General features: G+C 55.9%; 51 protein-coding genes and 1 pseudogene (1 of these 52 running past the window's edge). 22 read left to right on the top strand and 30 right to left on the bottom strand.

Annotated elements, in window-relative coordinates:
- Positions 1-38, top strand: partial view of a Hint domain-containing protein gene (locus BUA85_RS14510; RefSeq protein WP_072902334.1) — the final stretch only. It extends 760 nt beyond the left edge of the window; 38 of the gene's 798 nt are visible here — the last part of the coding sequence; the start codon falls outside the window, past its left edge; the stop codon is at positions 36-38.
- Here BUA85_RS14510 and BUA85_RS14505 read toward each other — a convergent pair.
- Complete coding sequence (locus BUA85_RS14505) at positions 35-535, bottom strand: Lrp/AsnC family transcriptional regulator (RefSeq protein ID WP_072902538.1); 501 nt, start codon at positions 533-535, stop codon at positions 35-37. The two genes, BUA85_RS14510 and BUA85_RS14505, sit on opposite strands and share 4 nt — an antisense overlap.
- A 179-nt stretch (positions 536-714) precedes the next feature.
- Here BUA85_RS14505 and trxB point away from each other — a divergent pair, with 179 nt between their 5' ends.
- The 3 genes from trxB (at position 715) to BUA85_RS14490 (ending at position 4,959) form a co-directional block, all read left to right on the top strand.
- On the top strand, positions 715-1,656 hold the full coding sequence (gene trxB / locus BUA85_RS14500) for a thioredoxin-disulfide reductase (RefSeq protein WP_072902536.1): 942 nt from the start codon (positions 715-717) through the stop codon (positions 1,654-1,656).
- A 99-nt stretch (positions 1,657-1,755) separates the two neighbouring features.
- A complete protein-coding gene (locus BUA85_RS14495) occupies positions 1,756-2,760 on the top strand; it encodes a Hint domain-containing protein (protein WP_072902332.1) in 1,005 nt (334 codons plus the stop codon).
- Positions 2,761-2,892: 132 nt separating this feature from the next.
- Positions 2,893-4,959 (top strand): bifunctional sulfate adenylyltransferase/adenylylsulfate kinase, encoded by a 2,067-nt coding sequence (locus BUA85_RS14490; RefSeq protein ID WP_072902331.1) that lies wholly within the window; start codon positions 2,893-2,895, stop codon positions 4,957-4,959.
- A gap of 277 nt (positions 4,960-5,236) precedes the next feature.
- Here BUA85_RS14490 and nqrM read toward each other — a convergent pair whose 3' ends face one another.
- On the bottom strand, positions 5,237-5,479 hold the full coding sequence (nqrM, locus tag BUA85_RS14480; RefSeq protein WP_072902328.1) for a (Na+)-NQR maturation NqrM: 243 nt from the start codon (positions 5,477-5,479) through the stop codon (positions 5,237-5,239).
- Between the two features lie 15 nt (positions 5,480-5,494).
- Complete coding sequence (locus BUA85_RS14475) at positions 5,495-6,523, bottom strand: FAD:protein FMN transferase (protein WP_072902535.1); 1,029 nt, start codon at positions 6,521-6,523, stop codon at positions 5,495-5,497.
- Between the two features lie 171 nt (positions 6,524-6,694).
- Between BUA85_RS14475 and BUA85_RS14470 the strand changes: the two genes are divergently transcribed.
- Genes BUA85_RS14470 through nqrF form a run of 6 tightly spaced genes read left to right on the top strand, consistent with a single transcriptional unit; the run spans position 6,695 to position 12,546 of the window.
- Positions 6,695-8,038 carry a Na(+)-translocating NADH-quinone reductase subunit A gene (locus BUA85_RS14470; protein ID WP_072902326.1) on the top strand — a complete coding sequence of 448 codons (1,344 nt, stop codon included), beginning with the start codon at positions 6,695-6,697 and terminating at the stop codon, positions 8,036-8,038.
- 3 nt (positions 8,039-8,041) lie between these two features.
- Positions 8,042-9,241: an NADH:ubiquinone reductase (Na(+)-transporting) subunit B gene (locus BUA85_RS14465; protein WP_072902325.1), complete on the top strand. Its 1,200-nt coding sequence runs from the start codon at positions 8,042-8,044 to the stop codon at positions 9,239-9,241.
- Positions 9,234-10,049 carry a Na(+)-translocating NADH-quinone reductase subunit C gene (locus BUA85_RS14460; RefSeq protein WP_072902323.1) on the top strand — a complete coding sequence of 272 codons (816 nt, stop codon included), beginning with the start codon at positions 9,234-9,236 and terminating at the stop codon, positions 10,047-10,049. The genes BUA85_RS14465 and BUA85_RS14460 overlap by 8 nt, the downstream gene beginning before the upstream one ends.
- Positions 10,049-10,702 carry an NADH:ubiquinone reductase (Na(+)-transporting) subunit D gene (locus tag BUA85_RS14455; protein WP_072902321.1) on the top strand — a complete coding sequence of 218 codons (654 nt, stop codon included), beginning with the start codon at positions 10,049-10,051 and terminating at the stop codon, positions 10,700-10,702. The genes BUA85_RS14460 and BUA85_RS14455 overlap by 1 nt, the downstream gene beginning before the upstream one ends.
- A complete protein-coding gene (nqrE, locus tag BUA85_RS14450) occupies positions 10,702-11,310 on the top strand; it encodes an NADH:ubiquinone reductase (Na(+)-transporting) subunit E (RefSeq protein WP_072902319.1) in 609 nt (202 codons plus the stop codon). Before BUA85_RS14455 ends, nqrE begins: the two co-directional genes overlap by 1 nt.
- A gap of 12 nt (positions 11,311-11,322) precedes the next feature.
- A complete protein-coding gene (gene nqrF, locus BUA85_RS14445) occupies positions 11,323-12,546 on the top strand; it encodes an NADH:ubiquinone reductase (Na(+)-transporting) subunit F (protein ID WP_072902317.1) in 1,224 nt (407 codons plus the stop codon).
- Between the two features lie 3 nt (positions 12,547-12,549).
- On the opposite strand, the gene BUA85_RS14440 is transcribed toward nqrF, so the two are convergent.
- From BUA85_RS14440 to BUA85_RS14335, 22 genes are all read right to left on the bottom strand, one after another.
- Positions 12,550-14,064 carry an FAD-binding domain-containing protein gene (locus tag BUA85_RS14440; protein WP_072902533.1) on the bottom strand — a complete coding sequence of 505 codons (1,515 nt, stop codon included), beginning with the start codon at positions 14,062-14,064 and terminating at the stop codon, positions 12,550-12,552.
- Positions 14,065-14,150: 86 nt separating this feature from the next.
- Positions 14,151-15,572, bottom strand: coding sequence for a TRAP transporter large permease (locus BUA85_RS14435; RefSeq protein WP_072902315.1), 1,422 nt, complete (start codon positions 15,570-15,572; stop codon positions 14,151-14,153).
- A gap of 4 nt (positions 15,573-15,576) precedes the next feature.
- Positions 15,577-16,254, bottom strand: coding sequence for a TRAP transporter small permease (locus tag BUA85_RS14430; RefSeq protein ID WP_072902313.1), 678 nt, complete (start codon positions 16,252-16,254; stop codon positions 15,577-15,579).
- Positions 16,255-16,332: 78 nt separating this feature from the next.
- Positions 16,333-17,349 carry a DctP family TRAP transporter solute-binding subunit gene (locus tag BUA85_RS14425; RefSeq protein WP_072902311.1) on the bottom strand — a complete coding sequence of 339 codons (1,017 nt, stop codon included), beginning with the start codon at positions 17,347-17,349 and terminating at the stop codon, positions 16,333-16,335.
- 210 nt (positions 17,350-17,559) lie between these two features.
- Entirely contained in the window at positions 17,560-18,786 is a 1,227-nt protein-coding gene (locus tag BUA85_RS14420; protein ID WP_072902310.1) for a sigma-54-dependent transcriptional regulator, read from the bottom strand.
- Positions 18,783-20,558: a sensor histidine kinase gene (locus BUA85_RS14415; protein WP_072902531.1), complete on the bottom strand. Its 1,776-nt coding sequence runs from the start codon at positions 20,556-20,558 to the stop codon at positions 18,783-18,785. Before BUA85_RS14415 ends, BUA85_RS14420 begins: the two co-directional genes overlap by 4 nt.
- Positions 20,559-20,609: 51 nt before the next feature.
- Entirely contained in the window at positions 20,610-21,926 is a 1,317-nt protein-coding gene (locus BUA85_RS14410; RefSeq protein ID WP_072902308.1) for an NAD(P)/FAD-dependent oxidoreductase, read from the bottom strand.
- 19 nt (positions 21,927-21,945) lie between these two features.
- Positions 21,946-22,458 carry an aminomethyltransferase family protein gene (locus BUA85_RS14405; RefSeq protein WP_072902306.1) on the bottom strand — a complete coding sequence of 171 codons (513 nt, stop codon included), beginning with the start codon at positions 22,456-22,458 and terminating at the stop codon, positions 21,946-21,948.
- The gene (locus tag BUA85_RS14400; protein WP_072902304.1) at positions 22,451-25,243 is read right to left on the bottom strand and encodes a 2Fe-2S iron-sulfur cluster-binding protein; all 2,793 of its coding nucleotides are present in this window, start codon (positions 25,241-25,243) and stop codon (positions 22,451-22,453) included. Before BUA85_RS14400 ends, BUA85_RS14405 begins: the two co-directional genes overlap by 8 nt.
- Complete coding sequence (locus BUA85_RS14395; RefSeq protein WP_072902302.1) at positions 25,240-25,506, bottom strand: sarcosine oxidase subunit delta; 267 nt, start codon at positions 25,504-25,506, stop codon at positions 25,240-25,242. Before BUA85_RS14395 ends, BUA85_RS14400 begins: the two co-directional genes overlap by 4 nt.
- 12 nt (positions 25,507-25,518) lie before the next feature.
- Entirely contained in the window at positions 25,519-26,769 is a 1,251-nt protein-coding gene (locus BUA85_RS14390) for a sarcosine oxidase subunit beta family protein (protein WP_072902300.1), read from the bottom strand.
- Positions 26,766-27,440, bottom strand: a complete 675-nt coding sequence (locus tag BUA85_RS14385) for a TetR/AcrR family transcriptional regulator (RefSeq protein WP_072902297.1) — start codon at positions 27,438-27,440, stop codon at positions 26,766-26,768. Before BUA85_RS14385 ends, BUA85_RS14390 begins: the two co-directional genes overlap by 4 nt.
- A gap of 1 nt (position 27,441) precedes the next feature.
- On the bottom strand, positions 27,442-28,980 hold the full coding sequence (locus BUA85_RS14380; protein WP_072902295.1) for a trimethylamine methyltransferase family protein: 1,539 nt from the start codon (positions 28,978-28,980) through the stop codon (positions 27,442-27,444).
- 4 nt (positions 28,981-28,984) lie between these two features.
- The gene (locus BUA85_RS14375) at positions 28,985-31,390 is read right to left on the bottom strand and encodes a GcvT family protein (RefSeq protein ID WP_072902293.1); all 2,406 of its coding nucleotides are present in this window, start codon (positions 31,388-31,390) and stop codon (positions 28,985-28,987) included.
- 106 nt (positions 31,391-31,496) lie between these two features.
- Positions 31,497-32,126, bottom strand: coding sequence for a glutathione S-transferase family protein (locus tag BUA85_RS14370; protein WP_072902292.1), 630 nt, complete (start codon positions 32,124-32,126; stop codon positions 31,497-31,499).
- Between the two features lie 11 nt (positions 32,127-32,137).
- The gene (locus tag BUA85_RS14365; protein ID WP_072902290.1) at positions 32,138-32,890 is read right to left on the bottom strand and encodes a hydroxypyruvate isomerase family protein; all 753 of its coding nucleotides are present in this window, start codon (positions 32,888-32,890) and stop codon (positions 32,138-32,140) included.
- Between the two features lie 7 nt (positions 32,891-32,897).
- Complete coding sequence (locus BUA85_RS14360; RefSeq protein WP_072902288.1) at positions 32,898-34,169, bottom strand: aspartate aminotransferase family protein; 1,272 nt, start codon at positions 34,167-34,169, stop codon at positions 32,898-32,900.
- Between the two features lie 42 nt (positions 34,170-34,211).
- Positions 34,212-35,315: a mandelate racemase/muconate lactonizing enzyme family protein gene (locus BUA85_RS14355; RefSeq protein ID WP_072902287.1), complete on the bottom strand. Its 1,104-nt coding sequence runs from the start codon at positions 35,313-35,315 to the stop codon at positions 34,212-34,214.
- Positions 35,312-36,418, bottom strand: coding sequence for a mandelate racemase/muconate lactonizing enzyme family protein (locus BUA85_RS14350; RefSeq protein ID WP_072902285.1), 1,107 nt, complete (start codon positions 36,416-36,418; stop codon positions 35,312-35,314). Before BUA85_RS14350 ends, BUA85_RS14355 begins: the two co-directional genes overlap by 4 nt.
- On the bottom strand, positions 36,415-37,011 hold the full coding sequence (locus BUA85_RS14345) for a dimethylsulfonioproprionate lyase family protein (protein ID WP_072902283.1): 597 nt from the start codon (positions 37,009-37,011) through the stop codon (positions 36,415-36,417). Before BUA85_RS14345 ends, BUA85_RS14350 begins: the two co-directional genes overlap by 4 nt.
- Positions 37,008-38,102 carry an alcohol dehydrogenase family protein gene (locus BUA85_RS14340; RefSeq protein WP_242649075.1) on the bottom strand — a complete coding sequence of 365 codons (1,095 nt, stop codon included), beginning with the start codon at positions 38,100-38,102 and terminating at the stop codon, positions 37,008-37,010. The genes BUA85_RS14345 and BUA85_RS14340 overlap by 4 nt, the downstream gene beginning before the upstream one ends.
- Positions 38,103-38,114: 12 nt before the next feature.
- Positions 38,115-40,565, bottom strand: coding sequence for an FAD-dependent oxidoreductase (locus tag BUA85_RS14335; RefSeq protein ID WP_072902281.1), 2,451 nt, complete (start codon positions 40,563-40,565; stop codon positions 38,115-38,117).
- Positions 40,566-40,628: 63 nt separating this feature from the next.
- On the opposite strand from BUA85_RS14335, the gene BUA85_RS14330 reads away from it, so the two are divergent.
- The 5 genes from BUA85_RS14330 to BUA85_RS14310 are packed head-to-tail and all read left to right on the top strand — an operon-like array spanning position 40,629 to position 44,547.
- Complete coding sequence (locus BUA85_RS14330) at positions 40,629-41,516, top strand: MurR/RpiR family transcriptional regulator (protein ID WP_072902279.1); 888 nt, start codon at positions 40,629-40,631, stop codon at positions 41,514-41,516.
- The gene (locus BUA85_RS14325; RefSeq protein WP_072902277.1) at positions 41,513-42,592 is read left to right on the top strand and encodes an aromatic ring-hydroxylating oxygenase subunit alpha; all 1,080 of its coding nucleotides are present in this window, start codon (positions 41,513-41,515) and stop codon (positions 42,590-42,592) included. Before BUA85_RS14330 ends, BUA85_RS14325 begins: the two co-directional genes overlap by 4 nt.
- Positions 42,585-42,989, top strand: coding sequence for a GFA family protein (locus BUA85_RS14320; protein WP_072902275.1), 405 nt, complete (start codon positions 42,585-42,587; stop codon positions 42,987-42,989). The genes BUA85_RS14325 and BUA85_RS14320 overlap by 8 nt, the downstream gene beginning before the upstream one ends.
- Positions 42,986-43,807: a hypothetical protein gene (locus tag BUA85_RS14315; RefSeq protein ID WP_072902273.1), complete on the top strand. Its 822-nt coding sequence runs from the start codon at positions 42,986-42,988 to the stop codon at positions 43,805-43,807. Before BUA85_RS14320 ends, BUA85_RS14315 begins: the two co-directional genes overlap by 4 nt.
- A complete protein-coding gene (locus BUA85_RS14310) occupies positions 43,807-44,547 on the top strand; it encodes a sulfotransferase-like domain-containing protein (protein WP_072902528.1) in 741 nt (246 codons plus the stop codon). Before BUA85_RS14315 ends, BUA85_RS14310 begins: the two co-directional genes overlap by 1 nt.
- Before the next feature lie 29 nt (positions 44,548-44,576).
- Here the strand turns inward: BUA85_RS14310 and BUA85_RS14305 are convergent, their stop codons facing one another.
- The 3 genes from BUA85_RS14305 to BUA85_RS14295 form a co-directional block, all read right to left on the bottom strand.
- A complete protein-coding gene (locus BUA85_RS14305; RefSeq protein WP_072902271.1) occupies positions 44,577-44,789 on the bottom strand; it encodes a hypothetical protein in 213 nt (70 codons plus the stop codon).
- A gap of 65 nt (positions 44,790-44,854) precedes the next feature.
- A complete protein-coding gene (locus BUA85_RS14300; protein WP_072902269.1) occupies positions 44,855-45,058 on the bottom strand; it encodes a hypothetical protein in 204 nt (67 codons plus the stop codon).
- 151 nt (positions 45,059-45,209) lie between these two features.
- Positions 45,210-46,268 carry a Hint domain-containing protein gene (locus tag BUA85_RS14295; RefSeq protein ID WP_072902268.1) on the bottom strand — a complete coding sequence of 353 codons (1,059 nt, stop codon included), beginning with the start codon at positions 46,266-46,268 and terminating at the stop codon, positions 45,210-45,212.
- Positions 46,269-46,701: 433 nt separating this feature from the next.
- Between BUA85_RS14295 and BUA85_RS14290 the strand changes: the two genes are divergently transcribed.
- The 6 genes from BUA85_RS14290 (at position 46,702) to BUA85_RS14265 (ending at position 53,982) form a co-directional block, all read left to right on the top strand.
- On the top strand, positions 46,702-47,838 hold the full coding sequence (locus tag BUA85_RS14290; protein ID WP_072902526.1) for a LacI family DNA-binding transcriptional regulator: 1,137 nt from the start codon (positions 46,702-46,704) through the stop codon (positions 47,836-47,838).
- Positions 47,835-49,184, top strand: a complete 1,350-nt coding sequence (locus BUA85_RS14285; protein ID WP_072902266.1) for an ABC transporter substrate-binding protein — start codon at positions 47,835-47,837, stop codon at positions 49,182-49,184. Before BUA85_RS14290 ends, BUA85_RS14285 begins: the two co-directional genes overlap by 4 nt.
- Positions 49,185-49,247: 63 nt before the next feature.
- Positions 49,248-50,489, top strand: coding sequence for a carbohydrate ABC transporter permease (locus BUA85_RS14280; protein WP_072902524.1), 1,242 nt, complete (start codon positions 49,248-49,250; stop codon positions 50,487-50,489).
- Positions 50,486-51,703, top strand: a complete 1,218-nt coding sequence (locus BUA85_RS14275) for a carbohydrate ABC transporter permease (protein ID WP_072902264.1) — start codon at positions 50,486-50,488, stop codon at positions 51,701-51,703. Before BUA85_RS14280 ends, BUA85_RS14275 begins: the two co-directional genes overlap by 4 nt.
- Positions 51,700-52,935: an MGH1-like glycoside hydrolase domain-containing protein gene (locus BUA85_RS14270; RefSeq protein ID WP_072902262.1), complete on the top strand. Its 1,236-nt coding sequence runs from the start codon at positions 51,700-51,702 to the stop codon at positions 52,933-52,935. Before BUA85_RS14275 ends, BUA85_RS14270 begins: the two co-directional genes overlap by 4 nt.
- Positions 52,936-52,938: 3 nt before the next feature.
- Positions 52,939-53,982, top strand: a complete 1,044-nt coding sequence (locus tag BUA85_RS14265; RefSeq protein ID WP_072902260.1) for an ABC transporter ATP-binding protein — start codon at positions 52,939-52,941, stop codon at positions 53,980-53,982.
- Between the two features lie 15 nt (positions 53,983-53,997).
- Here the strand turns inward: BUA85_RS14265 and BUA85_RS14260 are convergent, their stop codons facing one another.
- Positions 53,998-54,471 (bottom strand): Lrp/AsnC ligand binding domain-containing protein, encoded by a 474-nt coding sequence (locus tag BUA85_RS14260; protein WP_072902258.1) that lies wholly within the window; start codon positions 54,469-54,471, stop codon positions 53,998-54,000.
- 91 nt (positions 54,472-54,562) lie between these two features.
- Here BUA85_RS14260 and BUA85_RS14255 point away from each other — a divergent pair, with 91 nt between their 5' ends.
- Positions 54,563-57,529: an L-glutamate gamma-semialdehyde dehydrogenase gene (locus BUA85_RS14255; RefSeq protein WP_072902257.1), complete on the top strand. Its 2,967-nt coding sequence runs from the start codon at positions 54,563-54,565 to the stop codon at positions 57,527-57,529.
- A 45-nt stretch (positions 57,530-57,574) separates the two neighbouring features.
- Here BUA85_RS14255 and BUA85_RS16970 read toward each other — a convergent pair.
- A pseudogene (locus BUA85_RS16970) lies at positions 57,575-57,671 on the bottom strand (sulfopyruvate decarboxylase subunit beta); the annotation flags it as partial.

Genomic DNA, 57,671 nt, shown 5'->3' with positions numbered 1-57,671 from the left:
TGCGGTTGAAAGACTTGGATATCTTCGAGACGATTTAGGCCTCTTTCGCGAGGCGCTCTTCAAGCACATCAAATGGCACGCCGGGTTCGTCTTTCGCCCCTCGGATAACAAGCGATGTCTTCACCGATGCGACGTTGTCCGCACTGGTGAGTTCTTCGGTTAGGAAACGTTGGAAGGTGCGTAGGTCGGGCGCCACGCATTTCAGGATAAAATCCACTTCGCCGTTGAGCATGTGACATTCTCGAACCAGCGGCCAACCTTGGCACAGCTCTTCGAAAGCGGACAAATCCGCTTCAGCCTGACTGACCAGACCGACCATTGCGAAGACCTGCACTTCAAAACCCAGTTCGCGCGGGTCTACGTTGGCATGATAACCGCGTACGAACCCTTGCTCTTCCAGTGTGCGCACACGACGCAGACAGGGAGGCGCGGAAATCCCAACGCGTTTGGCCAATTCAACATTCGTCATCCGACCATCCGCCTGCAATTCAGCAAGAATCATACGATCGATGTCGTCTAGTTTAGTGCCTGGCATGGCGTCCCCCTGGATTTTGTCGAATGATACGCTGATCTGAGCGAGTGCGCAATAATATTTCAATATTGCGCAAGATCATATCTCTATTGAATGTTCAAGAGAAGTCTTTGGCGGGGCTTCCCTCTGTTTTGTTGGGCCATTATATCGGGTTAGCACACTCCAAAAACAAGGCTGCCCCAATGTCCGAAACCCGCCATACCAAAGTACTGATCATCGGCTCCGGCCCAGCTGGATATTCCGCTGGTGTTTATGCCTCTCGTGCGATGTTGGAACCGATTTTGGTGCAGGGGATTGAGCCCGGCGGGCAATTGACGACCACGACCGAAGTTGAAAACTGGCCTGGCGATACAGAGGTGCAAGGGCCTGACCTGATGGTGCGGATGGAAGCCCATGCGCGCGCCATGGGATGCGAGATCATTGGCGACATTATCACCAGTCTTGATTTGCAAAACCGACCGTTCACCGCGCAATCCGATAGTGGGACCGCATATACGGCGGATGCCGTGATTTTGTGCACCGGTGCGCGAGCAAAGTGGCTGGGACTGCCTTCTGAAGAGACGTTCAAAGGGTTTGGTGTTTCCGCTTGTGCGACCTGCGACGGGTTCTTTTATCGCGGGCAGGAGATTGTCGTTGTTGGTGGCGGGAATACGGCCGTGGAAGAGGCGCTGTTCCTGACGAACTTTGCTTCCAAGGTGACATTGATCCATCGCCGCGACGAATTGCGGGCGGAGAAGATCCTGCAGGATCGTTTATTCAAGAACGAAAAGATCGAGCCACTTTGGTTCCATGAGGTTGATGAAGTGATTGGCGCTGACAGCCCGCTGGGCGTGGAAGGCGTGAAGGTCAAACACACCAAGACCGGTGAGATCACAGAAATCCCGTGCAAGGGCGTGTTTGTTGCGATCGGTCATGCTCCAGCTTCGGAGCTGGTGAAAGACCAATTGGAAACCCATATGGGAGGCTATGTGAAGGTGGAAACTGGTTCTACAAGAACGGCCATTCCCGGGGTGTTTGCGGCTGGCGATCTGACCGATCACATCTATCGGCAGGCGGTCACCTCGGCGGGAATGGGTTGTATGGCGGCTTTGGATGCTGAGAAGTTCCTCGCTGAGAACGAATAGGCCTGATCATCTCCAGTTGTAGTCGCTTTGCGGGTTGGGATTGTTCTGTTAAGGATAATCTAACTTGTCGGTGAGAGACTGCGAATACTGGATGATCAAATGCCCACCGTCATAATTTATTCTCTCAATGCGGACCCGTTAGGGGCGACGGACGTGACCGTTACCGGGTCATTCACTGTTGATGTGATCGACGATGACCCAAATCTAGAAGGAAACGATGCGACCGGTCCGCAATTAGACGTCAGCGGTATTCCATTTTTTATTGGGGACTCCACGAACTTCCAAGTATTCGAGACCTATTCTGGGGACGTTGGCGGTGTGCCGGTCACCTTTACGTTGGTCCAGTGGCAGTTCACCCCGTACATGATCTTGACCGAAGGGGCGGTGGATGTCGGTGAGACTATTGAGAACACCAACAATAGTATTATCCCTGCCCCTCCTGATCCTTTGGAGGATTTGCCGGATTACGTTTGTTTTGCCGACGGCACCCTCATTGACACGCCAAACGGCCCCAAGCCAGTGGAGGCGCTGGAGGTTGGTGATTTGGTGCTGACGGCCAGCGGCCTACCGAAACCAATCACATGGATCGGACGCAGGCGTTTGGATTCGGACGCGCTTACACAAAAACCGCACCTCCGCCCCATTGAATTTGAGGCAGACGCCCTTGGTCCTGGTCGTCCGTCCAAAACAGTAAGGCTCTCTCCGCAGCACCGCGTGGCGGTAACCTCCGAAATGTGTCAGGTTTACTTTGGGAATGCCGATGTTTTTGCAAGTGCTAAGTCATTGGTGGAAAATAAAAAAATAACGATTGATGAGGATATCCGTACGGTCACCTATCATCATATCCTGCTTGATCAGCATGACTTGATCTCATCGTCCGACCTTTGGGTGGAAACGCTGTTCTTGGGGGATGCAACAGTTGAGATGCTGCCCCGTTGGACGCTCGCGACGTTGCAAAGGCTGTCCAAAAGCCGTTCGGGTGTGCCCTTCACCAAGTTGGAAACGGCTCTGCCGGTTCTGAAGTCTTATGAGGTTGATGTCGTTCGCGATAGTCTATCACCTTACGAACCGGCGGTAGCGCCATCGGTGGGTGCCGCCAAATAGCTAACTTCGCAGTTTAATGTTGCGAAAACCTGGTCAGACGCGGATTTTCATCAAAACAACCAAAGTTTGTTCTTTTCTGAACATATTTTTTAGTTTAATGCGTTCAACATTGAACAAAATTTGAGTTTTGACGTGGCACCAGATCTGATCACTGATGAGGAAGAGACGCTTTTTCGTCTGCTTCGGCAAGTGAACATTGCCCCCGAAGCGTCGCAACGCGCGTCGGCTGCCGCCATAGCTATCTCGCTTGGTCGGTTCAATACTTTGCTGAAAACTGCGATTTCTGATGGCTACATCAAAGTTGGCAAAAGCGACAGCGCCGACAAGCGCAAGCGTGACGCTTACGTTCTGACAACTAAGGGAGCGGCGGAGCGTCTTCGCCTGACCGATCGCTTCCTTGCCCGTAAATTTCAAGAATATGATGCGCTGCATGCCGAATTGACCGGCGTAAGTAGCGGTTATGTGCCCCCCAACCAAAGGACAACCCTGATGCAAGACAATCTTGCCCCTATTCCAGAGCTTTATGTCTCTTACGACAGCGCCCAGAAAATGAAGATGGACGCTGCAGACCTTGTCAGCCATGATCTGACGCCGCGCCAGATTTGCGACCTTGAATTGCTGATGAACGGTGGGTTCAACCCACTGAAAGGGTTCCTCACGGAAGTGGATTACAACAGTGTCGTGGACACGATGCGCCTGACAACCGGTGAGTTGTGGCCGATGCCGATCACGCTGGACGTCAGCAAAGACTTTGCCGACAGCATTGAACTAGGTCAGGATATTGCGTTGCGTGACCAAGAGGGCGTGATCCTTGGCACAATGACGGTGACGGATCGTTGGACCCCGAACAAATCCCATGAAGCCGAGAAGGTTTTTGGCGCGGATGACAGCGCCCACCCTGCAGTGAACTATCTGCACAACCAAGCGGGCGAGATTTATTTAGGCGGGCCGATTACCGGTATTCAACAGCCCGTTCACTACGATTTCCGCGCCCGTCGCGACACGCCGAACGAATTGCGCGCCTATTTCCGCAAGCTTGGATGGCGCAAAGTTGTGGCGTTCCAGACCCGCAACCCTTTGCACCGCGCCCACCAAGAGCTCACGTTCCGCGCAGCGAAAGAAGCGCAGGCGAACCTTTTGATCCACCCTGTTGTCGGCATGACGAAACCCGGCGATATTGATCACTTCACCCGTGTGCGCTGTTATGAGGCGGTTTTGGATCAGTATCCTGCGTCCACCACCTCGATGAGCCTTTTGAATCTGGCGATGCGTATGGCTGGTCCTCGCGAAGCGGTTTGGCACGGGTTAATCCGCAAGAACCACGGCTGCACGCATTTCATCGTGGGCCGCGATCATGCTGGACCGGGCAAGAACTCTGCCGGTGAGGATTTCTATGGCCCCTATGATGCGCAGGATTTGTTCCGTGAACATCAGGAGGAAATCGGCATCGAAATGGTCGACTTTAAGCACATGGTGTATGTGCAAGAGCGCGCCCAATATGAACCTGCCGATGAGATCAAGGATAAGGACAGTGTCACGATCCTGAATATCTCTGGTACGGAATTGCGCCGCCGGTTGGCCGAAGGTTTGGAAATTCCCGAATGGTTCAGCTTCCCGCAGGTGGTGGAAGAACTGCGGAAGTCTCGCCCGCCACGTGCGAAGCAAGGGTTTACTGTGTTCTTCACCGGTTTCTCTGGCTCCGGCAAATCCACCATTGCCAATGCTTTGATGGTGAAACTGATGGAGATGGGCGGGCGTCCGGTCACATTGCTGGATGGCGATATTGTGCGGAAGAACTTGTCGTCTGAGCTTGGATTTTCGAAAGAGCACCGCGATCTGAACATTCGTCGGATCGGCTATGTCGCATCCGAGATCACCAAGAACGGCGGGATCGCGATTTGTGCGCCGATTGCGCCTTATGCTACGACCCGTCGGGCTGTGCGCGAAGATATTGAAGCCTTTGGTGCCTTTGTTGAGGTGCATGTTGCAACGTCCATCGAGGAATGTGAGCGTCGGGATCGCAAGGGGCTCTACAAGCTCGCCCGTGAGGGGAAGATCAAAGAGTTTACAGGGATTTCAGACCCTTATGATGTGCCTGAAAACCCTGAGCTGAGCGTTGAGACAGAGAATGTCGAAGTCGACAACTGCGCGCATCAGGTCATTCTGAAGCTGGAAAGCATGGGGCTGATCACAGCCTAAGAGCCTGAACCAAGCAAAAGAAAAGCCCGGCACATCGTGTCGGGCTTTGTCGTTGAAATGGAATGGCGTTTTGTGGGCGGCTGCAGTAGGGACATCGCATGGATCACCTGACGCTTACCCCTACCCTTGCCACGACGATCTTTGTGATAACCTGCTTTTGCGGGTTTCAATACCGGCGCGTTTGGAAGGCTGAGGGACCGCGATACCAATATTGGGTATACGGCTGCATCGCCGCTGCAGGACTGCTAACCTTGGGTTTTGTTCCGCTGGACGTGAGTTAAGCGTCTGCGTCCAAACCTGCGCGTTCGAGCATCTTACGTGCACGCGGGCATTGCAGCCGTTCGCGCAGCGGTGAATCTGGATCGATCTCTTTATTGCAGACAAGGCATTCGTTGCCTTCACCGATGGCATTCAGACCTCCGCAGCTGCCCTTGATCCGCTTGTCCATGAATATCACGCCCACAGCCATGCCGAGCATGACTAAGAGGAGGATGGAGAAGGTCAGGGCAAAGGTGGCCATGGCAATCCTTGCGGGTTACGCGGTCAATTGATCAAAGGCCGCGCTGGTTTCGGTCTTGAACTGCAGGTTCGCTGCCGCCGGATCGCGTTCAACAAACTGCACGGCAATGCCTTGCCGATCAGCAATGGCGATGCCCTGTTCGCGACCCAATATAAGCATTGCCGTGGACCATGCATCTGCCAACATCGCATTTTCTGCCAGAACCGTCGCAGAGGCCGTTGTATGATCGACGGGGCGACCGGTTGTTGGGTCGATCAGATGCGAAAAGCGCTGACCGTCAACTTCGAAGTAGTTTCGGTAGTCGCCGGATGATGCCATGCCCATATTGGAGACTCCAACGACGTTTAGAATACCGCGGTTGGTTGGGTTCGGTGTCTCGATGCCGATCTGCCACGGCAGTCCGTCAGGGTTGCGACCGGCGGCATAGAGATCGCCACCAATTTCGACCAAATAGTCAGTGATTCCAAAGCTTTCGAGCGCACGGCCGACTTTGTCAGCACCAAATCCCTTGCCGATGCCAGCCAAATAGACCTGCGCGTCAGAGCGTTTCTTCTGCGCTGAGCCGTTATCGATATGAAGTGTGTTTTCATGACCAGAGCGGGCCATTGCTTGCTGGAGGAGTGCATCGGTCGGCACGGATTTTTCACCATTTGCACCGAAGCCCCAAAGCTCGATCAGCGGGCCAATGGTCGTGTCAAAACGGCCAGCGCTGACTGCGTTTACGTCAGCCGCAGCGGACATCACTTCTGCGAGATCGGGTGAGAAATTGACCTCTGAAGTGCCAGATTGCGCGTTGAAGCGGGAAATTTCTGAGCCCGAATCCCAGTTGGACATGGATGCATTCACATCAGCCAGGGCAGAAGAAATTGCAGCCTCAATCGGTTGGCGTTCAAGCGATCCATTGTGGTCGATAGCCACAACCTTGTAGGATGTCCCCATAGAAAGCCCAAGGAATTCCATGACTTGCGCGCGCGGGTTACAGGCGGCAAGGGCCAAAGGCATAACAAGGAATGTACGGCGAGTGAAAGTGATGGGAGTACTCACAACGTGCCCTTTCTTTCGAAAATCTGGCGTCTGGTAGTCGAATCTTCGCGCGTTCTTCAAGTGTTTTATGGACATTTCTGAAAAAAACACTAGCAGAGAGTAAAAGGAGGTTTCGCCCACCTCCATAAGGGAATAGTACGCCGACGACAAACGCAAACCGAGGTTTGAATCGTGAAGCAATTTACGCTCCGCAAAGGCTTGGACTTACCAATTACTGGCGCGCCACGACAAGAAGTGGGCCCGTCCGAACCCGTCTCAAGCGTCGCAGTTTTGGGAGATGACTACATCGATCTAAAACCCCGGGTGGTGGTTTCGGAAGGTGATCAAGTCGTCGCAGGCTCTCCCGTTTTCTTTGACAAGAACATGCCGGAGGCTAAGGTGGTTTCGCCTGTGTCCGGTCGGGTCCGCGCGGTAAACCGTGGGGCGAGACGTAAGTTGGTTAGCGTGGTGATCGACGTTGATCAGAAACCGGCCAAACCGTTGGATTTCTCATCTGTCGGAGATGCGTCGACGCGCGATGGACTTGTCGAGCGTTTGTGCGCGGCAGGTGTTTGGACATCTTTCCGGACGCGCCCTTATTCTAAAGTACCCGCACCTGATAGCACGCCGGTCGCGATTTATGTGACAGCGCTGGATACGGAGCCTTTGGCCGCTGATCCAAGCCTTGCGATTAACGAAAATGCCGAAGCCTTTGCGAAGGGATTGGAAACCGTTTCGATGCTGACCGAAGGCAAGACATACCTTTGCCAAGGCAACGATACCACCCTGCCAGGTCATGAAGTCGAAGGGGTGGAAGCTGTTGGCTTTGCGGGCCCGCATCCAGCAGGCCTTGCTGGCACGCATATGCATTTCCTTGAACCGCCGCTGGCTGAGAAGTTTGTTTGGACCATCGGTTATCAAGATGTGATCGTAATTGGCCGATTGATTTTGACCGGAACCTATGATGCGTCGTGCATTGTCAGCCTCGGCGGGCCGATGTGCAAAGATCCACGGTTGGTGCGGACGGTCGCTGGGGCGTCGGTCACTGATCTGGTGGCGCAAGATGTGCCAACAGACACTCCGATCCGAATGATATCAGGCTCCGTTCTCAGCGGACGCGCCGCCGAGGGCGATGCCGCCTACTTGGGCCGATACGCACGGCAGATCACGCTTATTGAAGAAGACAAAAAGCAAATTCCGCTTGGATGGGTCCGTGCGATGCCGTCCAAATATGCAGCGCAACCTGTTTTGGGCTCCGCCTTTTCGAAGAAACTGTTTCCGTTGACCTCCAATCTGAACGGTGGACGTCGGGCGATGGTGCCTTTGGGAACGTTTGAAGGGCTGATGCCGCAAGATTTTCTGCCGACGCAATTGCTTCGTGCGCTTCTGGTGATGGACACGGATCAGGCGCAATTGTTGGGGGCTTTAGAGCTGGATGAAGAAGACCTCGGATTGGTCGGCTTTGCCTGCCCTGCAAAATATGAATACGGCATGGCGCTGCGCGACTGCCTGACCAAGATCGAGAAGGAGGGCTAAGCGATGGGCCTGCGTAACTTCTTTGACCGGATCGAGCCGCACTTCGAAAAAGGTGGTAAGTGGGAGAAATACTTCCCGCTCTATGAAATGGTGGAAAGCTTTGCCTTCACGCCAAAGACGGTGACCACCGCCGCGCCTCATGCGCGCAGCTACATCGATATGAAGCGGATCATGACCTATGTGGTTCTAGCAACGATCCCTTGTATCCTGATGGCGCTCTATAACACGGGATATCAGACGAACCTCGCGATTGCGGAGTTCGGACCTTCGGGTTGGCGGGCATCCATCATCGAGTTCCTGCGCATCGGCTTTAACCCTGCCAACCCATTTGCGAACATGATGCACGGTTTGATGTATTTCCTGCCGATTTACATCACGACTTTGGTCGCGGGTGGTATCTGTGAGGTTATCTTTGCGACTGTACGCAAGCACGAAGTCAACGAAGGTTTCCTTGTCACTTCGATGCTTTACACCTTGATTTTGCCTGCAACGACGCCGCTTTGGCAGGTTGCATTAGGCATCATCTTTGGCGTGATCATCGGGAAAGAAGTCTTTGGTGGTACGGGCAAAAACTTCCTGAACCCTGCACTGACCGGCCGCGCGTTCCTTTATTTTGCCTATCCTGCGCAATTGTCTGGTGACAGTGTTTGGGTTCCAGTGGACGGGTTCACGGGTGCAACCGCGCTTGCCGTTACTGCTGCAGATGGCGTTCAAGAACTTGCGGCACATGGGATCACGTGGTGGGACAGTTTCCTTGGGTTTATTCCGGGGTCACTTGGCGAGACGTCAACTGTTGCAGCGCTTCTTGGATTGGCATTCCTACTGATGACCAAGATCGCCAACTACCGCATGGTGGTCGGGTGTCTTGGTGGGATGATTGGTTTCTCTCTTCTATTGAATTGGATTGGGTCTGACACCAATCCGATGTTCGCGATGCCGTGGTATTGGCACCTTGTGCTGGGCGGATATGCCTTTGGGCTGGTTTTTATGGTGACCGAGCCTGTGTCCGGATCGCACACGAATTTGGGCCGTTACATCTACGGTGCGTTGATCGGTTTCATGGTTGTGATGATCCGTGTGATTAACCCCGCCTTCCCTGAGGGCATGATGCTTGCGATCTTGTTCGGAAACGTATTTGCGCCGCTTATCGACTACTTTGTCGTTCAGGCCAACATCAAGCGGAGGGCTAAGCGTCATGTCTGACGAACAACAGCAAGATGCCTCCAAGGGCCCAATCGGTCGCTTCCTAGCACAACCCGCAGACTCCATTTCCAAGACCATCTTTGTGGCGGTCGCCGTTTGCCTTGTGGCATCGATGGTCGTATCGGCGGCTGCGGTTGCCTTGCGTCCGCTGCAAGAAGTGAACGCTCTCAAAGACAAGCAGATCAACATTTTGCAAGTCGCTGGTGTTTACGACCCCGAAGAAGACGTGGTTGAGGCCTTTGCAGCCTTTGAACCACATGTACTTGAACTGGCGACGGGTGAATTTACCGACGCATTCGATGCAACAACGTTCGACGACCGCGCTGCTGCTGATGACCCGGAGCTTTCCGTTGAATTGGAAGACGATCCAGCAGGTATTGGCCGCCAAAGCAAATTCGTAACGGTTTATTTGCTGCGCGATGAGGCCGGATCAATCGATAAGGTGGTTTTGCCAATTTACGGCTATGGTCTGTGGTCGACCCTCTACGGCTACATCGCGCTGGAGAACAACGGAAACGATATCTACGGTTTGCAGTTCTATGAGCACGGCGAAACGCCCGGGCTAGGTGCGGAGGTCGACAATCCGCTCTGGAAAGCCCAATGGAACGGCAAAAAGCTCGAAGACGAAGACGAGATCTTGCAGATCAATGTATCCAAAGCAGTGACGCCTGCAGGCCCTGACTATCATGTTGATGCCCTTGCTGGCGCGACGCTGACAAGTGATGGTGTACACAATCTTGTTAATTTCTGGATGGGAGAAGCTGGGTTTAGTCTTTTCCTAGATAATCTCAAAGCGGGGAATGTGTAATGGCCCATAAGCGTAGAGAAATGCTGGTCGATCCCTTGGTCGACAACAACCCGATCACCTTGCAAGTTCTGGGCATTTGTTCGGCGCTTGCGGTGACCTCTTCGATGCAAGTGGCCTTGGTCATGACCATCGCGGTGACGTTTGTGACGGCCTTTGCGTCGATGTTCATCTCGATCATTCGCAACCACATTCCGGGATCAATCCGGATCATCGTGCAGATGGTGATTATCGCGTCTTTGGTGATCTTGGTGGACCAAATCCTCAAAGCCTATGCGTTTGAGATTTCGAAGACCTTGTCTGTCTTCGTTGGCCTGATCATCACCAACTGTATCGTGATGGGTCGAGCCGAAGCCTTTGCGATGAAGAACCCACCAATTGATAGCTTTATCGATGGGGTTGGAAACGGGTTGGGCTATGGGCTGATCCTGATGTTGGTCGGCTTTATCCGAGAGCTCTTTGGCTCTGGCAGCCTGTTTGGCGTCACAATCTTTGAAACTGTCAACAACGGTGGCTGGTACGTGCCCAATGGAATGCTACTTCTGCCGCCGTCCGCGTTCTTTATCATCGGGCTGATCATCTGGGCGTTCCGCGCGTGGAAACCGGCTCAGGTAGAAGAGCGTGAATACAAAATTCAAACGGTGGATGCGCACTGATGGAAGGTTATCTAGCCCTTGCCGTAAAGGCGATCTTTGTTGAGAACCTCGCACTGGCCTTCTTTTTGGGCATGTGTACGTTCATCGCTGTATCCAAGAAAATCTCTACCGCTATTGGGTTGGGGATTTCGGTGATGATTGTGCAGGCGATCACTGTGCCTGCAAACAATCTGATCCTGAACTATCTGCTGGCCCCAGGTGCCTTGGCGTGGGCTGGTTTCCCTGATGTTGACCTGACCTTCCTGGGCTTGATCTCCTACATCGGGGTGATCGCAGCGCTGGTTCAGATCCTAGAGATGGTTTTGGATAAATACTTCCCTCCGCTCTACAACGCTTTGGGCGTGTTCCTACCGCTGATTACGGTGAACTGCGCGATCCTTGGTGGGTCGCTGTTCATGGTTGAGCGCGGCTATGATTTTGGCGAAAGCGTCACTTATGGTCTGTCGTCTGGGTTCGGCTGGGCCTTGGCGATCACCGCGATGGCAGGAGTGCGCGAAAAGCTGAAGTATTCTGACATTCCCGATGGTCTTCAGGGCCTCGGCATTACGTTTATCACCGCTGGCCTGATGGCCATGGCGTTCATGTCCTTCTCTGGCGTGAAACTGTAAGAGGCACTTGATATGGAAACCTTTGGGTTAGGCATCATTCTCTTCACATTGATCGTTCTGGCTTTGGTGACGATCATCCTCGCCGCGCGGTCGCGGTTGGTGTCATCGGGCAACGTGAACATCACGATCAATGGTGAGAAAACCATCTCGGTGCCCGCGGGTGGCAAGCTGTTGCAAACATTGGCGGAACAGAAGCTGTTCGTACCGTCAGCCTGTGGTGGTGGTGGAACCTGTGCGCAGTGCCGTGTGAAAATCCATTCTGGCGGTGGGTCGATCTTGCCGACGGAAGAAGGCCATATCACCAAACGCGATGCTGCCGGTGGGGACCGCTTGTCGTGTCAGGTCGCCGTAAAGCAGGACATGGAAGTCGAAGTGCCCGAAGAGGTGTTCGGCGTGAAGAAGTGGGAATGCACCGTGCGTTCCAACGAAAACGTGGCGACCTTCATCAAAAACTTGGTTCTCGAGTTGCCAGAAGGCGAAGACGTGAACTTCCGCGCCGGTGGTTATATCCAGATTGAAGCGCCTGCGCATTCGCTCAAGTACACCGATTTTGATGTTCAGGAAGAATACCGAGAGGACTGGGACAGGTTTAACTTGTGGCAGTATGACTCCACGGTGCCAGAGCCGATTGAGCGCGCTTATTCCATGGCGAACTACCCCGATGAAAAGGGGTTGATCATGTTGAATGTACGCGTGGCCTCGCCTCCTCCGGGATCAACTGGCATTCCGGCTGGGCAGATGTCCTCCTACATCTTCAACCTCAAGCCCGGTGATAAGGTCACGATCTCTGGTCCGTTTGGCGAGTTTTTCGCCCGTGATACGCAGAAAGAAATGGTATTCATCGGTGGTGGCGCAGGCATGGCCCCGATGCGCAGCCACATCTTTGATCAGTTGAAGCGCCTGAAAAACCGCGATCGGAAGATCACGTTCTGGTATGGTGCGCGGTCGAAGAAAGAGATGTTCTTTGTCGAAGATTTCGACGAGTTGGCAGCGGAGTTCCCGAACTTTACATGGCATGTCGCCCTGTCTGACGCGATGCCGGAAGATGATTGGGACGGCTACACTGGCTTCATCCATAACGTGTTGCACGACGAATACCTCAAGGATCATCCAGCCCCTGAGGATTGCGAATTCTATATGTGTGGGCCGCCCATCATGAACTCGTCCTGTATCAACATGTTGGTCGAGCTGGGTGTAGACCGCGAGGACATCATGTTGGACGATTTTGGGGGTTAAACCCTAATCAAATCCAAACGATAATTGAGCGCCCTTTGTGGCGCTCTTTTTCTTTGGGCGTTGGCCGCGATGGCGGACGCCGCTTTTGCGGCTGCCGTGTTTGTTTTGGATGTGATCCGCTTCGGCGCGAAAGCCGTCGCCTTTGCGCACGGCCCAGATCTTTTCTCGGGCGGCTTTGGCAGCGGCTTTGTGATCGATGATCGGTTCGGGGTAACTGCAGCCAAGGATGTGCCCTGCATCGTCAGACAGCCACGGTTCCTGTAAGATCTTGTCGTCCAGATGCGCAAGCTCCGGCACCCAGCGGCGGGTGAAAGCTCCAGTTGGATCTTGATCGTAACCTTGCTTCACTGGGTTGTAGATGCGGACTGTGTTGATGCCTGTGGTGCCCGATTGCATTTGCACCTGGCTCCAATGGATGCCGGGTTCGTAGTCGGTGAACATCCGCGCCAGCGCCAGCCCCGGATCGCGCCAATGGAGCCAGAGGTGATAGCTGGCTGTCGCCATGACCATCGCGCGCATTCGGAAGTTCAGCCAGCCGGTGGCGCGCAGGCAGCGCATACAAGCGTCGAGAAACGGAAGGCCGGTTTCACCGTTTTCCCACGCGGTCAGGCGGGTTTGATCAGGCTCTGACGGGCGAATGCCGTTGTAAGCAGGATGGAAGTTTTCAAACTCGATCTTTGGATCATCTTCCAGCTTTTGGATGAAATGGCAGTGCCAGTGGAGGCGACCATTGAACGAGGTCATGGATTTGCGCCAACCGCCCGTAGGTGTGGGCGAAGCTATAAGGTCGCGTTGTCGTTGCCATGTGGTTTGCGTAACTTCGCGCATCGAGAGTGTACCCCAAGCAAGGTGTGGCGAGAGGCGCGAGCAGGATGTAGCGCCTTCCAACGGCGACGACATCTCGCTGCGATAGTGTTCGCCTCTTTGGGTCAGAAAGCTTTCCAGGCGTTCGAGGCCATTGGACCGACCACCTAGCTGGCGGTGGGGGCATTGATCAGGCGGAAGCGGCAGGCTGGGGATGACCGCCGGATCATTAGTGACTGGTTTGATGGCTGCGACGGTCTCCACAGGTTCCGCCATGAAACGATCCCACCCATCGGCCCAGCCGTTGCGGCTGGCCAGTTTGCGCTGCACGCCGTGGTTTTGCACCTCATGCCATTGGATACCGTTCGCGCGGCACCATTGTGCTACGCGTTTATCGCGCTGGAAGGTCCAGTCGTTGCCAGTTTCTTCGTGTGACCAAAGATAGGTGATGCCGAAGGTGCGGGCCAGTTCCGCCAGCACGTCGCACACATCGCCAGTATGGATGATCAATGGTTGGCCAAGTTGGGCTAGATCGTCGGCCAGTTCTGTCAGGCTTTCTGCAATGAAGGCCCATTGGCGGGCTGACATATCGGGTTGGGCCCAAAGCTCTGGTTCCACCACGTAAAGCGGCAGGACCGGCCCGCGTTGGGCGGCGCACGCGAGGGCGCGGTTATCCTGAATTCTGAGGTCTCGTTTGAACCAAACGATTTGCATCGACGTCCCCTTCGGCTGACCCAACATCTAGGCCAAAGGGGATACAGAGCAATGTGGATTGGGCCAGCGCAACCGCTAGCCCAAATCTATCTGACGATGATCTCTGGCCCCATCATCAGGGTCGGCAGCCAGATCGAGATGGCGGGTATGTAGGTCACCAAGATCAGGAAGACGAAGAGCACAGCCAAGAATGGCGCCGCTGCGCGGACCACGGCCATCATGGGCATTCCTGCCACGCCAGAGGTGACGAAGAGGTTGAGACCCACGGGCGGTGTGATCATCCCGATTTCCATGTTTACGACCATGATGATGCCGAGGTGAATCGGGTCGATGCCAAGCTCAATGGCGATTGGGAAGACGAGTGGCGCCACGATGACCAAAAGGCCCGATGGTTCCATGAACTGACCGCCGATCAGAAGGATCACGTTGACCACAATCAGGAAGGTGATTGGGCCAAGACCCGCAGCCAGCATCGCCTCTGCGATGTGTTGTGGCACTTGTTCGTCGGTCAACACGTGCTTGAGGATCAGCGCGTTGGCGATGATGAACATCAGGGTAATGGTCAGTTTGCCGCCTTCGAACAGCGCGGTGCGCGTGTCTTTGTGGAACGGTGCGGTGATCAGGGCCCACGGGGCAGTGAAGAGAGACCGTGGGCGCCCGCCCTCCTCTGCCGGGGCGAGTGGCCCCATGTCGCGGTAGATGAATGTTGCGACAAAGAAGGCGTAGATCGCGGCGACTGCGGCAGCTTCGGTTGGGGTGAAGGCCCCGGGCCGCCAGTACATTCCGAGCGACGGTGTGTACCACGGATGACCGTAGATGCCGCCCATGATGATCCCGATCAGAAGAAGGCCCCAGAAGGCGTCGCGCAGGCTGTCAAAGATCTCTCCCCAGCCTTTCCATTCGCCTTTGGGCATGTTGCGAATGCGGGCCAAGATGTAGATCGTGACCATCAACATGACACCGGCGAGGATGCCGGGGATCACGCCGGCGAGGAACATCCGGCCGACAGAAACGTCGGTGGCGCTGGCGTAAACGACCATCACGATGGACGGTGGGATCAGGATGCCCAGCGTACCGGCGTTACAGATCACGCCAGCCGCAAATTCTTTGGTGTAGCCGACCTGCTTCATCGCTGCGATCACGATGGTACCGATAGCGACAACGGTGGCTGGGGAAGACCCAGACAAGGCGGCGAACATCATACAAGCGAGAACACCTGCGATGGCGAGCCCGCCTTGGAGATGGCCAACGCAAGCGATGGAGAACCGGATGATCCGTTTGGCCACGCCGCCGGTCGACATGAAGGTCGAAGCGAGGATGAAAAACGGGATCGCGAGCAATGTGTAGTGGCCTGCCATGGCTTGATAAAAGCTCTGCGCGATTGAGGCGAGCGACGTGTCAGAGAACACAAGCAGGAAGATGATCGAGCTGAGGCCTAGGGACACGGCGATAGGCACGCCGATCAGCAACAAGCCAATGATCATGGTAAATAGGAGTATGACTTCCATGGTCTTAGTTGCCTTGTCTTTGAGCTTCGAGTTCGTCGATGGCCTCTTCGGCCTCATGGCTGACGATCAGGCTGTCCTGCTCGCCTTTGATCACGCGGATCGTGGCTTGCATGAAGCGGAACAGGAGCAGTGCGGCGCCGATGGGAACGATCATATAAGGGATCGCGACAGGCAGCTTTTCAAAGGGATCATCGCCTTCGATCAACAGCCAGCTTTCTAAGGTGCCACGGGTCCATTCAGGAATAGGAACTTGAACCGTTGGTTTGTAGCCTCGGAAGTCTTGTATCCGCATCTCTTGAAGGCCTGTGGGGAACCAGCGGCCCGTCGTCTGCGGCATATTGGCGAAATTCGCGTAGTAATCCCAAGACCCCTTCATGAGCAGCAAGGCATAGGCCAAACAGGCTATGCAAGAGAGGTAGAGCATGATCTTTTTGACAGGTTGGGATACGATGTTGGTCACGGCGTCTACGCCAAGGTGAGCTGTGACTTTGACGCCGTAGCTTATGCCAAAGAGCACGAGCCAAGCGAACAGGATGGTAACGACCTCAAGACCCCATAAGAGGGATGATCCGAACCCATATCGCAAAACGACGTTGATGAAGGTGATGACAGTCATAAGGCCGAGAATGACGGCAATGGCTGTCTCTTCGAATGTGTTGATGGCACGCCCCAAGCGTTGCATCGCAGGACCCCTCCGCTGCTTTGATGAAAGGGCCGCGCGAAGCGGCCCTTTTCTTAAGTGATGACTTAGGCTGTGGCCTTACATTGAAGCGTTGATGGCCTGTGCAGCATCAATGTTCTCTTGACCAACGTCGCCGACGAACTGATCCCAAACTGGTTTCATCGCGTCGACCCATGCCGCACGCTGTTCAGCGGTCAGCTGGCGCACTTCGCCACCGGCGTCGATGATGGCTTGTTTGGCTTCTTCGTTCACTGCGAAGGCTTCGCCGTTCCGCGTTGCGGTCACTTCATCAAGGATCGTGAGGAACTGCTCACGCACCTCTGGGTCAAGACCGTCAAGGAAGTCGGTTGAGGTCACAACGAGGTAGTCGATGATACCGTGGTTGGTTTCGGTGACACCGTCCTGAACTTCAAAGAACTTCTGACCGAAGATGTTGGACCACGTGTTCTCTTGTCCGTCTACAACGCCAGTTTGCAGCGCGCCGTAAACCTCAGAAAAGGCCATTGGCTGTGGGGACGCACCAAGCGCGGACATCTGTGCCACAAGAACGTCAGAGTTCTGAACGCGGAATTTCAGGCCGTCGGCGTCGGATGGGTCAACAAGTGGTACGTTTGCAGAGAACTGCTTCATACCGTTGTGCCAGAAAGCCAAACCTTGCAGGCCGCGGCGCTGCATGGAGTCTTTCATCGCCTGACCAGTTTCGGATGCTTGGAATGCGTCCACAGCATCGATGTTTGCGAACATGAATGGCAAGTCAAATATGCGGAATTGCTTGGTGAAGGCTTCGAATTTGGACAGGGACGGTGCCGCAAGCTGAACGTCGCCTTGGAGCATCGCTTCGAGAACTTGGTCGTCATTGTAAAGCTGGCTGGATGGGAAGACTTCCATACACATGGTGCCGTCCATCTCAGTGTTCACACGCTCAGCAAGCAAAGACGCCGCAATCCCCTTTGGGTGGCGGTCTGTGTTGGTTACGTGGCTAAACTTTACAACGATCTCGCCGTCGTCGCAGCCAGCCCCGTGGCCGTCTGCCATTGCCATAGGTGCAGCCATTGCCAAGACCGCAGCGGATGCGGTCAGTTTAAAGAATTTCATGGTATCCTCCCAAATCTTTGGAGGCGTTTTGCCTCCGCTAGAGAATACTGGCGCAATGATTGAGTGCGGCAAGGACAATTTGCGAATTAGCTTGGTAAGATTTTTATTGCTTGATTTCAGCAAGTTAGGATGAATCAATCACCACACCAAACAGGAGTGTGTGGGTTTCTACACAAGTGTTAGCGCAAACCGTGCGGAAATCCGCACAATCTATGGCCGGTAGTCTTCCGCTCTGAGCCCGTGCCGCGCCAGTTTGTCATAGAACGTCTTTCGGGGGAGCTTGAGAGCCGTCGCCGTCGCCGTCGCATGACCATCATGTTTCCGCAGAGCGGCGATCAGAAGAGACCTTTCAACGGCTGACATCTGCTCTGCCAACCCCAATTCTTCGGTCGCGACCGTGTCTTCGATACCGAGCGAGAATCGCATGGCTGCCGACATCAAAGATCGTGCATTTCCGGGCCAGTCTTGCGCCATGATGTTCGCCAAGGTTTCGGGTTTTATCTCTGGCTGGGGCAACGCGGCTTGTTCGCAGGCCTGTGCCACGTAGTGGTGGAACATGACGGGAATGTCTTCGGGGCGTTCCTTGAGCGACGGGATATAGACGTTCATCAGATCGAGGCGGTAGAAAAGCTCCGCTGAGAAAGACCCATCCTCAATGTGGCTTTTGAGGTTCTTCGTCGTGCCTGCGATCAGGCGAATGTCCAAACCGCTTTCTAAAGCGTCGAGCAGCGCGAATTGCACTGGCATGGGCAGCGCGCCAACTTCGTCAATGAAAAGCGATCCTTTTCCGGCTTGGTCAACGGCATCGCGCAGCCCCTCCAGATCAAGAGCCCCGCCGGTGCGTTTGACAAACGGGTGGCGTGCGACGGGTGATAAGAGATGTATGACCTCTGCCACCTTCGGTGTGCCACTACCGGGTGCGCCATTTACGAGAACCTCCGCCGATGTTTTGGCGACGGCGCGGACGCGCTCCCTGAGAGATTCAGATTGGACCGACGTACCGATCAACATACGCGCCGCAGCATCGCCACTGTCGAGGATATGCCGCTGTTGTCGAGCATCAAGAGCGATGCGACGTTGGGTGAGCGCTGTTTCAACCTTTTGGATGAGGTCAGCGGGCGCACAGGGTTTTTCCAAGAACGCAAACGCCCCTTCGCTCATCCCCTGCACCGCCATGGGGATGTCGGCTTCCCCTGTCAGAAGGATCACAGGCAGATCGGCGTCGACCGATTTCGCGTAGTTCAGTAGGTGAAACCCATCGCGGCCCGGCATGCGGATGTCGGAGACGACGACACCCTGAAAGTCGGCTGTTAGGTGATCTTTGGCCTCGATAAACGAGCCGCAGACCTGTGGCTCCAAGTCGGCAAGTGACATGGATTGGCTGAGCGCATCGCGCACTTCCTTGTCGTCATCGATCAAAAGGACACGGTTGATCATGCGGCGTCTGCCTGTCTTGCAGCGTCGAGTTCCACGGTGAACACGGCCCCTCCCTCTTCATGGTTGCGGCCTCGGATATCACCTCCGAAGCTCTGAACAAGACCGTATGAGATCGAAAGCCCAAGGCCCATCCCTTCGGCCGCGCCGACGGATTTCGTCGAATAGAAGGGATCGAAGATTTTCTCTGGTTGTTCAATGCCGGGGCCGGTGTCGCGGACGGAGACCGTCACGCGATTAGCCACGTCGACCGAAATCTCGACGGTGCGTTCATCGTGCCCTTCCATGGCGTCAATCGCGTTTGAGACCAGGTTCAAAAGCACCTGCTGTAAGCGCACATCGCCGCCGCGGACCCAAATCGGTTCTTCCGGGCGATCCCATTTTATCTGGGTTTCGGCATCGCGGGCCTTGGTCGCCGAAATCTCTGTCACCGCGTCGATCACTGCGACAATATCGACGTCCACCAGCGGCGCGCTTTCCTGTTTCGCGAATGCGCGCAGGTTTTTGATGATGCGCCCCATACGGCGGGCGAGATCGGAAATCCGGCCTAGGTTTTCCTCGGCAATGTCTGGTTTGTCTTTGTGCAAAAAGACCTGAGCATTGTCGGCAAAAGATCGGATCGCCATAAGCGGTTGGTTCAACTCGTGGCTGATGCCGGCGGACATTTGACCCAAAGCGCTCAGTTTTCCGGCCTGCACCAAATCGGCTTGCGCTTGTTTCAGCTGAGCCTCGGCCTCGCGACGGGTGGTGATTTCTGCGCGAAGGTCGTTGTTCACGCGTTCCAGATCGGCGGTTCTGTTGGCCACGCGTGTTTCGAGCTTGGCATTCGCAATGGCGAGCGTGCGGCGGCGTTCTGTGGCAAGATAAAGTAACGCGCCAAAGGCAAGGCAGAGTGCCGCGGCGACGGAGGCCTGTAGCAAAGCCAGTTGGTTCGCTGGCGCGACATCGATCAAGACCTCGCCGCGCATCCCGATCACGGGCACAGGAAGTTCGATATGTAAGGCGCGTTCCGGCAGGTATGGCCCGCCATCGACACGCCAAATTTCGTGGCCTGCGACCTCTGCCGATTGTACGTCGATGAAGGAACTGACCAAAGTGGGGGGATACTCCGCCTCTCGGCTTTGGAAGGTTTCGCCCGCGCCGCGGCTGCTGAAGATGAGTTCGGAGCGGTTGGAGAGGAAGATCACGCCAAGGTCATCGCCAAAGAACAGCGACGGCCGGTCGCCGCGCCATGCGGCTTCGACCGCTTCGACATTTGCAGCGACGAGGATGGAGCCGATGGGTGGGCCTTCGTCGGAAAAGACAGGAGCTGCGAAGTAGAAGGCGCGTTTTCCATAGCGGTCAGAAAAGAGGTGATAGGTTCCCAACGCGCCGTCCATGGCCCGTTCAAAATAGGGGCGGCTTGCGTGAACTTGTGGGTCGGTATCGCGTGCGTTGACGACCTCGGCCCCCGTTTGGTCGATGACCATGATGTCGAGGGAACCGGTTTTATCCGCGACGTCCAGTAATAGGCTTGCAGCGTCTTCTGATGGCTCAGCTCGTTCTACGACGGGGCGCAGTGTTGGATGATCGGCCAGAAGTACGGCAAGTTCGCGGTACCTTTCTAAGTGACCAACGAGGCCATCTGCGGCCAAAGCCACGTCGGCTTGCCCCCTTCGGGCCAGCTGATCTAGGGCGGCTCCATAGGCAAATCTCCAAACGCCGGCAGAGAAGCCGATCACAAAGATCAGAAAGCCTGCGATCCAAAGCGCTGGTCTGTTGCGACTGAGTTCCATGATTCGTGCAAGCCCTTGGCGAAGTGGCATCCATCCTAGCGGGAATGGAGGCTACGGCCAACGTCCCTTGCGGGTTTCCCATCTATCGACCCAGTTGTGATACCAAAAATCGGCGGCGTGCAGGAAATGCGGTTTGGCAAAGGGGTGGATCGGGTTTGTTTTCAGCGTGGTGGAGGAATAGGCCGTTTCACCGCGTGCGTCCCCTAATGTTTGATAGGCTGCTTTTGCGCCAAGATAAGGGGCCATAACCGTACCGGAACCAGAGTAGCCCATCGCATAGTGGATACCATCTCGCTCGCCGACATGGGGCATGTGGTTGAAGCTGTAGCCGGTGTTGCCGGTCCAAACATGGCTAAGGCGCGCATTTGCGAGTTGCGGCCAAATCTCCACCATCGTGGACTTGAGACGTGCGGCTGCATTGTCGAGGCGATAAGGCACCATCGCGGCCCGCCCGCCCCAGAGCAGACGTTTGCCGTCCGGTGAGATGCGGTAGTAGGAATGGCGCGCGCGGGTCTCGACCATCATCCGCCGCCCTGGGGCCAGTTCGCCGATCAGGTTAGGCGACAGTTCCTCTGTTGCGATGATGTAGCTCGGCAGAGGGAAGACTCGGCGTTTGTGCCATTTGAACGTCTCGGGGGTGTAGCCGTTGGTGGCCAGGACGACCTTGTCGGCTTGGATGTTGCCTTTAGGCGTGCTGACAGTGAATCTGCTGCCTTCGCGCGCCCAGCTATGGGCGGGGCAATGGGACACCACTGGAATGTTGCGCCGTTCGACGGCAGCTAGCAGACCGGCATGGTACTTTGCGGGGTGCAGGCCCGCGTGATCAGTGTAGACCATGCCGCCGAAGTAGCGGTCGGTGCCGACTTCGGTTTTGAGGTTTTCGCGCTCGACAAGGTCGACCTTGATCCTCGATTTGGCTTTGAGCGTGTTGAACAACCGCCGTTGGTTCTCAAACTGCGCTTTTGTCCATGCCATTTGGATGCGACCGGTTTTCTGGAAATCGCACTCGATGTTTTCGCGGGTGAGCAGGTCTTGCAACCATTCGAAGGAGCTAGAGGCCTCTTCGAAGATCTGCTCAGCGACGTCTTCTCCAAATCGGGTTTTGAGGATGTCCCACGAAAACCGCGGCGGGGCGCCGACCATGCCGCCGTTGCGGGATGAGGCTCCGATGCCGGGGATGTCTGCATCGATGACGCAAACCTTAGCGCCAGCGTCATGCCCTGCTATGGCAGCAGAGAGGCCGGTGTAGCCCGCCCCGATGACAAGCAAGTCGCATGTTTCGGGCAACTCACCTTCGGTTACGCGGGGTGTGACCGCGTCCCACCAATAAGGGTGGCCAATCTCCGCTTCGCCGGTCCAGTCGACCATTTAAGGGCAGTCCTTTTCGCTAAAGCTGAGAATTTAACACAGCTTTCAAGTATCCAATCAAGGCTTCCCTCTGATGGGTCAGCACGTGCACTCGAAAGGTATCTTCGGCTCCATAGCGATAAATGTGAAGGCCCAAACCGAAGGCGAGGCGCACAGCGCTGCGCGACGGCTCATCTAGGTGGATTTCGGTACCTTGTTGCAGCATCGACAGGGCATGTGGGCCGCTCAGGTCGAAAACGTCGTAGCCGTGGGTCATATCGGAAATGGCGAGGCTTTTGGTGTCGTCCCACCCTTCGGTCAGGTCGGTGTCACCGACGAGCAAAACACGGTCGCGGCGCATGACGACCGCATAGCGATCTGTATCGATCACGTCGGGCCAGCCGACTTGCGGCGCATCGATTTGTTTCAGGACGTTGGGGCCTGAAATCATCGTCAGTGTCAGGTTTTTGACGTGGGATAGGCGCGCGCCGTTGGGCAGTTCTATCACGTCGTCTTTGGTCAGACGGTCCCATTTATGGCTGTCATCACGCATGGAGCCGTCCCCCCTCTGAATCAAACCGGCAAGGGTCGCAGATCGTTACCTCCCGAACCTCTTCTTTGTGCCAAATCTTGATAGTGTCGCCGACCTTGGCGTGCGGCGCTTCGATGATGGCAAGCGCAATGGGGCCGACGTTGGGGCTTTGGTAGCTAGATGTCACATAGCCAAGCGAGCGGCGCGTTGGAGTTTCTGTGAAGGCATGAGCGCCGGTGGCGAGCGGTGGTTCGCCGTCTGGGACACTAAGGCCAACCAACACTTTGCGGTCGTCCGCGTTGGCTTTTTCGGTGTGCAAGCTGCGGTCACCAATGAAGGCCGCTTTCTTTTTGGCGCGCGGAATGGTGAAGCCTAGATCGTGCGGCATCGTTTCGCCGTCGGTGTCTTTGCCGATGATGATGAAGCCCTTTTCGGCCCTCAGGATCGACATGGCTTCGAGGCCAATGGGGCTGACGCCCTGCTCTTTCCCTGCGGCGGTGATGGCGTTCCAGAGTGTTTCGGCGTGGCCAGTGGGCACGGAGACTTCATAGCTGAGATCGCCGGAGAAGCTGACGCGGGCGATGCGGAGTGGGATTGCGCCCATTGTGCCTTCACGGAAGGTCATATGAGGGAAAGCATCTGGCGCAAGGTCGATTGTGGTATCGAGGCTGCTGAGTACATCGCGGGCTTTGGGACCCGTTACCGTGACGGTGGCCCAAGCGGTGGTTTGATCGTGTACGAAGATGCGGTCGGGATCATTGCCGTCCTGCCGCCAAGCCTCAAGATGCGTGCGCACTCCGTCGACATGGCTGGAGGAACAGGAGACGATAAAGCGGTTTTGGTCCACGCGAGTGACGACCCCGTCGTCGTAGACGATTCCGCCTTCGGTCAGCATGAAACCGTAGCGGATGCCACCGGGTTTCAGCGATTTAATCGTGTTGTAGTAAACGAAATTTAGGAAAGCTTCGGCATCGGGGCCCATGACTTCGATCTTGCCAAGGGTGGAGCCGTCAAAAATGCCGGCGGTGTCGCGAGCAGCTTTGGCTTCCTTCTGGATCGTGGCGTCGCGGTCGCCACTGCCATACCATCCGGGGCGCAGCCAGCCACCGTATTCGCAGAACGCGGCATCGAGGTCACGGTGTTTGTCTTCGAGAGGCAGACGTTTGACCGGGCTCCAAAGCTGTTTGGTTTTGGCGCCGTGGTAAATCTCAAGTGGCACTGGCACGAACGGCGGACGGAAGGTTGTGGTGCCAACTTGTGGTATGGGCTTGCCGCGAAGAGCAGCCATCGCGGTGAGGCCCGCCATATTCGACGTCTTACCTTGGTCGAAGGCCATGCCCAGCGTTGTGTAGCGCTTAAGGTGTTCGACGGAGACGTAGTTTTCCCGCGCGGCGACTTCGATGTCTTTCAGGGTCACATCATGTTGGAAATCGATCCATTGGCGACCTTTGGAATGGGGTTTGGTGTCGATTAGGGTGGTCGTGTAAGTGGTCGAGGGTCGGTCGATGGGGGTGCCTTTGCCTGCGGCCTCTGCCTCTTCGATGGCTTGGGCGAGGTCATAGGTGCCGTTGGCGGCGCCGATGGCAATCATGGCGTCGGTTGCAGGTTTCGGCACGAACGCTTGGCGCGTTTCGCACCAGTCCAGTTTGCCACCCGCGTGCCGCCACAAGTGGACAAGGGGCGTCAGACCGCCTGACACAAGCACGCCGTCAGCGTCGATCTGGTCTTTGCCGATGCGCAGGCCAGTGGTGTGTTTGCGTCCTTGGTTCGTGATGCCGTCGACGTGGTCGATTTCTTCCACCTTAGAACCCGCCGCGCGAAGGTTTTCGATGGTCGCGCTGGCGTGGCTGTTGTTGCGCATCACGAGCGGTTTATTGGCAGCCATAACGCCGTAGCGGGCTAGATATTCACCTGCAGCATTCAGGGACATTGTACCGGGGAGGTCATTTTTGGCGAAGGTTATCGGGCGGTCCAAGGCTCCGGTCGCCATGATTACCTGCCCTGCCCTCATTCGCCAAAGTGCGGGCGCGCGTCCGAAGCCTTGCGACTGAACCAATGCGACGAGGCCGTGATCGTAAACGCCGTAGGCTGTGGTGTGGGTCAGGATGCGACCGCCTGCGTTTTCGATGGCGGTCTTTTGGGCAGCGACCCACTCATCTGGGTCTATATCGGCAGTCGCGCCGCAGCGGTAGAGGCTGCCGCCCAAGACGCGCTGATCATCGACAAGCACTACGTCTTTGCCAGCCTCAGCCGCTGCACGTGCGGCGGTCAGACCGGCCGCGCCGCCGCCGACAACAAGAACATCGCATTTCGCGTGGTTTTGTGCAGATTGGAAATCTTCCAAGACCTCTCGATCCACAGCGCCCAGTCCCGCCATTTTGCGGATCGCGGGTTCGAAAAGGTGCCAGTCCGGCCAGATGAAGGTTTTGTAGTAGAAGCCCGCGCCAAGGAAGCGGTGGAACAGATCGAGGCCACCTTTGATGTCATATTTCGCCGTTGGGAAGGCGTTGACGCTGCGGGCGGCCATGCCCTCTTCGATATAGGTCGTCGTGGCAAGGCAGTTGGGTTGTTCCTTGCCGTTCAGTCGGATGTTCATGATCGCGTTGGGTTCATCGACCCAAGCGCTCCATACCCCACGCGGGCGGTGGTATTTGAAGCTGCGCCCGACAATGGAGACGCCATTGGCCAGCAATGCGGAGGCCAGCGTATCGCCTTCGAACCCTTCGTAGGTTTTGCCGTCAAACCAGAATGAAATGGGTTTGCTGCGGTCGATCAGGCCTCCGCTATTCAGACGCCGCGTGGTCATTGGCCTGCCTCCCGCAAAGCTGTGCTGCCCAGCACTTCCATCGTGACGCTATCGCGTTCGAGGAGGAACAGCTCGCCGCAAGTTGTGTGCATCCAGATCTCTCTCACATGGCCCTTTTCGTTGCGATGACTATGCAAATAGGCGGCCCAATCTTCGTCCGAGATTTGGTTCAGTGTGTCGGGGCGGGTTTTGCCCGCTTCGGCGATGAAATGAAATTCGCGTTCATCACGAGGGCCACAGAACGGACAGGTGAATATTTGCATCTTGTCCCCTCCCTAATGCGCGATGCCGGATGCGGCGCTTTCGTCGATCAAACGTCCGGTTGTGAAACGATCAAGGTCGAACGGGCGACTGATTTCGTGATGTTGGCCGGTCGCCATGCGGTGGGCGAGCAGGTAGCCGCCCGCTGGAATGGCTTTGAACCCGCCGGTGCCCCAACCACAGTTGAGGTAAAGGCCATCGACGCCAGAGGGCCCAATGATCGGGGAGCTGTCCGGCGTCACGTCAACGATTCCGCCCCAATGGCGCAGTAGTTTGACCTTACTGAGTGCGGGCATGAATTCGAGAAGGCCGCCAATCACCGCCTCTTGCACCGGCATGTTGCCGCGTTGGCCGTAGGACGGCACGCGGTCGAGGGCGCCGCCGAAGACAAGGCCACCCTTGTCGGATTGGCTGATATAGGTGCCGACCGCGGGGGAGAGGACGACCGTGTCGAGGACCGGCTTATAGGGTTCGGAGACGAAGGCTTGAAGGGCGTAGGAATGGATCGGGAGTTTGAAACCTGCCATGCCTGCAATGACAGAGGAATGCCCTGCGACGGTGGCCGCGACCATACCGGAGCGGATTTCACCGAATGCGGTATTTACCCCGACGCAGCGGCCTCCTTCCATCAGGAAATCGGTGACTTCGCAGTTCTGGATGATGTCGACGCCCAGCGCATCGGCCGCGCGGGCATAGCCCCAAGCCACCGCGTCGTGCCGTCCTGTCCCACCCCGTGGTTGGTTGACGGCGCCGTGGATCGGATAGCGGGCATCGTCGCGGTAGTTGAGGATGGGCGCACGCTTGCGCACCTCTTTCGCGTCCAGAAATTCGGCATCGATCCCGTTGAGGCGCATGGCGTTGTATTGCCGCGCGGCCATTTCCATTTCTGGTTCGGAATGAGCGAGCACCATCATGCCGCGCTGCGAGAACATGACGTTGTAGTTCAGATCTTTTGACAGCCCTTCGTAGAGGCGCACGGACAGATCATACAGCTGGGCGCTTTCAGGGTAAAAATAATTCGACCGGATCGCCGTTGTGTTGCGCCCCGTGTTGCCGCCGCCAAGCCAGCCCTTTTCAATCACTGCAATGTCGGTGATGCCATGATTTTTGGCGAGATAGTAGGCGGTGGACAGACCATGCCCCCCTGCCCCAATGATCACAACGTCATATTGCTTTTTCGGCTTCGGCGTGCGCCACGCCATGCCCCAGCCTTTGCCTCCGCGCAGGCCTTCGCGGAACAGTTGCCAAGCTGAGTAGCGCTTCATGCCGCAGCCTCTTGCGCCATGGCGAACTTGGAGAATTCCACAATCACCTCATCGGTCGGAACAACGCCAGTGAAGCATTCGAGGAATTGCGGCAGGCGGGCCATGCGTGTCTCCATCGTTTCGCGTACATCTAACGCGTGATAGCCAAGCTGCATGAAATACAAAACCCGTGCGCGTGCATCTGCCGCATCAGGGGCAAAGCCATGGCGGGCGTACATTGCGGTGATCGCGGCGAGGCGACGTGCGTCGGCTTGATCGATACGGTCCCTAACGGACATATCGCGCCGCGCCCATTCGCGGACGGCAAAATCGAGGCGGCTGTCAAAGAGGCTTTCATCGACGAAACAGCGAAAGAAATTACAGGCGGCGTCAACAATCGTGTCCGCAGGCAATTCACAATGGCGGATGATGGATTGGGAGTTGCGAGTTTCCCATTCGGTGAGAAGCGCGTCCAAAAGCTCGGAGCGGTTTTCAAAATACCAGTAAAAACTGGATCGTGAGACACTTAGCTTCTCAGCTAAGCTTAAGATTTTCAATTCTCCGACGCCGTCATGGACGAGCACATCGCGGGCGATGTTGAGCCAGTCTTGCTGCGTGACTTTGATGTTGCCAACCAACGGCGGCGCATCGGGGTCATCGCGGCTGAGCACGGGGGTGTTACGGTCGATCATCTCAGCTCTCCGGTGGGGCGCCGCCTTCGGCTTTGCGTTTCTCGATGAAGTCGTTCAGGGCTCCGACTCGAGCATCGTCAAGTTGCGGTCCTGTGCCGTCTGCGAGGATGGTTTGCCAGACGTCCGTGGCGCGGGTGGTGGCATCTTTTGCCCCACGTTCGGTCCATGTGCCGAAGTTGGCATAGTCATGCACGACGGGTTCGTAAAATTCGGTGTTGTAGCGTTCCATCGTCTGGCTGGTGGCGAAGAAGTGGCCGCTTGGGTCCACCTCTGACAAGGCATTGGCAAAGCCGATTTCATCGGTCCCTGCCTTTGCCCCAGCACACAGCTCGGCAATCATGTTCAGCACTTCGACATCGGTGATCAGCTTTTCATAAGACACCGTCAGCCCGCCTTCGAGCCATCCGGCGGAGTGGATGATCACTGTGGCTCCGGCCATTAAGCAACCCCAAAGGCCCATCTGGTTTTCGTTGGCCGCTTGAACGTCATTGAGGTTCGACGCTGATCCGGCGGCACTTCGCCACGGCAGGCCAAGGTGGCGAGCGAGTTGGCCCGCGGCAAGCGAGGCTTGGAAATGTGTGGGTGTACCGAAGGCTGGCGCGCCGGATTTCATATCCACGTTGGAAGTGAACGTGCCATAGCAGACGGGTGCGCCGGGGTTGACCAGTTGGGTCAAGGTGATCGCGGCGAGGCATTCTGCATGGCTGAGCGTGATCGCTCCGGCGACTGTGATTGGGGCCATTGCGCCCATCAGCGTGAAGGGGGTCACGATGGACACCTGCCCGAATTTCGCAAAGTCGATCAGGCCCTGCGCCATTGGTACGTCGAGTGTGCGGGGGCTGTTGGTGTTGATGATCGTGTAGCAATAGGTGGTGTTAAGGAACTGCTCATCCGACGCGCCGCGGAAATCGCGAAGCATCTCGAAGCAGTCCATGACCTGCGGTGTGCCACGTGAAAAGAGGAAGGGGAATTTGTCTGTGAGCGTGAGTTGCGCTTCTGTCGTGAAGTAGTGGCGTTCGTGTGTTGCGACGTCTTGCGGTTCGGTCAGGGGCGAGATCATTTGAAACACGTCAAAGTGCTGGGTTAGGCGCGTCATTTCGCGGTAGTCGGTCGCGGTGCCGGGGCGCCGTCCGCGAACGAGGTCGGTTGCATGTGGGGCGCCTGCCCCTGGCTGGAATGTCAGGCTGCCCAGCTCTAAGGTGAAGTCCCTATGTCGTGCGCCTGCCACACAGTCGATGGATTTCGGCGCGCTTGCCAGCGCCGCCTCGATCATATCGCGGCCGATATAGACCATTTCGCCGTCGACCTTGGCCCCGCCTTTGGCGAAATATTCTCGCGCCTCTGGCAACAGGACTTTCATCCCCAGTTCTTCCAGCATGCGGAACGCTGTTTCGTGCATATTGGCGATCTCATCATCTGAGAAAGCTTTCATCGCCGGAAACGGGTTCTTGAGCTGGCGGTAGTTGGTGTCGCGTGCGGATGGCGGGGCGGCGGTGGCCCCGCGCCGTCCGCGACGCCGTGGTTTGGTGTCTACGGTCATCGCATCAGCCTCGCATCGCCTGCCCCTTCGGGTCATATGGTGATGCCGCTATCACTTTGGCCTTGCGCAAATTGCCAACGATATGCACGCCGAGTTCCGTGCCTTCGGCAGCGAACTCTCGGTCGACCATGGCCATGGCGAGCGATGCACCTACGGTGTAGCCGTAAGCGCCGGACGTCACAAAACCGATGCGGTCGTCGCCGTTCCAAATTGGTTCATAGCCCGAGGCGTCGCTGTCACCGTCTTCGATTTGGAGTGTAACGAGCAGTTGGGATGGTCCGTTACCCTCTTTCTCTTTCAGGGCGGCCTCGCGACCGACAAAATCGCCTTTGTCCCAGTCGATCCAGCGGTCCATGCCAGTTTGGGCGGCTGTGTAGAGCTGGGTGAACTCTGCCGACCAGATGCCAAAGGTTTTTTCGATCCGCGTGGACAGCATCGCGTTAAACCCGCATTCACGGATGTCTTGATCCGCGCCGGCCTCCAACAGAAGACGACGCAGAGCGATATGGTCGCCATAGCGGACGTTGATTTCGTAGCCGAGTTCGCCGGTGACGGACATACGCGCGACCTTTGCCCGAAGCGGGCCGATGTCCACGTCACGGCAGCCCATAAAGGGCAGATCACTGATGTCCTGTTCAGCAAGTTTCTCGATGACCGCTTTGGATTTCGGACCAGCGAGGCCGAAGCCGCACATCTCTTCGCCAAGATCGCGTACGCTCACGCCATCCTCAAGATGATCGTTGAACCAGCGCATGTGCCACGCCCGCAGATAATAGCTGCCCATGATCCAATACGTGCCATCGCCCCAGTTCAGAACGGTCAAGTCACCTTTCAACCGACCCTCTGGCGAGAGCATCGGCGCAAGGCGGGCGCGGTTCGGCCCCGGCAGTTTGGAGGCCATGATCTTATCAAGCCATTGTTCCGCGTTCGGGCCGCCGATTTCGTAGCGGGAGAAGCCAGTGATATCTAGGAGGCCAACACCTTCGCGGATCGCTTTGCTTTCTTCGCCAACGATGTCGAAGGCGTTGGAGCGTTTCAGCGTTGGCGTTTCTTCAAAACCCTCTGGCGCGAAGTAGAGCGGCACTTCAAGATCCCAGCTGTTACCCCATTTGCAGCCAGCCGCCGTCATCGCGTCATGTGCCGGTGCCATTTTGAGCGGGCGTCCAGCAGGAAGCTGTTCGTTCGGGTAGGTCATTACGAAACGGCGGGAATAGAATTGGCCTGTCGTTTCACGGATGTAGCGTTGGTTTTCGGCGAACTTGCCGTAGCGGGCCACGTCCATGCAGAAGACATCTGCCTCTGGCTCTCCATGGATCATCCATTCGGCCAAGGATTTACCAACACCCCCGCCCTGAAGGAAGCCAGCCATGACGGCACAGGCACACCAATAGCCGGGCTTGCCGGGAACGGGTCCGACCAGCGGGTTGCCATCGGGTGAGAAGGTGAAGGCACCATTAACCCATGTTTTCACTCCGACGTCTTGCAGGGCCGGATAGCGTTCGAAGCCGCAAATCAACTCATGCTCTATCCGGTCGGTCTGTTCTTGGAACAGCTCCATGCCGTAATCCCATGGCGCGCCGTCCATGGCCCAATGTTCATGATCGACCTCATAGATGCCGAGCAGAACGCCCTTTTGGTCCTGCCGCAGATAGGTGAACCCTTCTAGGTCGACGGTCATGGGTACTTCGAAATCCAACTCTTCCAGCTGAGGGATCGTATCGGAGATCAGATAGTGGTGTTTGAGCGGGCTGACGGGGAGTTCGATGCCGGCCATGCGACCAACCTGCTTTGCCCAAAGCCCCGCCGCGTTGACGACGTGTTCGCAGGTGATTGTGCCTTTGTCGGTGACGACCTTCCAGCCATCAGCGGTCTGGATCAGTTCCTCGACTTTGGTGTGCTCGAAATAACTCGCGCCGCGCTTCTTGGCGGCGATCGCGTAGGCGTGGACGGTGCCGGTGGTGTCGACGTAACCTTCGCGGTCGGCCCACATGCCGCCAAGCAGGTTGTCCTTTGACATAATCGGACACAGCTCTTGCGCCTCTTCCGGTGTCACGAGGCGGCAATCTTCGATGCCAATGGATTGGAACACGCGGTAGGCCGATTGTAGCCATTCCCATCGGTCGGGTGTGCCTGCCATCGTCAGGCCGCCTGTCATATGCAGGCCGATGTTCTGGTCGCTTTCCTCTTCAATTTCGCTTAAGAGGTCGATGGTGTAGGCCTGCAGCGCAGCCATGTTCGGATCGGCGTTGAGCGCGTGGATGCCGCCAGCCGCGTGCCAGCTTGAGCCCGCGGTCAGGACGCTGCGTTCGAGCAGACACACATCGGACCAACCCATTTTCGCTAAGTGGTAAAGAACTGACGTTCCAACAACTCCGCCCCCAATGACGACAACGCGATAATGTGAATTCATTTTGACCTCCCTAAGCGTGGCGGTCGGACGCGCGACTCAGCCAGCACTAAACATTCCTGTCCAGAACCTTGCATCGCAATAGACAGCGCTGTCTAGAGAGTTTAGATCAACCGGTTGGAATTTCGTTGACCTTCATTGGGACGTGATAGCCGCGTTGCACCGCTGGACGTTCTGCAATGCGCTGATACCACGCGCGAACATTCGGAAATTTGACCAGATCAACCTGCTGCCATTCGTAGCGTGAGGCCCATGGCCAACAGGCCATATCCACGATGGAATAGTCGCCGACAATGTAATCTTGGCCTTCAAGCTGCTTGTCCAACACGCCATAAAGCCGTTTGGATTCAGCTTTGAAGCGTTCTTCGGCGTATTCCGAGACGCCGGGGTTATATTTGGCAAAGTGATGGGTTTGCCCCAACATCGGACCAAAGCCAGCCATCTGCCACATCAGCCATTCCATGGCTTTGGTGCGGCCTGCGACGTCGGTTGGAAAGAACTTCCCATATTTCTCTGCCAGATAAATCAGGATTGCCCCTGATTCCATCACCGACTGGCCGGTTTCATGATCATAAATTGCGGGGATTTTGTTGTTCGGGCTGATCTTCAAAAACTCCGGTGCGAATTGTTCATCTTTGCCGATATCGATGGCATGGGCTGTGTAGTCGACGCCGAGTTCCTCCAGCATGATCGAGATTTTGCGACCGTTCGGCGTGGTCCATGTGTAGAGGTCGATCATGTGGCTTCCTTTCAGGATTTATGTCGTGCCAGCCAGTCCAAGGTGGCGTCAGTCGGGCCGTCCGGACGATACTCCGCCCCGATTGGGTTTGACCATCCCGCATTATCTATCGCAGCGAAAACATCATCGAAATTCAAAGCCCCGTGATCTGGCGCGCCGCGGTCGGGAACGGAAGCGAATTGGATGTGACCTATGTGGGGGAGTGCATCTTGGAACTGTTTGATGGGGTCATCGTGCATTCGGCCGATGTGGTAGAAATCGAACATGAGTTTGAGGCGAGGATGGTTGATCCGTTCGATCAACTCAATGGCGTCAACAAGGCGGTCGAGCAGATATCCGGGGACGTCGATGGGATTTATAGGTTCGATCAGAATTGTGGTGTCTTCTGATATGTCGCAGGCATAGCGGAGGGTATCTTCAAACGCCTGCCAAGCCTCCTCTCCTGCGGTGATACCGGGCAAAGCGTGGATGGCTTGCGCGCCAACGGCCCGCGCATAGGACAGGGCCAATTCTACCGACTGGTTGCCAACGTTACGCCACGCACAGGTGCCGAACGCACCTTGCGATTTTGATCCGCGCTCGGTGTTCAGGCTTAGAAGTGGGAGGCCAGTCTCCTCAAGAGCGGCGCGTACGACCATTGGGTCATAGTCGTAGGGCCATTGAAACTCGACGGCGTCAAAGCCCGCCTGCGCTGCGGCCCGAATGGCATCGGGCAACGGCAAGTCTGACCAAAGCAAACCAAGGTTGGCAGAGAAACGCGGCATGGCCGCTTTATGCGATGGCGGCGACCGCCTTGGCAACGGCGGCTTCGGTCAGTTCAAAGTCCGCTTCGGTCAAGGCGAGTGACGGATAGAGTTTGCCGGGTGATTTGAAGACACCGTTTTGGCGCAGAACGTCGTTGTAGCGGGTGTTGACGGATGGATCGTCGTGTTTAGCGCTCCGGTAATCGAGCGGTTCATTGGAGGTGAAATAGAGATCGAACAAGGTTTCATCGCCGCAGATTTTGTGCGGGATTCCAGACTTGGCCAACGCGTCAGATTGCATTTTCTGCAGACGCGCACCGTATTGCTTCAAGGTCTCGTAGGCCCCTTCGCGTCGTAGGATTTCCATGGTTTTCAATCCAGCAACAGACGCGATTGGATTGCCCGCGAGCGTTCCGAGCTGCATCAGCCAGAGATCCGCGCCGACCTCTGATTTATCAAAATGGCGCATGATCTCTTCTTTGCCGCCGACGGCTGCTAAAGGGAAACCGCCGCCGATAATTTTGCCCAGCGCGCAGAGGTCCGGTGTGACGCCATAGCGTTCTTGCGCGCCGCCATACTCCAAGCGGAAGCCGGTGACGACCTCATCAAAGATCAAAAGAACGGAGTGTTTGGTGCAAAGGTCACGCAGACCTTGGAGGTAGCCCGACTGCGGTGGGATAATCCTTTGCAGTGGTTCTACAATAATCGCGGCGACATCTTGGTGTTCGGACAGAAGCGACTCGACGGCGGCCAGATCGTTGAAGGGGGCAATGAGCATATTGTCCGCAACGTCCTGCGGAATGCCCGCGCTGTCAGGCACGGCTTTGGGGAAATTGACTTGGACTGAGGGGGCAAGGCTCATTTGTGCCTCGGCGCTCATCCCATGGTAGCCGCCCTCGAATTTCAGGATTTTCGGCTTGCCGGTGAAGGCACGGGCAAGGCGCATGGCATACATATCCGCTTCGCCCCCTGCGGTGAGGAAGCGCACTTGTTCGCAGCAGGGCACGGCATCGCAAATCGCCTCAGCCAGTTCGATGCCTTTGGCGTTGTTGGCGAAAAAGGTCATGCCTTTTGGCAATTGTTCCAAGACGGCCTCGATCACCTCGGGATGGCCATGGCCCAAGAGCATCGGGCCGGAGCCGATCAGGTAGTCGACATATTCATCGCCATTTTCATCCCAGACGCGGCTGCCTTCGCCATGAGAGATGATGATTCCCGGGTCGAAGTTTCCAAAGCCTGCGGCGGGGAGGACTTTTTGGGCGCGGGCGATCCAATCCGATTGGGAATGTAGTTTGTTCATGTGGGAGCCTCCGGCGGGAGTTTTTGGGCCAAGATGAAAGAGCTAGGACAGGTCTAGGACGGGGTCGCCCAAGACAGACATATCGGGTGTGGCGCCAAGGCCGGGGCCTTCGGGCGGGGCGATGCGACCGTTTGAGCGGGTTGGGCAGTCGGGCGCGACGCGGGGGCCGACGTAGTTGGACAGGTCGCATGTGTTGAGGAGAGAACCTTGAGGTGTGCTGGCTGCGAAGTGGAGGGAGGCTGCGGTGACCACGTCAGACCCCCATGTGCATTCGGCACAGATGACCGCGCCAAGGTGGGCGGTCAGGTCGCGGGCGCGACGCATGGCGGAGAGGCCACCAAACTTGGAGAGTTTGAGTGCGACCGCATCAAGGCATCCGAGTTGGTGGGCTTTGAGAAGGCTCGCTTGGTCAAAGGCGTTTTCGTCGATTTTCATTGGAAGACCAGTGGCCTGCCTAACCGCGGCGCAGTCCTCCAAAGTCGCGCATGGCTGTTCGAGCATGATGTCGAGATGGGCGACCGCGCGTCCCGTACGGGTCGCGTGGAGTTTGGTGGCCCCACAGTTCCAATCGCCATAGACCAAGGGGCCTTTGCCGACAGCTTCGCGGACTTTGATCAAACGCTCGGCGTCGGCGTCCCAATCGGCGTCTGCGCCGAGTTTGACTTGGAATTGTCGGATACCCGTCGCGTAGGCTTCGGTTGCGATGCGGGCCATGTCATCCGGCGCGATGCAGGTGATGGAATGATAGAGCGGCATATCTTTGCGGGTGCGTCCGCCGAGGAGGTCATAGACCGGAAGGCCTGTCATTTTGCCAAAAAGATCCCAGAGCGCGATGTCTACGATGGACTTGGCGTAGTCGTGGCCGATCAGATGGGCATCCAGACGGCGCATGATCGCATCTGGGCCGCCGACCTCTTGCCCGATCAGGATTTCGGCCAATTCGGCAACAGCGGTGGGCACGCCTTTCGCAAATGCAGGCAAATAGTGTGGGATTGGGCAGACCTCCCCCCACCCCTTTAGACCCGTATCAGTTTCAAGGCAGAGGATGTGACTTTCGACCGTATCGCAGGTTTTGCCCTCGGCCATGTAATAGGTCTCATAGCTGGTTAGGTCGACGGACCAGAGGGTCAGATTGGTGATCTTCATCTGTATACTCCTACGGGATCGCCCAGCATGTTTTCATCGGGATGGACGCCAAGTCCAGGCTCTTCCGGCAGGTGGAGATGGCCATCGATGTTACGGGGGCCGCGGCCATCGGCGATGTCGATGGTCAGCATATCCTGGCAGGCCCAAACTGCGTGGCAGTTTGCATCGGGGATTGTTGCGGCAAGGTGCAGCGCCTCAGTATCGGCAAGGACAGATCCACCTGTCGCCATGACGAACATGTCAATACCGTGGGCCAAAGCGATGTCGCGCATGCGGGCGGCTTTGGTCAGGCCGCCGACGCGGTTGAGCTTGATCCCGAACACTTCTGCCAGTCCATCGCGGGCGATGCGGGCGGCGTCTTGCAGGGTTACGAGCGATTCATCCACCGACACGGGTGTTGCATGTTTGTTGCTGATCGCTGCGATGTCATCTAAGCTTTCGCAGGGTTGTTCGATCATCACGTTGAGTTCTTCAACCGCGCTCATAACCCGCAGGGCTTGTTGACGTGTCCAGCCGCGGTTGACGTCGTAGAGGATGATGTCGTCGGGCTGGCGCAGGCTTTCAACGTCTTTGATGCGGGCGATATCGCGTTCGACATCGCCACCGATCTTGACCGAATGGGCGATGTAACCGCGCTGGCGGTATCGGTCGATGACCGCGCGAGTTTCGTCGATGGTCTTTGCCCCGACGGACGAGGCGATAGGTCGAGGTGTGCGAGCGCCGCCGCCCATGAGGTCAGCGACGGGGAGGTTCGCGGCTTGGCCGGCGATGTCCCAACAGGCCATGTCGATCGGTGATTTTGCATAAAGGTGGCCCGGCAAGGCCAAATCCATTGCGCGTTCGACATCGAGGACGCGGCGGGGGTCGAGACCGAGAATGAAAGGCGCCATGGTTTCGATGCCGGCACGGATGCCAGGGCCATGGGCGGGCACGTAAGTATGGCCCCACGGCGTCCCCTCGCCCCAGCCGGTCAGCCCCGCGTTGGTGTCGATCCGAACGAAGGTCGCGTCGAGCATTTCGAACTTCAGGCGTCCACCGGAGAGCCAATATGGAAACTCCAGCGGTAGATCGACCTGAAAGACGGTGATGGCGGTGATCTTCATGTTGGGTTCTCCGGATGGGTCCAAACGGGCGCCGTGTCAAAGCAATCGTGCCAGACGACGTAGGCCATGACAGGGTGGTCATGGGACGTAAGGGCGTGCGGTGTCGCGCTGGGATGAAAGGCGCTATCGCCCGGTTTGAGCGTTCTGGAAGGCGTGCCTTCGAGATGAAATTCGGCTTCACCTGCGAGAACGACGTAGAGTTCTTCTGCTGGATGATGATGCCAAGGGTAGTGCAGATGCGTCGGTTGATAGACGACAAAGCTGCGCATGGCTTGGCTTGCAAATGGCGCGTCGCGGCCGACGATTTCGTAGCAGGCGAACCGCGCCATAAAATCGGGATCGATGTTGGAGCCTTTGTAGGTTTCGCGCCACTGCATCTGGTCGCTTACGTCGATCAAAGCATCGCACAGGCGTTGATAGGGTGTTGCGCCAAAGCCTGTTTCCGCGGTCATCAGATCGGCGGCCGGAATGTGAAACGGTTTTAGGGGTTGAGGCCGAACGTCATCGGGCCACGGGCAGAATGCCGCCAGTTCTGCATGTGAACGATGCAGAGCTTCGACCTCTCGGCGCAATATGTCCAATGACGCGGTCATGGCACGACGACAAAGTTCCCAATGTGGGATTTTTTGACAAAAGCCACTTGGCCCGCATGGAAATCAGCCAATGGGACCGTTTCGGCAACCAGGGCCCTTAGGTCCCCCGCTTCGATGTAGCGCACGAGGTCTTCGAAGATGTGCGGGAGCACGACGGTTGAGCCGGTCATGGTGATGTCTTTTAGGTAGAAGGTCCGCAAATCAAAATCGACGATCGGCCCAGCGATGGCGCCGGAACACGTGTAGCGACCACCGCGCTCGAGCACGTCAAGCAAGCTGCCGAATGCGCCACCGCCAACGACATCAGCAACGACAGTGACTTTGTCATGCCCTGTGGTTTTCTTTAGCTCGGCGGCCAGATCGTCGACGTTGCGCGGAAGGAGGACATCCGGGTTCAACTCGGCCAGTTGTGCGTGTTTGCTTTCGGAGGACATGGCGACAACTTTCGCCCCGCGCCGCTTTGCCAGTTGGATCAAGGCAGAACCGACGCCGCCGGAAGCACCGGTTATGAGGACAGTATCACCATCGGCAACATTGGCACGCGACAGCATTCCTTCAGCGGTGGTGTAAGAACATGAGAAGGTCGCGAGTTCGACCGAGCTCATGTCGCTGTTGACGGCCTGCACATTGCGATGGTCGATGACGGTGTATTCCGCATAGCCGCCGTCTGCTTCGGACCCGAAGTATCCGGTTTTGTCCTTGTTTAGAGGATCATCCCAATCTCGGAGCCAGTTGTCTGTCATGACGCGTTTTCCGACAAGCGAGGCATCTGCGTTTGCACCGACGGCTACGACCGTACCCACCACATCGGCGCCTTGGATACGTGGCAATGAGATCGGCGCGCCGCCCCATGTTGGGTCATCTTCGTCGACTTCCTCATAACCGCCGCCAGTAGTGGCTTCACTTACGGTCTTTGAGTACCAGCCGGAGCGGGTGTTGATGTCGGTGTTGTTCATGCCGCAGGCCTCGACCTTGATCAGCACCTGATCGGCAGATGGCTCTGGGCGGGGCCAATCGGTGCGATAGGCGAGTTGATCCAAATCGCCGTGCCCCATAAGAACCACCGCGCGCATTGTGTCGGGAAGCGTCATCGTTTTGGTCTCCTATGCAGCGTCGGTTCTTGGCCGCAAGCTTTGCGGATCGTAGGCTGGTTCGCCTAGCACTTTTGCGACACGCTTTTCCCCTGCAATGACAACTTCGAGCTTTGTGCCCGGTTCAGCGGTGGCGGGTTTGATGTAGGCGAAGGCCAGTATTTTGCCGACGCTGTGGCCGTAGACGATGGAAGCCGTGGAGCCGACGACGTCGCCGTTCCACAGAACCGCTTCGCCGCCGTTGCCGTCTTCTGACTCGTTTGGCTCGACTTCAAGGTAGGCGCAGACCCAAAGCATTTCGTCGTCATTGGCCAGCGAGGCGTCTTTGCCGAGGAACGACTTGTCTGTTTTCACGAATCGCATGACGTCGGCTTCTGGTAAGGTAACCTCATTAGTCAATTCCCCTGCCCCTTTGAACCCCTTTTCCATCCGCAAGATGTTCATCGCGAAGGAGCCATAATCGGCGATGCCATGAGGCTCGCCCGCGGACCAAAGTGCATCGTAGACGGCTTGGCAGCTGTCGTTCGGCAAGTGGATTTCCCAACCGAGTTCGCCCGCATAGGACATGCGGAAGGCCCAAGCGGATTGCCCAGCGATGGCGATCTTTTGCGCTGTCAGCCACTTAAAGTTGGCATTGTCGAGCGGTGCGGCGGTACAGCTTGCCAATACATCGCGCGACTTTGGCCCGTTGAGGGACAAGGCTGACCATGAGGACGATAGGTTTGTGACCTGAACGTTTTCGTCCGTTAGATGTTTCGTCAGATGATCGAGCAGTCGCTGCTCAAAGAAGGCCGCACAGACGAGGTAAAATCCGTCCTCCCCGTCTTCCATCCGAACAACTGTTGTTTCCAATTCTATCCGGCCTCGTTCATTGAGCATGTGTGTCAGAGCAATGCCGCCCACCTTTTGCGGTAGGCGATTGGCGACGAGGCCGTCGAGGAAGCTTTCGGCATCAGCGCCGCTTACAAGGATCTTTGTAAAGGCGGTCACGTCCATGATGCCGACCCGTTCGCGCACGGCCCGACATTCTGCGGCGATGACATCATGCAATTCTGTGCGACCAAAGCCGTAGATGTCTTTCGCCTCCATCCCCTCTGGCGCGAACCAGCGGGGTCGTTCGTGGCCATAGATTTCTTCATAGACCGCGCCTTTTGCTTTCAGCGTTTCATAGAGGGCACCCGGTTTGACAGGACGACCGGCGAGGCGGTTGAAATGCGGGAAGGGAATTTCGTGGCGGAGGCAGTAATCTTCCTTGGCTTTGATGACCTGCCAGTCTTTCGAGGCGTAATCACCAAACCTGCGCGGATCAAATTCGCGCATCGAGATGTCAGCCGCCCCATGCACCATCCAGCGCGCCAATTCGCGGCTCAGCCCCGGACCCCAACCGATGCCGATTTGTGTACCGCAGCAGCACCAATAGTTCCGAACACCAGGTGCGGGGCCAATCAGCGGGTTGCCATCTGGTGGGTGACTGATTGCACCGTGGACCTCGCGGGTTATGCCAAGTTCGGAGAAGATCGGCATCCGGTTGAGGCTCTCTTCGAGCCACGGCATGACGCGGTCGTAGTCGGGATCGAAGAGCTCGTTCTCTGCCTCCCATGGACAGTGATCTTCCCAAACGGTGTTTGGGTTCGATTTCTCGTAGATGCCAATGAGCCCCCGTTTTTGTTCCATGCGGATGTAGCCCGAGACCTTTTTGTCATCGCGGATCACGGGCAATTCGGTGTCGAGGTTTTCAAACTCCGGCACATTTTCTGTAACGAAATAGTGGTGCGTCATCGACGTCATAGGCAGTTGCAAGCCAGACCATTCGCCCATCTGGCGCGCATAGGTGCCGCCTGCATTCACGACATGCTCACATCGGATGGTGCCCTTTTCGCTTTCCACAATCCATTCGCCGGTGTCGGCTTGAGTGATGTTTGTCGCGCGGCAGCGGCGCACGATCTTAACGCCCAGTTGCCGAGCGCCGGCGGCCATGGCCATGGTCACATTGGTCGGATCCACGTGCCCGTCGTCGGGCGTGTGCAAGGCCCCGATGACTCCGTCGAGGTTATAGAAGGGATGCAGCTCTGCGATGCGGTCCGGCTTGACCAGTTCTATGTTGAAACCTAGCGCGGTCCCGACCGAAAGCGTATGCCGCAGCCAATCCATTTCGTCTTGATCATAGGCCAGACGGAACGAGCCGCAGCCGTGCCACGTTACGGGTTGACCCGTCTCTCTCTCCAACCCGCCGGAATAAAGGCCGATGTTGTAATCCACGCATTTGCCCAAGCCGAAGCTGGATGTTGAATGGGTGATCTGCCCCGCCGCGTGCCATGTGCTGCCGCTGGTCAATTCAGCTTTTTCCAGCAAGACAACGTCGGTCCAGCCTTCGTGAGCGAGATGGTAGGCAAGACCCACCCCCATCACTCCGCCGCCGACGATCACGACGCGGGCATAAGCAGGAAGTTGAGAATCGGACATGGGAGGCCTCTTGGGTCAAAAAACTCTCGACACGCTAATCGGACAAATATACCATCGTCAATCATGAATGACACAAATGTATCATATACAGTTTTGGAACGCCTTGCCGCTGAATTTCCAGAGCTGACGCCAGAGGCGCAAAAGGCCGCGACTTACGTTTTGGAAAACCCGCGTGATGTGGGGGTTTCAACCGTGCGGGAAATTGCAGAAGCGGCAAAGGTGAAACCCAACACCGTAGTTCGCATGGCACGACAAGTGGGCTTCGAGGGCTATGACGATTTTCGCGAACCATTTCGCGATGCCATCCGCTCTGGCGCTGCCGATTTTCCAAGCCGGGCGCGGTGGCTACAAGACATTCGCAAGAAAGGCGATCTGGGCGGGCTTTATGCTGATATGGTGCAATCGGCCCTTTCGAATATTGAAGATACGTTTGCAGGCATTGACGCAGAACAATTGAAGGCGGCGGCTGAGGCGATTTGGAATTCGCGCAATGTCTTCACTCTGGGCGTCGGTGTGAACAATTCCAACGCACGGAATTTCACCTATCTTGCATCAACCGGCATGGTGCAATTTCACGCCATTCCTCGCCCCGGGTCGACTGCGATCGACGATTTGGCGTGGACGGATGGGCGGGATGTACTGATTGCGATCACGTGCAAACCCTACCGGCAAGAAGTTGTGGAAGCTGTTCAACTGGCCAAAGAACAGGGCGTGAAAATCGTTGCTTTGTCGGATAGTCCTGCGAGCCCGATCATTCTTGCGGCGGATCATGGGTTCGTCGTTTCATCAAACACGCCGCAATTTTTCCCCTCTTCCATCAGCACAATTGCCGTTTTGGAGACATTGCTGTCGTTTGTAATCGCGGTTGCGAGCGATGAAATTGTAGACAGGGTAGAGGAATTCCACGCCCGCCGCCATGAGCTCGGCATCTATGCAACGGGGCCCACATGACCGAACCAATTCGCTCTCTTGACGCGCGTTATTACACCGACCCGCAGATTTTTGAGGTTGAGCGGACGGGTGTGTTGTCAAAGACTTGGCAGTTCGCAGGACATACCAGTCAGATCAAGAACGCGGGCGATTATTTTGTGTTTGAGCTGTCCGGCGAGAGCTTGTTTTCCATTCGGGGTCGTGACGGTGAAATCCGCACCTTCTACAACGTTTGCCAGCATCGCGCGCACCAGTTGGTGGAAGGGTCTGGAACAACACGCGTGGTTGTGTGCCCCTATCACGCTTGGACCTATGAGTTGACCGGCGGATTACGGGCTGGCCCGAACATCAATGCCGTCGAAGGATTTGATAAGTCCAAGATTTGCCTGACATCGGTTCGGACGGAAGAATTCCTCGGGTTCATTTTCGTCAACCTCGACCCCGATGCCGCCCCGATGGACGATTGGTTCCCGAATGCGCGTGCGGAGCTGGAAGAATGGGTGCCGCATTGGGCGAAGCTTGAGCCACTGGAGTTCGTGGAAATCCCTGAGAACTGCAATTGGAAAGTCTCGGTCGAGAATTATTCGGAATGCTACCATTGCTCGTTAAACCACCCGACGTTTGCGACCGGAGTGGTGAAGCCAGAGACCTATGACATCCAGCCTCAAGGCAAATGCCTTCGTCACACAACGGAGTGTCAGAACCTCGATCAGATGACCTATGACATCAATTCGGGATTTGCGCATCAGAATGAATATTCGTCTTGGTTCCTTTGGCCGATGTTTTCGTTTCAGGTCTATCCGGGGAACGTGCTGAACACATACCACTGGCGGGCACTCGATGCAGAGCATGTGGTCGTGTTCCGCGGTTGGCACAGTGTCGGTGGTCAGGAAGATGCCGTTGCGCGTCAACTTGCCGTGCAAGATCGCGAAACCACGGTTGAGGAAGACATACACCTTGTCGAAAGCGTGCAGCGTGGGTTGAAGTCACGTGGCTATGTGCCCGGGCCGTTGGTTCTTGATCCGAAATGCGGTGTGAATTCAGAGCATTCGGTCATGCATCTGCAACGCTGGATGCGCGAGGCTGTAGATGGTTGAGGCTGGGGCTACAGGGCGCTGCCTATGCGGCGCGGTGAGGTTTGAAATAAAGTCCGGCCCCAAGTGGACCGCGCTGTGCCATTGCGACAGTTGCCGGCGGGCTGGAGCTGCGGCGGTTGTACCTTGGATGGGCTTTGCGCCGGATCAGGTAGCATGGCACGGCGAACGGAAGTTCTATCAGTCTTCCGAGATTGCCCAACGCGGGTTTTGCCCGACATGTGGGACGCAGATGAGTTTTGAAAGCACCCGCTGGCCAGGTGAGATTCATCTGATCGCGACGACGCTTGAACGGCCGGAAGACTATGAGCCGCAATTGCATTGCCATACGGCAGAGCATTTACCATGGCTCAAGATTGATGACGGTTTGCCCAAATATGAAAGAAGTGCCGAGCCATGATGCCATCGCAATGGACACCAGAGCAGAAGCTGTTCCCGCATCAGGTTGGCTTCACCTGCCCCCCGTTTGACTTCGACGCCGCCCCGTCGGATTTCCTGCGCATCGCCCCACGGTCGGTTGGGGTCCATGGGTGGATGTTGCATGATCCGGATTACCAGCATGGGTTAGATCAGCGGAAGAAGAACTTTGGTATGTTGGATGATTTCGTGCACTGCATGGCCCGCAATGGCGTTGATGTTGCGGGCCAAGTAGGGTCGAATTGGGTGCACGCCTCTGGCCTTGGGGTGGAGGGTATTCGCCAGCACTGCGAAGACTTATCAGACAAGCACGGCGTTCGGTTTCACATGGCAGGTTACGCGATGGTTGAGGCCTTGCGCGCGATGAACGTGGAGAAGGTGGCGCTGAACGCAGCCTATCATTGGCCCGCGTGGTGGCAGGGCACGATTGGGTTTTTGAAAGAAGCCGGTTTCGATGTGCTTTGGGCCGGGAATTTCCATGATCAGGGGTGGTTCGAGAGCCAAGAGGCTGTGAATGCGAAGCGATGGATTTTTGACGGTGATTTGGCGCAGAAATCCTTTGAATACGTTGCTGAACAGGCCCCGACGGCGGACGCCTACTTGATCAACGGGATGTGCAATTTTCGCAGTGGGCCAGATGGTGTGCCGGAGCGGCCGCTACATCTGACTGTGGGGCTAGAGGCGTCGCTCGGGAAGCCGGTGATCGGCCATGACACTGCGCTTTATTGGCGGATTTTCAAATCTCTCGGCCTGAAACCTACTTCGTCGCATGGTCGGCTGCTCGCGTCTTTGGAGGAATGATGCACAAAATTCTTGCTTTGTGGGCTGTGCCCCGTTCGACCTCAACCGCGTTTGAGTGGATGATGCGCCAACGCGGCGATCTGGATTGTCTGCATGAGCCGTTTGGCGAGACTTGGTATCAAGGCGAGGCCCCGCTTTGGCCTCGTTGGAAAGACGGTGATAAGATCACGCCCGGTTTGACGTTGGAGTCGACGCTTGCCGACCTCTTGCAGCGCGCGGAGCGTGGGCCGGTCTTTATCAAGGATTTCCCGCATTACATCATTCATATGGCGGATGAGGCGTTCCTGGCCCATTTCGACCATGCGTTTTTGATCCGCGATCCAGCCAAAACCATCACCTCAATGTACGACAAATGGCCGGACTTTGATGAGGGCGAGGTCGGCTTTGCCCAGCAACGCGCGCTGTTTGACAAGATCACCGAAATCAAAGGCACCTGCCCGCCCGTGATCGACAGCGACGATTTGCTGGAAGACCCGCATCACATGGTTGCACGCTGGTGTGAAAGCGTGAATATCCCCTTCATTGAAAGCGCCCTTTCTTGGGAGCCCGGTGCGCGGGATGAAGTGAGTTGGTGGGACGGTGGATCATTCCATGCAAATCTGCGCAACTCTGATGGTCTGAAGCCGCAGAAACGCAAATATGTGGAATTGGCAGATACGCCTGCGCGGGTCCAAGACGTGCACAGCCGCGCGCGCCCGCACTATGATCATCTGTATCAGTTCCGAACGACAGCGCGTTAGAACCTTGCAATCACGTTGATAAAGGCGCCCTAATCGTCTTGTGTGAGGTCGGTCAGGTCGTCCGAGAAGCTGCCGAAGTTATAGCCAACGCCGACTTTCACGTGATCGCCCACATTGCGATAGATCGCGCCGAGGAAACTGGTTTCTGACACTTCTGCTTGGACGAGGTTCAGCTGTCTGATCTCTAGCAAGGCATCCCATTCGTTCACCCAATCATACCGCCCACCGGCCCCGGAAACCATCGCCCCGATGGAACCCAGGCCAATAATGCACTAACAGTCGAACTGGACCACTTAAGTGGGGCTGATCAATAGTAAATGTTCCCGTTGGCACCTGTTAGCACCATCGCGACGCCGCCAGCTTCTGGGTATTCATCTGGGAGCGCGACACCAGTTCCAGGAACCGTTGTTGTAAACGGAGTGGCCTGTATCTGTGTGGGATATAATAATCCAACTGTCGCCAATGCGACGCAACCCAAAAAGGTCGAACGACCTTTCTCTAAAAACCCCATATCCACCCCATTGTTAGGCCTGAAATTGACCTTTCGGCACTGCATGCCCGCATCTGTTATAAACCAACAGTAGTTGAATAAAATTAGCCAACAATTTCGCTTCCTATACGGGGAAATTGTCTCAATCTCGCTCAATAAGTCAGAAGGGCGGCTAATTTGCCCCCAAAATAGCGGCTTCGCTCTGCTTGAGCAGTCGCCTTGCGAAGCCTCCATAGCTACTGAATTGCCCATCTGCATTCGGGAGCGACGACTTAAGGAAACCCAACTCGTCTTCCTGCATTGCGGTTAACGCAGCGTTTGCGGGATGGAAGCTCTCAGTCGCGACACCGTTTGCGAAGACGATTTCATGTTGAGGAAGCATCATGTGAATATATTCCACAGAATTCACTGAATGATCTCGAATGATCGAGTGATCGTTTACCAAGTCGCGTGCTGCCACCAATACTTCTTCTGAGTTGAACAAATCGCGCGCTCTAGCACCCCGCAAGACCACTCGATGATCTGGTGAGACCAACAGACCTGCATCAGGGACATCTTTGTCCAGCGACCCTGCTCGAAGGCGAATGGGCACAAAAGACGGCATTGCCTTTAGGCGAGCACCAGAGATTGATTTTGAACCGAGCCAAAGGATTTCGGCCGTTCCATTATCCATCGTTTGAACACAATCGCCGACCTGAAGGTTTGACACGTCCTTAGGTCCATTAGGTGTGTCAATTTGCGTGCCAGGCGTGAAACAGATCACACCTTGTGGCGTTTCGTCCGCTTCGTCCAACAACGCTTCATCCAGATTGTGTTTGACGATCCAAAGGTCTGTTTCGCGTGGTGGGATGTTCCCATGAAACATCAAAAGAGGTTTCTTGCCCGGCCCTACCGAAACAACAAAGACCTCCCAAATCTTTCGCCCATTGGTGAGCACAAAGCATTTCCCAAAGAGCGGTTCTTGCAGTGTGACAAGTGTTTGCCTGCTGCTGGCTGAACCCAAGGAATGAAGCAATCGCTTAACGGTCAGAGCAGCACGATTGCGCATGTCGATCTCTGTATCTGTGGCAGCGAGTGGCAGAATATTTTCAGGACCGTCAACGCGCACGGCCTCGCCGGTCCAAGACCATACACGACCTGGAGATATCTCCATGACCGGCGCAGACCTTTGACCGTCTAATTCGGTTTGTGACCACGGGATAACGAATGTGCCGCGAAAGCGGGTGTCCATCTATACTGCCTGCCTTTGTGCCCGCATTTCTGAATTTGCGGTTTGTTTTCCGAAAAATAGGCGAGAAGTTGGTGCGCAAACAAGCCCTCCGAATGCGCGAACCAGCGCACTGAGTCATTTATGTTTCAATCAATCGAACGCGTTTCGGTATGGCGCTTCACTAGCGCGTTCAGCCAATGTCGAAATCACGCAATCTCTTTTCTAGTTTTTGGTCACTGATAAGCCGAATCTCCGAAAGATATACGCAAGAAAATCTTCAAGAAGACACGAAAGTACTGTGTGCATAATTTCGATTTTGGGATCGAAAATCAAAAATATGATGTTACTTTTTCCAATTTCTTCAGGAACTTATCAGATTCTGAATTTCCGAAACCGATTTTGGTTGCCGAAACCGGTTTCGGCTTTGATCGTTAGTGGAAGGGAGGACAATAGCTTGGCAGCAGCTCAGCGACAGAATGGACGATCACGGCCGGGACGCCGCGCGACCATTTCGGACGTGTCCAATGCCCTTGGGCTCACGAAGAGCACCGTAAGCCGCGCGTTGAACGACTATCCTGATATTGCTGAGACAACGCGAGCGCGTGTGAAGCGGATGGCGCAAAAATTGGGATACCGCCCGCTTGCCACAGCGCAATCAATCCGCACGGGTCGCGTTCGCGCTATTGGCTTCATTATCGAGCTCGCTGAACATGACGCGCACCGCCCGTTTATGGCGGAGTTTCTAGCAGGGATGTCGCGGTCCGCGTCCGCCGAAGGGTGGACATTGACGGTGGCCGCATCCTCCACGCCGGAAGAGACTCTTGAAATTATCTCTAAGCTCCAAATGGAAAGCAAAGCAGATGGTTTCATCATTCCACGTACCCTGATCGACGACGAACGGATCACCCGCCTTCGCAACGACTATATTCCCTTTGTCACCTTTGGGCGCACGAACTCTGACGAAGAAACTGTCTGGTATGACATTGCAGGTGAAGAGGCGATGCGTTCAGCAGTTTTGCATCTGCACGATCTTGGGCACGACCGGATCGCCTTTGTGAATGGCGGCTCAAAATACAAATACAGCGAGCTGCGTAGAGAGGGTTACATCCAAGGTCTGACAGATGCTGGCTTGGACATAGACCATAGCCTTATTTTCGAGGAATGCCTTTCCGAAGAAGACGGACGGGCCGCTGCGCAGTCGATCTTGGCTGCCGATAACCCGCCAACCGCCTTCGTTTACGCGCTCGATCGCGCCGCGTTGGGGCTCTACCCTCTCGCCAAAGAATTGGATTTGACCATCGGCGAACACCTTTCGGTCATTTCTTATGACGGCGTGCCCGAAGGGGCCGCTGTCGAGCCACCGCTTTCCACATACGCGGTGGACATCGCCCGAGCCGGAGAGCGGCTTGGTGCACTTCTCATTCGTCACTTGCGTGATGATGAAGCCAAAGACCTGCACGAGCTTGAGCAGGCAACCTTTCTGGACAGAGGATCAGCAGGCGCACCTGCTTTAACTTCTGCTCAGCTATCCGCGCATCTTCGGGGCCTAGGGCCGAAGGGCGCTTTTTCCAATGGGAGGAACTCCACATGAAAACCCTTAGACTGCGCCATTTGTCCACAGCGGCAATGGCGCTTGCACTGACAGCAACGTCTGTTTCTGCCGAAAATCTGCGTTTCTGGACGACAGAAGAACAGCCAGAGCGTTTGGCGAAGCAGGAAGAAATGGCAGCCGCGTTTGCGGCGGCGTCAGGTCACACTGTTGAAGTCATTCCAGTATCTGAAAGCGATCTTGGCACGCGCGCCACAGCGGCCTTTGCAGCGGGTGACTTGCCTGACGTGATTTATCACACCTTGCAGTACGCGCTGCCTTGGTATGAAGCAGGCATTCTGGATTCAGACGCGGCAACTGATGTGATCGAAGATCTGGGCGCTGATACCTTTGCGTCTGGCGCATTGGATATGGCAGCCGTTGATGGCGGCTACGCATCGGTTCCGGTTGATGGCTGGACACAGATGATCGTCTACCGCAAAGACCTGTTCGAAGCAGCGGGCCTTGAGGCGCCAAACTCCTTCGCAAACGTCGAAGCTGCACTTGAAGCGCTTCACAACCCGCCAGAAATCTACGGCTTCGTTGCTGCGACAAAGGTTGATGAAAACTTCATGTCTCAGGTTCTTGAGCATGTGTTCCTCGCCAACGGTGTGTCACCAGTGGACGCCAATGGTGCGGCTGATCTGGACGTGGCCAAAACCACTGAAGTTTTGGACTTCTACAAAGCCATTGCTGACGCGTCCCCTGATGGTGAGCTGTACTGGGATCAGTCCCGTTCGCTCTACTTCTCTGGCAACGCTGCGATGATCATCTGGTCTCCATTCATCCTTGATGAATTGGCTGGTCTGCGTGACAGCGCTCCACCCACCATCAACGACGATCCAACATCTGGTGAACTGGCTAGCAAAACCGGCATCGTGACCAACTTTGCAGGTCCATCCAACCCAGATGGCGCGGCTTGGGGTGACGTTCGTTACTTCGGTATCACATCTGATGCGTCAACAGACGCAGCAATGGAGTTCGTTCAGTACTCCATGGACGAAGGCTACACCCAGACGCTGTCCATCGCGCCAGAGGGTAAATTCCCTGTGCGTCGTGGTAACGCAGAAGACCCAGCAGCCTTCACAACTGCATGGTCGACATTGCCAGTGGGCGTAGATCGTAAAGCGCCTTTGGGTGATCTTTATGCGCAAGAGATGATCGACGAAATCGTTGGTGGTCTTGATGTGGCTCAGCGTTGGGGCGTGGCTGAAGGCCAACTGGCGTTGGCATCCAAGATGATCAACTCGCAAGCGATCAACCGTATCGTGCGTGAGTACATCGATGGCAACATCGACGCAGCCTCTGCGGTAGCCGCAATGAACGAAGAGCTGGGCGCAATCGAGTGAGCCCTCTCCTCCCAATGGGGCGGCTTGTGGAGCCGCCCCATCCTCCAAACCCGGAGCGTTATGATGACAACAATGACACCCCCCACAGGAACCGGCCCACTTGCCCGGCGCGAGGCGCGCCTTGCTTGGGGCCTCTTGTTCCCGACGATTGCCGCCGTGGCCCTTGTTGTGATCTTGCCGCTTCTTGCGATCTTCTGGATCAGCTTTAAACCGGTTGGATTGGCCGACCTTAGGCCCCCAGAAATGGTTGTGCGCGCGGATATTCGAGGCGATGCCGAAGCCGTCGGTGATGAAATTACTGTGCGCTACCGCATTCGAAACTCGAACCAAGACAAAACGATTTCTGGCGTGACATTAACGCAAGCATGGCCTGCTGGCCTTGATCCGCAGGAAGTGGACGAGCGTTGCGAGATTTCAGGCGGATTTATTCGTTGTGATTTCGGAGACGTCGAAGGCGGTTTCCGTGATCAAATCCGCATTCCGTCCATCGTCGGGCAGGATTTCCTGGACTCTGGTGGAGACCTCTCGGGCGAGCCGGAAGTGACAGGAGAAGCGGACAACATTCTAACGAATTCCGAATTCACGTTGGAGAACTTCGCCAAGGTTTTTGACAGTGATGAATTCTGGGGCGTGCTTGGCGTCACGCTCTTCTACACAATCTTTGGAACGATCGGCGCCCTCGTCTTCGGCCTCTTCGCAGCGCTACTTCTGAACAAATCGTTCCGCGGCCAAGGAATTTTGAGAGGTCTGTACCTCTTTCCCTATGTCGCACCCGTTATTGCAGTTGCATTTGCATGGATCCTTTTGTTCGATCCGTTTTCTGGGTCTGCCAACGCTTTGCTAATTCAAATGGGTGTCACCGAAAGTTCTATCGATTTTTTCGGACAGCGCCCGCTTGCCTTGATTATGGTCACGATTTTTGAAATTTGGCGCTATTTCCCGCTGTCGTTCCTTTTCATCCTTGCGCGGATGCAATCCATCGACACCGATATGTATGAAGCCGCAGACATGGACGGGGCCTCCCCTTTCCAGATCTTCTGGTCGCTCTCTATGCCGCAACTTTTGGGCATTCTCTCCGTCCTGTTCTTACTGCGCTTTATCTGGACCTTCAACAAGTTTGACGACATCTTCCTTTTGACGGGTGGTAACGCTGGCACGCGCACCTTGACCGTGAATGTTTACGAACAGGCCTTTGCAATCGGTAATATCGGTGCCGGTGCAGCGGTCGCAGTTGTTATCTTCTGCTGCTTGTTGATCTTCTCCTTCTTCTTCTTCCGCTATGGCAATCAGGAGGACGGGCTATGAGCGCGCTCCGCTTCGGATATATCACTGGCCCCCTCCTTGGGGCGCTGTGGATGTTTATTCTGGCAACGACGATTTCTGTTGGAATGTCGCTTGTCACTGGTGACCCATTCAAACCGTACCTTTGGCTGTCCTTCTTTTGGGGCGCGTTGTTAGGCTACGGCGCGGTTCAGTTTCCGAACGCACGAACAGTTGCATCAGGTAGTGTTGCCGTGGCCTTCATTCTATTGGGTTTCGCGGGCTTCGCACCTATTGAAGTTGGTGAGACGACAAGCACCTTCTCATCTGCTTTTTCATGGATCTTGCTTGGGACCATTTCGGCCTACACAACTTATGTGATTATGTTTGACTGCGCCGTTGGCGCTTTGACCCGGCACGAATTCGAGGCGGCGGTGATCCGGTTCCTGACAGGATTGGGCTACATCTTTTTCACGGCAATCGTCTTGATCCCCTTCTTTGTGATGGTCATGACAAGCCTAAAAAACCAGTCAGAGTTGATCCAAAACCCGCTCGACTTCTCGCTTGATCTCTCGAAAGGCAGCGACCTCTTCCGCTCCTATATCGAACTGTTCACCGACTTTAACTTCGGCATCTACCTGTGGAACTCCTTCTACATTTCAGTGCTGACCGTCTTCATCACGCTGCTCTTTGCGGTTCCCGGTGCCTACGCTGTTGCAAGGCTGCGGTTCAATGGACGGGCGGCGTTCTCTCGATCGATCCTGCTCATCTACATGGTGCCAATGATCGTTCTCGCCTTGCCGATTTACATCGGCTTCTCGATGGCGGGGCTTCGCAATTCGATCCTTGGTATCGTGATGATCTACCCAGTCACTACGATCCCGGTCGCGCTTTACATGCTACAGGGCTATTTCCGCGGTCTTCCCGCCGAGGTCGAAGAAGCGGGACTTATGGATGGCTTGTCGCGGTTGAAGGTCATCTGGAAGATCACCTTGCCGCTTAGCCTTCCTGCGATGGCATCTGTTTCGCTCTATGTTTTCATGATCGCTTGGAACGAATTCCTTCTTGCTTTCATGCTTCTCGACGACCCGTCGAAATTCACTTTGACCCGAGGCATCGCGTCCCTCAACAGCTCTGAGATCCCACGCCAGCATTTGATGGCTGGATCCGTGGTTGCGACTGTTCCAATTATGGCGCTCTTCCTCGGGCTTGAACGTTTCATGACCAAAGGCCTGACCGCAGGCTCAGTAAAAGGATGAAGAACTTGGATAATCTGGCACGTGCGATCCTTCAGGGGAACGACAAGGGGGCGTATACGATACCCACCTCTGGCCTTTACCCTTACCAATGGAATTGGGACAGCGTCTTAGCCGCATGGGGCTTTGCCACGTTCGACATCGATAGAGCCTGGACAGAGCTTGAGACCTTGTTCCAAAGCCAATGGGCGTCGGGCATGGTTCCACACATCATTTTCCATGAAGATGATCCGGGCTATTTTCCAGGGCCTCAGGTTTGGGGCACCGGCCAAACACCGCCAACTTCGGGCATCAGCCAACCCCCTGTTGCAGCAACCATTGCGGCAAAAGTTTGGGGTATGGATCCTGATGCTGGTAGAGAACGTATCGCAAAGTTGTTTCCTAAGATGCTCGCTTGGCACAGATGGTATCATGAGGTTCGTTGCATGCATGGACCTGCCACGATCACGCACCCTTGGGAATCTGGTCGCGACAATTGCCCAGATTGGGACATCGGCATGGCAGGCGTCGACGGATCGAAAGTTGCCCCCTATGAGCGGCGCGACACGGGTCACGTTGATCCAGAAATGAGACCGAAGAAAGAGGAATACGATAAATACGTCGCCATTCTGGAGTTCGGTCGGGACGTTGGCTGGGACGACAGAAAGATCATGGAAGAAGGCCCGTTCCTGATGGCTGATCCTGCTATGACGTTCATCTTGCTTCGCGCGGACAAAGACCTTTTGGCAATGGCTGAAAAGCTTGGTGAGGACACCGCAGAAATCCAAGGTTGGATCGACGATTTGACGGCGGCGGTTCCGAGCCTGTGGAACGACGACCTCGGGTCTTACGACGCGAGTGACATCCGCAGCGGCGCTTGGGCCAACAATATCAGTTCTGGGGCGTTTCTTTATACCTACGCTGGGATCGACAATCCCGCGATGGACAAACGCACATTGGATGCTTGGGATGCGGTTACATACGGCATTCCCTCGGCGGATCCGAAGGCTGAGCGATTTGACCCGCAGCGCTATTGGCGCGGGCCAAGCTGGCCGTTTATGAACGGCCTTATTGCCATTGGGCTTCAAGACGCTGGTCGTGATTTGCTGGCGGAGCGTCTTCGTCGGGAAACCGCCGAACTGATCCGCAAGGGCGGTTTTTACGAATACTTTGACCCAACAAACGGTTCGCCCTGTGGCGGGTCTGATTTCACCTGGACGGCCGCAGTATGGCTCGCCTGGGCAGGGAGGACGTAAGATATGTCAACCATCGAACTGAAAGCCGTTGAGAAGTGGTATGGCGAAGCTCAGGTGATCAAAGGCGTCGATCTGACGATCAATGAAGGCGAGTTCGTGATCTTTGTCGGGCCGTCAGGATGCGGGAAATCCACGCTTTTGCGTATGATTGCGGGATTGGAAGAAACCAGCCGCGGACAAATCATGATTGACGGACGCGATGCAACGGCGGAACCGCCATCGAAGCGCGGCCTTGCAATGGTGTTCCAATCTTACGCGCTCTACCCGCATATGTCCGTGCGTGACAATGTTGGCTTCCCTTTGAAATCCGCAGGTTTGCCAAAGGCTGAAATCGAAGAAAAGGTGAACGAGGCGGCAAGGGTGCTCAAGCTTGACCCTTATTTGGATCGCCGCCCGAAAGACCTGTCCGGTGGTCAGCGCCAACGGGTTGCGATTGGCCGGTCCATTGTGCGTGACCCAACCGCATTTTTGTTCGATGAACCGCTGTCAAACCTTGATGCCTCTTTGCGGGTGGAAATGCGCTATGAGATCGCGAAACTGCATCAGCAATTGCAGGCTTCGATGATCTACGTCACCCACGATCAGGTCGAGGCGATGACGCTTGCTGATCGCATCGTGGTGCTAGAATTCGGCAAGATCGCTCAGGTCGGCACACCACGAGAGCTTTATGATCATCCAGCCAATCTGTTTGTTGCACAGTTCATTGGCAGCCCAAAAATGAACGTCCTACCCTGCTCTACTGATGGGTCAAACTACACGGTTGCAGGACATCGCGGCGGTGCATTCTCCGGTGAGGCAGTTCATCTTGGCATTCGCCCAGAGCATATTGAAATCGGCGAGGTTGGATCAGGCGAAGTTGATGGGACCGTCGATGTCTTGGAATACCTTGGCGCCGATAGTTTCGTGATTTTTGACTGTGGCGAGGCCGGTCAAGTGAACGTTCGGATAAACGGCGAAACCGAATTGAAACCAGGCGACCGTTGCGGATTGAACTTTGCCAAAGACCGTTTGCATTTCTTTGATGCGGATGGTCTGGCGTCTAAGTGATTTCGTGAAAGAAGTTTAAACTTTCGGACCAAAGCTTTCCTTCACCGCTTCCATCACCGTAAATGTGCGCGTTTCCCTGACACCGGGGAGACGCAGCAATCGACCGGTCAAAAATTCGCGAAAAGCCTGCATACTGGCGTGCCGCGTTTTCAATAGATAATCGAAGCCTCCGGCGGTGAGATAACATTCCTCAATTTCGTCCGACAGCCTCGCGGCTTTTGAGAAGGCGTCAAAGACGTCTTCGGACACCCGTTCAAGCTTTACCTCAACAAAGCAGGTGAGCGTTTGGCCAAGAGCTTCTGCAGAAAGTTTGGCATGAAACCCTTCGATGTAGCCGTCCCTTTGCAAACGCCGCAGTCGCTCGGATGTGGCGTTGGCCGAAAGAGCGATTTCTTCGGACAAATGAGTGACCGACATGCGACCGTCACGATTTAAGAGCCGGAGGATTTGTAGATCGTATTGGTCAAGGTTGGTGTTTTTCTCCGCCATAGTCGAAGTATGCTGAGTTTTTCACCAAAATCAATTCCTATCGAGGCAAGTTTGGTGAAATTCAATTTAGTACCGAGGGTATCATCAACGCATGACACATTTTTCCGCACCCTACGCCCCGTCCGATGAGATCCTTGTTCCGCAACTGATCGATGCAATTGCCCGACCCGCGAAGGCCGATGCAAACATCGACAAACGCGCAAGGGATTTCGTGAATAGCATTCGAAGCAGCGCCAGCAAGCTTGGCGGGCTTGAGGACTTTCTTCGTGATTTCGGCCTGTCGACGAAAGAAGGCCTTGCGTTGATGGTTATGGCGGAAGCGTTGCTGCGCGTGCCGGATGCGGAAACGCAGAACCAGTTGATCGAGGATAAGATCGGCGCAGGTGATTGGTCTGATACCGAATGGTTATCTGACACGTATTTCGTCACAGCCGCGACCTGGGGATTGGGCATTTCAAACCGCATTGTGCGCCCAACCGACAAACCGCAGGGCATCATCGGTGCTACGGTAAAACGTATCGGTGCGCCCGCTGTGCGGCAGGGTGTCAGACAGGCGATGCGCTTCTTGGGCAACCAATTCGTTTTGGGCCAGACCATCGAAGAAGCAATGAGCAAAGGCAGCGCCTCCGAAACGCGCGGCGATCGTCATTCCTACGACATGCTCGGTGAAGGCGCGCGCATGTGGGACGATGCGAAACGCTATGCAAAGGCCTATGCCGACGCGATCCAATCGATAGGTCGCAAAGCTGGGAACAAGCCGTTGCCGGATCGCCCCGGGATTTCGGTGAAACTCTCCGCCCTGCACCCAAGGTTTGAAGCTCGAAATCGGGCGGCGGTTCTGCAAGAGCTTGTTCCTGTTGTTGTCGAACTGGCACAGGCCGCGAAGTCTTTCGATCTGAACTTCACCGTTGATGCTGAGGAACAGAACCGGCTGGAGCTGTCGTTGGACGTCATCGAAGCGGTGTTCGCTGACCCATCACTGCGCGGCTGGGACGGGTTCGGCTTGGCAATTCAAGCCTACGCAAAACGCGCCTTGCCCGTTATCGATTGGGTCGTTGAACTGGCCAAGGCGCATCAATCCCGCATGATGGTCCGTCTGGTCAAAGGGGCCTATTGGGATGCCGAAGTCAAACATGCTCAGGTCGAAGGGGCTGATGATTTCCCTGTCTTCACTCGGAAACCTGCGACGGATGTTTCCTTTCTGGCCTGTGCTAAGCGGATGTTGGAACGGCGGGATGTTCTGTTCCCGCAAATCGCAACGCATAACGCCCTCACCGTTGCCACAGTGATCGAAATGGCGGATTCCAGCGGACATCGCGACGGTTTTGAATTCCAACGCCTTCACGGCATGGGTGAAGAGCTTTATGCTGCCGTGCGCAAACAAGAAAACCTACCTGTGCGCATCTATGCCCCTGTTGGCGGGCATCGGGATTTGCTGGCCTATTTGGTCCGGCGGCTTTTAGAGAACGGGGCGAACTCGTCTTTTGTTGCAAAAGTAGGTGACAAAGATGTGCCCGTTGATGAACTGCTGGAACGGCCATCGAAACAGCTCGATGTACCGCGGCATCCAAAGATTTTGCGCCCTAGAAAACTGTTTGGAGCGCGGCAAAACTCCGATGGTCTGGAGTTCGGCAGCCGCTCAGAGCTTGATGCTTTGCTCGAGGGCATGAATGCGGCGCCTGTTGCGGCTGAGGTGTTACCGATTTCTCCAGATGACATCGACGCAATGATGGCCCGTGCGGGTTCCGCCTTCCCAAAGTGGCGCGACACGCCCGCCAAAGTAAGGGCAAAGATCCTGCGTTGCGCGGCAGATGGCTTGGAAGACAATCGGGACGCATTGATGGCAACGCTGTCGCGCGAAGCTGGCAAGACCTTGGACGATGGGATCGCAGAAATTCGCGAGGCCGTGGATTTCTTACGGTACTACGCGGATGAAGCTGAAACGCTGTGCGTCACCAGAGAGCTTCCGGGCCCCGTGGGGGAAGAGAACCTCTATTCCATTTCCGGACGCGGCGTTTGGGCGACGGTTGCACCGTGGAACTTCCCTTTGGCGATCTTTTTGGGGCAAACAGCCGCAGCCTTGGCGACAGGAAATTGCGTCATAGCGAAACCGGCGCCTCAGACGCCAATCATTGGGGCGCAAGCGGTTGAGATACTGAATGCGGCAGGCTTGCCCAAAGATGTGCTGCAACTCGCCCCCGGTGGTGCGGAAGTCGGCGCGGCGCTGGTCTCTCACCCCGACGTGGCAGGCGTGGCCTTTACCGGCTCAACGGCGACCGCGAAAGTCATCGAGCGGACGCTGGCTGCGAAGGACGGCCCAATCGTTCCCCTTGTGGCGGAAACAGGCGGGATCAATGCACTGATTGCGGATGCAACCGCCCTCCCCGAACAGGTGTGCGATGACGTTGTAACCAGCGCGTTCCGATCTGCGGGGCAAAGGTGTTCAGCATGTCGGATCCTTTATGTGCAGGAAGATGTGGCCGACCGCATGATTGATATGATTGTCGGCGCGGCAAAGACATTGCGGCTTGGCGATCCTTTTGATCAGGCAACCGACGTTGGCCCAATCATCGACCAAAACGCATTGAACCGACTGAATGGACATATTGCTGAACACAAGATTTTGTTCCAAGGCGATGCGCCAACGGAAGGAACCTTTTTGGCCCCGACGATCATTGAATTGAAGCGTGATCAAAAGTTGGACAAAGAAGTCTTCGGCCCGGTTTTGCATATCAAGCGTTTTGCTGCCTCTGATGTGGATAAGGTCATCGACGAAATCAATTCCTCTGGCTTTGGTCTGACCTTCGGTCTGCACAGTCGGATCGATGCGCGCATTGGCTACGTCAGCGAACGGGTTGGTGCCGGGAATATCTATGTGAACCGTAACCAAATCGGCGCTATTGTTGGGTCTCAGCCATTCGGCGGACATGGTTTGTCGGGCACTGGTCATAAGGCGGGTGGCCCGCTCTATCTGACGAAATTTGTGGAAGAGACTGTGATCTCAACAGACACCGCGGCCGCTGGAGGCAACGCAAGCCTGATCGCAATATCAGAATAGATTACAGATAATTGGCAGGCCCTAGATGAAGGGCCCACCAGTTTTCTAAGCCTCGATCGCTTTCATAAAGCGGTCCTTGATGATGACGGGGTCCATGGTGATGACGGGCATCTTGGCGTTGCCGCTGTCGCATTTGACGATC

The sequence above is a fragment of the Cognatiyoonia sediminum genome (genome assembly GCF_900129845.1).
In the GTDB taxonomy this organism is placed as follows: Bacteria; Pseudomonadota; Alphaproteobacteria; order Rhodobacterales; family Rhodobacteraceae; genus Cognatiyoonia; species Cognatiyoonia sediminum.
This window is presented reverse-complemented; position numbering and strand designations above follow the sequence as displayed.

Coding starts and splice junctions, on each gene's coding strand:
- BUA85_RS14260 (WP_072902258.1), bottom strand. CDS start 54,471: ATGGCGGAGAAAAACACCAACCTTGACCAATACGATCTACAAATCCTC.
- BUA85_RS14325 (WP_072902277.1), top strand. CDS start 41,513: ATGACCGAACCAATTCGCTCTCTTGACGCGCGTTATTACACCGACCCG.
- BUA85_RS14440 (WP_072902533.1), bottom strand. CDS start 14,064: ATGCAAATCGTTTGGTTCAAACGAGACCTCAGAATTCAGGATAACCGC.
- BUA85_RS14355 (WP_072902287.1), bottom strand. CDS start 35,315: ATGAAGATCACCAATCTGACCCTCTGGTCCGTCGACCTAACCAGCTAT.
- BUA85_RS14300 (WP_072902269.1), bottom strand. CDS start 45,058: ATGGGGTTTTTAGAGAAAGGTCGTTCGACCTTTTTGGGTTGCGTCGCA.
- BUA85_RS14285 (WP_072902266.1), top strand. CDS start 47,835: ATGAAAACCCTTAGACTGCGCCATTTGTCCACAGCGGCAATGGCGCTT.
- nqrE (WP_072902319.1), top strand. CDS start 10,702: ATGGAAGGTTATCTAGCCCTTGCCGTAAAGGCGATCTTTGTTGAGAAC.
- BUA85_RS14345 (WP_072902283.1), bottom strand. CDS start 37,011: ATGACCGCGTCATTGGACATATTGCGCCGAGAGGTCGAAGCTCTGCAT.
- BUA85_RS14415 (WP_072902531.1), bottom strand. CDS start 20,558: ATGGAACTCAGTCGCAACAGACCAGCGCTTTGGATCGCAGGCTTTCTG.
- BUA85_RS14390 (WP_072902300.1), bottom strand. CDS start 26,769: ATGAAGCGCTACTCAGCTTGGCAACTGTTCCGCGAAGGCCTGCGCGGA.
- trxB (WP_072902536.1), top strand. CDS start 715: ATGTCCGAAACCCGCCATACCAAAGTACTGATCATCGGCTCCGGCCCA.
- BUA85_RS14460 (WP_072902323.1), top strand. CDS start 9,234: ATGTCTGACGAACAACAGCAAGATGCCTCCAAGGGCCCAATCGGTCGC.
- BUA85_RS14400 (WP_072902304.1), bottom strand. CDS start 25,243: ATGACCACGCGGCGTCTGAATAGCGGAGGCCTGATCGACCGCAGCAAA.
- BUA85_RS14420 (WP_072902310.1), bottom strand. CDS start 18,786: ATGATCAACCGTGTCCTTTTGATCGATGACGACAAGGAAGTGCGCGAT.
- BUA85_RS14430 (WP_072902313.1), bottom strand. CDS start 16,254: ATGCAACGCTTGGGGCGTGCCATCAACACATTCGAAGAGACAGCCATT.
- BUA85_RS14315 (WP_072902273.1), top strand. CDS start 42,986: ATGATGCCATCGCAATGGACACCAGAGCAGAAGCTGTTCCCGCATCAG.
- BUA85_RS14370 (WP_072902292.1), bottom strand. CDS start 32,126: ATGATCGACCTCTACACATGGACCACGCCGAACGGTCGCAAAATCTCG.
- BUA85_RS14275 (WP_072902264.1), top strand. CDS start 50,486: ATGAGCGCGCTCCGCTTCGGATATATCACTGGCCCCCTCCTTGGGGCG.
- BUA85_RS14270 (WP_072902262.1), top strand. CDS start 51,700: ATGAAGAACTTGGATAATCTGGCACGTGCGATCCTTCAGGGGAACGAC.
- nqrM (WP_072902328.1), bottom strand. CDS start 5,479: ATGGCCACCTTTGCCCTGACCTTCTCCATCCTCCTCTTAGTCATGCTC.
- BUA85_RS14335 (WP_072902281.1), bottom strand. CDS start 40,565: ATGTCCGATTCTCAACTTCCTGCTTATGCCCGCGTCGTGATCGTCGGC.
- BUA85_RS14320 (WP_072902275.1), top strand. CDS start 42,585: ATGGTTGAGGCTGGGGCTACAGGGCGCTGCCTATGCGGCGCGGTGAGG.
- BUA85_RS14380 (WP_072902295.1), bottom strand. CDS start 28,980: ATGACCGTAGACACCAAACCACGGCGTCGCGGACGGCGCGGGGCCACC.
- BUA85_RS14495 (WP_072902332.1), top strand. CDS start 1,756: ATGCCCACCGTCATAATTTATTCTCTCAATGCGGACCCGTTAGGGGCG.
- BUA85_RS14255 (WP_072902257.1), top strand. CDS start 54,563: ATGACACATTTTTCCGCACCCTACGCCCCGTCCGATGAGATCCTTGTT.
- BUA85_RS14425 (WP_072902311.1), bottom strand. CDS start 17,349: ATGAAATTCTTTAAACTGACCGCATCCGCTGCGGTCTTGGCAATGGCT.
- BUA85_RS14340 (WP_242649075.1), bottom strand. CDS start 38,102: ATGACGCTTCCCGACACAATGCGCGCGGTGGTTCTTATGGGGCACGGC.
- BUA85_RS14310 (WP_072902528.1), top strand. CDS start 43,807: ATGCACAAAATTCTTGCTTTGTGGGCTGTGCCCCGTTCGACCTCAACC.
- BUA85_RS14435 (WP_072902315.1), bottom strand. CDS start 15,572: ATGGAAGTCATACTCCTATTTACCATGATCATTGGCTTGTTGCTGATC.
- BUA85_RS14360 (WP_072902288.1), bottom strand. CDS start 34,169: ATGAACAAACTACATTCCCAATCGGATTGGATCGCCCGCGCCCAAAAA.
- BUA85_RS14330 (WP_072902279.1), top strand. CDS start 40,629: ATGAATGACACAAATGTATCATATACAGTTTTGGAACGCCTTGCCGCT.
- BUA85_RS14395 (WP_072902302.1), bottom strand. CDS start 25,506: ATGCAAATATTCACCTGTCCGTTCTGTGGCCCTCGTGATGAACGCGAA.
- BUA85_RS14295 (WP_072902268.1), bottom strand. CDS start 46,268: ATGGACACCCGCTTTCGCGGCACATTCGTTATCCCGTGGTCACAAACC.
- BUA85_RS14465 (WP_072902325.1), top strand. CDS start 8,042: ATGGGCCTGCGTAACTTCTTTGACCGGATCGAGCCGCACTTCGAAAAA.
- BUA85_RS14265 (WP_072902260.1), top strand. CDS start 52,939: ATGTCAACCATCGAACTGAAAGCCGTTGAGAAGTGGTATGGCGAAGCT.
- BUA85_RS14375 (WP_072902293.1), bottom strand. CDS start 31,390: ATGAATTCACATTATCGCGTTGTCGTCATTGGGGGCGGAGTTGTTGGA.
- BUA85_RS14505 (WP_072902538.1), bottom strand. CDS start 535: ATGCCAGGCACTAAACTAGACGACATCGATCGTATGATTCTTGCTGAA.
- BUA85_RS14365 (WP_072902290.1), bottom strand. CDS start 32,890: ATGCCGCGTTTCTCTGCCAACCTTGGTTTGCTTTGGTCAGACTTGCCG.
- BUA85_RS14455 (WP_072902321.1), top strand. CDS start 10,049: ATGGCCCATAAGCGTAGAGAAATGCTGGTCGATCCCTTGGTCGACAAC.
- BUA85_RS14405 (WP_072902306.1), bottom strand. CDS start 22,458: ATGCGTGATGACAGCCATAAATGGGACCGTCTGACCAAAGACGACGTG.
- BUA85_RS14350 (WP_072902285.1), bottom strand. CDS start 36,418: ATGAAGATCACCGCCATCACCGTCTTTCAGGTCGATCTACCGCTGGAG.
- BUA85_RS14305 (WP_072902271.1), bottom strand. CDS start 44,789: ATGGTTTCCGGGGCCGGTGGGCGGTATGATTGGGTGAACGAATGGGAT.
- nqrF (WP_072902317.1), top strand. CDS start 11,323: ATGGAAACCTTTGGGTTAGGCATCATTCTCTTCACATTGATCGTTCTG.
- BUA85_RS14410 (WP_072902308.1), bottom strand. CDS start 21,926: ATGGTCGACTGGACCGGCGAAGCGGAGATTGGCCACCCTTATTGGTGG.
- BUA85_RS14385 (WP_072902297.1), bottom strand. CDS start 27,440: ATGATCGACCGTAACACCCCCGTGCTCAGCCGCGATGACCCCGATGCG.
- BUA85_RS14280 (WP_072902524.1), top strand. CDS start 49,248: ATGACAACAATGACACCCCCCACAGGAACCGGCCCACTTGCCCGGCGC.